Raw genomic sequence first — 57,671 nt, 5'->3', positions numbered from 1 at the left:
GTGCTGGGGGAGCGGGTGGGGCGGTATCTGTTCATCTCCAGCCACGCCGTGTACGCGCAGTCGGGTGTGCTGCCGGGATCGGACGAGGACACGCCTCGCCGGGAGCCGGTGCGGGCCGACAGTGTCGAGGAGTTGGACAACGACACGTACGGGCCGTCGAAGGTGGCCTGCGAGGACGCGGTGACGGCCCGCTACGGCGCGCGGGCCACGATCGTGCGGCCGGGGAAGGTCGCGGGCCCGCACGATCCGTCGGACATGTTCACCTACTGGGTGCGGCGGGCCGCGCAGGGCGGCCGAGTGGCGCTGCCGGGCGATCCGGAGCAGCCGGTGCAGATCGTCGACTCGCGTGATCTGGCGCGGCTGGTGGTGCAGTTGGTGGCGGACCACCGGCCGGGAGCTTTCCATGCCGTCGGTCCGGCGGAGCCGGTGACGCTCGGCGGGCTGATCGAGACCTGTGCCCGGGTGGCCGGGAGTGCGGTGGAGATCGTGCCAGTGCCGCCGGGGTCGGCGACGCCGCTGTTCCCGCTGGTGCGCGCGGACTGGCCCGCGCAGCAGCGCAGCGCCGCTCGCGCGCGGGCGGCCGGGATGCCGGCGACGCCGCTGGAGGTGACTGCGGCGGACGTGCTGATCTGGGACCGCGAGCGGGGCGAGCCGCCGCTGCGGCGCGGCTTCTCGGCTGCTCAGGAGCGCGAGCTCCTGGCCCGGAGCTGACTTCCGGTCAATCTCGGCTGACCGTACGTCAGCTGATCGGTAGTCGCACGAACCCCGAGCTGACTGGTGATCAGCATGAAGGTTCAGTGCCTATATGACAGCCCGATGGCTTGAATCGTTCAGATCCGAGCCACCGGGCATTCAAAACCATGGTGCAATGTCACATACCAAGAGGTCGTCCGGAGCAGCCGGACGGCTCGAACCACGACAGGGAGTACCCCTCATGAATCGACTCGCCCTCACCACGGCGGGTGCGATGGGCCTGGCGCTCCTCGCCTCGGGCCCGGCCATGGCCGTGGCGGCACCCGCTGCCACCGTCACGACCACCACGACTTGCGGGCCTTCCGGCCTGCAGGCCGGACTGATGACCAAGGTGTGCGCCGAGATCACCGGGACCAGCGTGGTCGTCTACGGCCAGGTCGGCCTGGCCGGTCCGCCGAGCCCGGGTGGCCCCGGCCCGCAGCCGCAGCAGCTCATCACCACGCTGGACGCCAACGTCGTGGGCGGCCAGTCCATCGGCTCGTCCCCGAAGTACGTGAACTTCCTGGCCTCGACCGTCCGGGTCGACGGCGTCTCCGGCACCGTCGCCTGCGGCGACACGGTGCACGCCGCCTTCGGTGTGGCGACCTACCCGTGGGCGCCCCGCCCCGTGACGTTGGACGTCCCGGTCAGCTGCTGACCAAGCGCTGACGGTACGTCGGCCCCGTGACGACATCCGCTCTGCCCGTGCGCACCGGCAGAGCGGACCCCGTCACGGGGCTTCCGGCGTTCCGGGCTCCCCGCGCGCCGTCGAATGCCACCGCGAGCCGGTGAAACGGGAGTGAAACCGCTCCGGAACGCCGAAGAAGCAATCGCGGCGCATGGTGTTCCGAACTGACGTGCCGGTCGCCGCCGTTGGGCGCGGAAGCTGCCGACACGCGCGGCCGTCTCCGCTCGCCTGCGGAGTCGGCCCGTCCGCTACCGTTGCCCGAAAAGCTCCGGTTCATCCCCCCATGGAGGTGCGCAGATGAGGCTCACCCCCCACGAGCAGGAGCGCCTGCTCATCCACGTCGCCGCCGACGTGGCGCGCGGCCGGCAGGCTCGGGGTCTGCGGCTGAACCACCCCGAGGCGGTCGCGCTGATCACCTCGCACGTGCTGGAGGGCGCACGCGACGGGCGTACCGTCGCCGAGCTGATGAAATCCGGCCGCCAAGTGCTGGGCCGGGCCGAGGTGATGGACGGCGTGCCGGAGATGATCCCCGACGTCCAGGTCGAGGCGACCTTCCCCGACGGCACCAAGCTCGTCACCGTCCACGGGCCGATCCTGTGACCGCCGATCGGTCGGCCGCGACCGACGACCAGACCGACTGCCGGACCGACGACGACCCGGTGCCAGGTCAGATCCTGTACGGCGAGGGCGAGATCGGCCTGAACCCCGGCCGCCCGGTCACCCGGCTGATCGTCGTCAACGGCGCCGACCGGCCCGTCCAGGTCGGCTCGCACTACCACTTCGCCGAGGCCAACCCGGGGCTGGAGTTCGACCGCGCGGCCGCGTACGGGCTGCGCCTGAACATCCCGGCGGGCACCGCCGTCCGGTTCGAGCCGGGCATCCCGGCCGACGTCGCGCTGGTGCCGCTCGGCGGGCGCCGGGAGGTGGCCGGGCTGCGCGGCGAGACCGGAGGGCCGCTCGATGGCTGACTTCGCACTCAGCGTGACCCGGCAGCGGTACGGCGCGCTCTACGGGCCGACGGCGGGCGACAGGATCAGGCTGGCCGACACCAATCTGCTGATCGAGATCGAGGAGGACCGCTGCTGCGGCGGCGACGAGGCGGTCTTCGGCGGTGGCAAGGTGATCCGCGAGTCGATGGGGCAGGCCCGGACCAGCCGGGCCGAGGGTGCACCCGACACGGTGATCACCGGCGTGGTGGTGCTCGACCACTGGGGCATCGTCAAGGGTGATCTCGGCATCCGCGACGGGCGGATCACCGCCCTCGGCAAGGCCGGGAACCCGGAGACGATGGACGGCGTGCACCCCGAGCTGGTGATCGGCCCGGAGACGGAGGTCGTCTCGGGCAACGGGAAGATCCTCACCGCCGGGGCTGTCGACGCCCATGTGCACTTCATCTGCCCGCAGTTGGCGGACGAGGCGCTCTCCTCCGGTGTGACCACCCTGGTCGGCGGCGGCACCGGGCCCGCCGAGGGCACCAAGGCGACCACCATCACGCCCGGCGGCTGGCACTTGGCCCGGATGTTCGCGGCGATGGACGACCTGCCCGTCAACATCGGGCTCACCGCCAAGGGCAACACCGTCAATCCGGCCGCCCTGCACGACCAACTGCGCGGTGGTGCACTCGGGTTCAAGATTCACGAGGACTGGGGTGCCACCCCGGCGGCGATCGACGCCTGCCTGCGGGTCTGCGACCGGACCGGTGTGCAACTCGCGCTCCACACCGACACGTTGAACGAGGCGGGGTTCGTCGGCGACACCCTGGCGGCGATCGCCGGGCGAGGCGTCCACGCTTACCACACCGAGGGTGCGGGCGGCGGGCACGCCCCTGACATCATCACCGTCGTCTCCGAGCTCAACGTGCTGCCCAGCTCCACTAATCCGACCCGCCCGCACACCGTCAACACCATCGAGGAACACCTCGACATGCTGATGGTCTGCCACCACCTCAGCCCGCACGTGCCGGAGGACCTGGCCTTCGCCGAGTCCCGCATCCGCCCCTCGACCATCGCGGCCGAGGACGTGCTGCACGACCTCGGCGCCATCTCGATCATCAGCTCGGACTCCCAGGCGATGGGCCGGATCGGCGAGGTGGTGATGCGCACCTGGCAGACCGCCCACGTGATGAAGGCCCGCCGGGGCGCGCTGCCCGGCGACGGCTGGGCCGACAACCACCGGGCTCGCCGGTACGTCGCCAAGTACACCCTCAACCCCGCCCGCGCCCAGGGCCTGGACGGCGAGATCGGCTCGGTCGAACCGGGCAAGCTCGCCGACCTGGTGCTCTGGTCGCCCGCCTTCTTCGGCGTCAAGCCCGATCTGGTCATCAAGGGCGGCCAGATCGCCTGGGCCCAGATGGGGGACGCCAACGCCTCCATCCCCACCCCGCAGCCGGTGCTGCCCCGCCCGATGTTCGGCGCCAAAGGCCGTGCCCCAGCCGGTAATTCGCTCAACTTCACCTCCGAGGCGGCGATCGCGGACGGGCTGCCGGAGCGGCTCGGGCTCGGCAAGCCGTTCATCCCGATCCGCAACACCCGGGGCGTCACCAAGGAGCAGATGGTCAACAACTCCGCCCGCCCGGACGTCCGGGTCGACCCCGACACCTTCACCGTCACCGTCGACGGCGAGGTCGTCACCCCGGCACCCGCCACCGAACTCCCGCTGGCCCAGCGGTACTTCCTCTTCTGATGTCGCTCGCCGCACTGCTCCTGCTCGCCGACGGCCGCTTCCCGGCCGGCGGCCATGCTCACTCGGGCGGCGCCGAGGCAGCCGTCAAGGCCGGGCGGGTGCACGACGCCGCCACCATGGCGGCCTTCCTGACCGGCCGCCTGCACACCTCCGGCCTGACCTCCGCCGCCCTCGCCGCAGCCGCGACCAGGGCGGCGGGCGGCGCAGCACCGTATGGCTTCGACGCGCTCGACGAGGCCGCCGACGCCCGGACGCCCTCACCCGCGCAGCGCGCCGTCAGCCGCCGGCTCGGCCGCCAACTGCTCCGCGCCGCGAGCGCGGCGTGGCCGCACCCCGTACTGGACCGGCTCAGGGCGCTGGGCAGTCACCAGCCGGTGGTGCTCGGCGCCGCCGCGTACGCCGCCGGGCTCACCCCGGCCCAGGCGGCGGCCGCCGCAGCGTACGAGAGCGTCAACGGCCCGGCCACCGCCTGCGTCCGGCTGCTCGGCCTCGACCCGTACCAGGTCGCGGCCCGGCTCGCCGGGCTCGGCCCGCAGCTCGACGCCGTCGCCGGGCAGGCCACCGAGGCGGCGCTCGCGGACGACCTCGCGCTGCTGCCCGCCGCCTCGGCACCCCTGCTCGACATCTACGCCGAGCAGCACCACTCCTGGAAGGTGCGCCTCTTTGCATCGTGACCACGTCGACCCCTTCGACGCCCCCACCACCCGCCACACCTTCACCGAGGACACGTTCACCGAGGGCACCTCCGCCGAGCCGCCCCGCCGGGCCCTGCGGATCGGGCTCGGCGGGCCCGTCGGCTCGGGGAAGACCGCCACCGTCGCCGCGCTCTGCCGCGCGCTGCGCGAGGAGCTGGCGCTCGCCGTCGTCACCAACGACATCTACACCACCGAGGACGCCGAGTTCCTGCTCCGGCACGCCGTCCTGCCGCCCGAGCGGATCACGGCTGTTGAGACCGGCTGCTGCCCGCACACCGCCATCCGGGACGACATCTCCGCCAACCTCGAAGCCGTCGAGGAGCTGGAGCTGAACCTCGCCCCGCTCGACCTGGTGCTGGTCGAATCCGGCGGGGACAACCTGACGGCGACCTTCAGCCGGGGGCTGGTGGACCATCAGATCTTCGTGATCGACGTCTCCGGCGGTGACAAGATCCCGCGCAAGGGCGGCCCTGGTGTATCCACCTCGGACCTGCTGGTGATCAACAAGACCGACCTCGCGCCGCTGGTCGGAGCCGACCTCGACGTGATGGCCCGGGACGCGGCCGCCCAGCGCGGAGCACTCCCCACCGTCTTCACCTCGCTGGCCGCCGCCGACGGCGTCGCCCCCGTCGTGGAGTGGGTGCGGGCCCGGCTGGCCGACTGGCGAGCGGGGTGACCAGTGGGGTGACCATCGGGCCGGACGATCGGTCGACGGCTCGGATCACCGCCGTCCGGGACGGCCGGGGCGGCACCGCGCTGCCCGTCCTGGACGGTGCGGGGCCGATCGCGCTGCGCCGCACCTCGGGCGAGGGCAGCGCCGCGCGGGTGGTGGTGGTCGGCTCGATGGCCGCGCCGGTCGGCGGCGACAGGTTCGCACTGGTGGCCGAACTGGGCTCGGGGGCCCGGCTGGTCGTCACCAGCGCCGCCGCGACCGTCAGCCTCCCCGGCCGGACGGGCGAGACGGCCTCCTACGATCTGACGATCAGTCTGGAAGGGGGCGCGCAGCTCGACTGGCACCCCGAACCGGTGATCGCCGCCACCGGCAGCCACCTGCTCATGACCACCCGCGTGCGGCTCGCCCCCGGCGCCCGCCTGCGGCTGCGCGAGGAGCAGGTGCTCGGCCGGCACCACGACTGGGCCCGCGCCGCCCCGCCCGGCCGCCTCACCAGCAGACTGACCGTCCACCGGGCCGGACGCCTCCTGCTCGACCAGCAGACCGACCTCGGCCCCGGCGCCCCTGGCTGGGACGGCCCGGCCGCCCTCGGCGGCCACCGGGCCATCGGCCAACTCCTCACCGTCGGCCACCCCGCGTCCGCGCCGCCGCCCGGCGCGGACGCGGCCCTCCTCGCCCTGCCGGGTACGGAGGCCACGCTGCTCACGGCCCTCGCACCGGACGCGCTGACCCTGCGGCGCCTACTCGACGGCGCATGCTCGACGGCGGATGACGGCACCGGGAGCGAGCCGGACGTCACGCGGCGTCCGGCGGGCCCTTGAGCTCGATCATGTTGCCCTGCGGGTCGTAGAGGTAGATCGACGGGCCGACGCCGAAGGCGCCCAGGCGGCTGCCGATCTCCCCGACCCGGACGTCGTGGGCCCGCAGGTGCTCCAGGATCGCGGCCTCGTCGTAGGAGACGACCCGCAGGCACAGGTGGTCCATGTTGTGGGCCTGAGCCGCCGGCGCCGGGCCGCCCTGGCGGCCGAGCTTCCCGTCGACCTGCACGAGATCGATCAACGAGGACCCCGCCCGCAGTTGCACCATGCCGAGGTCGTCCCGCCGGGTCTCGACCGAGCAGCCGAGCACCTCACGGTAGAACCGCTCCATCGCCTCCGCGTCGACGACACGCAGCACCACGTGGTCGATGGCATCGAGCTCGATCATGCTGGGCTTCCTTACACCTGGATGGCCGGCGCGGCCAGATGGTCCAGAGAGCAGGGTGATCCCGCCCCGGGCCGCTTACAAATCAGCATATGAGACTACCTGCAGCGAAGTTGACAGCCCTCAGCATCCTGATCACCGCGCTCATCGCCACCGGGCCTACGGCAGCCGGGGCCACGGCCACCGACCTGGCCCCGCAGGACGACGCCCAGCCGACGCAGACCGTGGCAGCCAAGTGCGGCAGCCAGCGGATCGCCGGGCACCGGGGATCACCCAGCAGCGCTGCCGAGAACACCATGGCCTCGTTCAAGGCCGCCGTCCAGGAAGGCGCCGACTGGTTGGAGACCGACGTCCTGGTCACCAAGGACGGCGTCCCCGTGCTCTTCCATGACCCGACGGTGGACCGCGTCACCAACGGCAAGGGACGGGTCCAGGACTTCACCTACGAGGAGCTCAGCAAGCTGCGGGTGACGGTCGGTCCGGGCCCGAGCCAGCCCATCCCCAAGCTCGCCGAACTGCTGGACTACCTGCTCGGCACCCGGATCAGGCTGTTGATGGAGATCAAGGAGATCGCCCGGCCGGAGGACGCGGCCGTGATCGCCAGGATGGCGGCGGACAGCGGCATCCTGGTCGACCTCTACTCCTTCTACACCCTGCATCTGAGGACCGCTCACAACGCCGCCCCCCAACTGCCGCTCACGCTGATCCAGGGCTCCTGGTACGCCGAGGACCCGGGCGACCTGCCGCTGACGGCCATCTCGCTGGAGGCGGTCCTCGCCACCCGCGAGCGCGTGGACGCGGAGCACGCCCGGCACCGCGCCGTCTACGGCTGGATCGTGGACGACGCCGTTGCCTGGCAGCGGCTGGTCGACAACACGGCCGACGTCATCATCACCGACACCCCCGGCGCGGCCCGGACCTGGCTGGACCACACCTGCTCGGCGGCACAGCGGGCGTAACGGGCACAGCAGGCACAGCGGGAATAACGGGGCACAGCGGGCGCTGCGGTGATCCGCCGGGATCGGGCCGACGAGCCGTAGCCTGGCGTGATGAGTGAGCCCGCCCCGCCGCGCCGCCTGCGACACCGCCCGCTCTCGCCCCTGCGCGAGCACCTGCGGGAGTCGTTCTGGTTCGCCCCGCTGCTCACCTGTCTCGGGGCGGTCGCGCTGGCGACGGCGACCAGCCTGCTGGACGAGGCACTGGTCAGCGAGACCATCGCGCAGAGCGGTTCGGTGGAGGAGCTGGTCTCGTTCACCGGGGCGGCCAAGAGCGTGGTGTCGACCATCAGTTCGGCGATGCTGACCTTCATCGGCGTGGTCTTCTCGATCTCGCTGGTCTCGCTCCAGATGGCGGCCAGCCAGTTCAGCCCCCGTGTGCTCCGCCTCTACGTCCGCAGCCGGCTGACCAAGGCGACCTTCTCGGTCTGCCTGGCCACCTTCCTCTTCACCCTGCTCGTCCAGCTCGGCTACCAGGACGTCACCGACCCGGCGAAGGTCACCAGCGTCCCGGCCGCCTCCGCCTTCGTCGCGATCCTGCTGGTGCTGCTCAGCCTCGGGCTGTTCGTCCTCTACGTACAGGCGACCCTGCGGCTGCTGCGCGTGCCGCACGTGATCGACCGCGTCACCGGCGAATCCCTGGCCGTCCTCACCCACTACCGCTGGACCGACCCCGAGATGGGCACCCCGGCCGCCTCCACCGAGCAGGGCGTCACCCTGCTGCACGAGGGCCGCTCGGGCGTGCTGCGGGACATCGACATCGCCCGGCTCGTCCGGCTGGCCCGCCGCCACGACACCGTGCTGCACCTGGTGCCGAGGATCGGCGACTTCCTCACCCCCGGCACGCCCGCCGTGCTGGCCATCGGCGGCACCACACCGAACCCGCGCCGGATCGCCTCCGCGCTCAACATCGGCGTCGACCGGACGATGCACCAGGATCTGAGCTTCGGCTTCCGCCAGCTCGTCGACATCGCCATCCGGGCACTCTCCCCGGCCGTCAACGACCCGACCACCGCCGTCCAGGCCCTCGACCGCATCCACCAGCTGCTCGGCATGCTGGTCGGCTTCCCCATCGGCGAGCTGCGCCACCGGGACTCCGCCGGGGCCGTCCGGCTCGTCCAGCCGGTCTCGGACTGGGCCCGGGTCATCGACCTGGCCTGCACCGAGATCCGGATCTGCGGCGCCGGACACCCCCAGGTCACCCGCCGGATGGCCGCGATGCTGGACGACCTGCTGCGGATCGCGCCCGCCGAGCGCAGCCCGTCCCTGCTCGTCCAGCGCGAACTGCTGGAGCGCGCCGTCGCCGCCGAGGTGCCGGACCGGCAGAACCGGGCCTTCGCCCTCGCCCCGGACCGCCAGGGCATCGGCTGACCTGGCGGTCTGGGCTTTCCGTCAGCCCGCGTCGGCGACCGGTGGGGCGACGGTCGGTGGGGCGACGGCCGACCCGGCCGTGCTGCGCTTGCCGCGCTGCTCCAGCGCCGCGAGGTAGGCGTTGTAGGCGACCAGCTCGGCGTCGCCGTCGCGGTCGGCCGCCCGGTCCTTGCGGCGGGCCTGCCGCTCCTCCGACTTCGCCCACTGGAGGGTCAGCGCGATCAGCACCACGGCGGTCGGGATCTCCCCGAACGCCCAGGTGATGCCACCGGCCATCTTCTGGTCGTCCAGCAGGTTCGTCCCCGCCGGGGCGCTGCCCGTGCCGAAGGTGGTCACCAGCGAACTGGTGGCCATCATCACCGCCACGCCGAAGAAGGCGTGGAACGGCATCCCCATGAACAGCTCGATGATCCGCATCACGAAGCCCGGCCGGTGCGGCCCCGGGTCGACGCCCATGATCGGCCAGAAGAAGAGCATCCCGGCGGCGAGGAAGTGCACCATCATCCCGATGTGCCCGAGCCGGTACTGCATCAGGAAGTCGAACAGCGGCGTGAAGTACAGCCCGTACAGGCTGGCCACGAACAGCGGGATGGTGAACGCCGGGTGCGAGATCACCCGGACGAACCGGCTGTGCAGCAGTGCGACCAGCAGCTCGCGCGGCCCCCGGCCGCTGCCCTTGCGGGCGGGGCGCAGCGTGCGCAGCGCCAGGGTGATCGGCGCGCCGAGCAGCAGCAGGATCGGCGAGAGCATGGAGAGCACCATGTGCTGCATCATGTGCGCGCTGAACAGCACCATGCCGTAGTCGTTCAGCCCGCTGCACGTCACCAGCAGGATGCTGCCGACACCGGCCAGCCAGGCGATCGCCCGGCCGACCGGCCAGCGGTCGCCGCGCCGCCGCAGCCGCACCACGCCCGTGCCGTACAGCGCCAGCGCGACCAGGCAGCCGATCAGGAACGGCCAGTCCGGCGACCAGGTGAGGGCGGCGGAGGCGGAGAAGGGGTCGAGCACCCCCATCCCCCCGTGGTGGTGCATCCCTGCCATGCCGTCGCCCATCGGCGGGTCCTGCTTTCCCTCGTACGTCCGGCCGGTCCGGCCGCGCTGGTCCGGTTCGTCCGTTTTGCTTGCGTCGAACCAGACTAGGTGGCGCTTACACCCGGTCCGTACCCGACCCCGTGGCCGACCCCGCCGCCCGCCCGGTCAGCGGGGTCAGCGCTCCAGGGTGGCGAGCAGCAGGTTGGGGTCCTGCTGGGAGAAGTAGGCGGCGCTCGGCAGGTAGACGGTGTCGCCGTGGACAGCGACCGAGGTCGGGTTGGAGAGGCCGTCGGCGGCGGTGAGCACGGTGTGGTGGCTGCCGTCCTCGGCGATGTACATCGCCTCGCTGGAGGGGTTGAGGGCGGCGATCAGCGCGTCGCCGTGCCCGGTGAAGGCGAAGTCGTCGATGCCGGCGAGGCCGCTGGCCCGGGTCTCGGCCGGTGCGGCGGAGCCGTCGGCGCGGATCGGGATGCGCAGCAGCGTCCCGGCGTCGGTGTTGGTGACCCAGACGGCGTGGTGGTGCACCTTGAGGCCGTTGGCGCCGAATGCGGCGGTGGGCCTCAGCTCGGCACCGGAGGCCCAGGCGGCGGGGGCTCCGCCGGTGACCGGGACCGTCCGGACGAGGCCGAGCGCGGAGTCGGACGAGTACAGCAGGCCCGCGTGCTCGTCCAGGGCGAGGCCGTTGGGCAGGCTTTCGGCGGGGAAGGCCGAGATCCGCTCGGGTAGGCCGCCGGGGCAGAGCCGCCAGATGCCGGTGAGGTCGTCGGTGCCGGTGGCGTACGCGAAGTAGAGGGTGCCGTCGTGGGCCCGTGCGATGCCGCTGACGACTGCGGCTCCGAGCACCGGCGTGGCCGGGTGCGCGGGTGCGGGGAGGGTGGCCAGGACGGTGAGCTCGCCGTCGGTGCTCACGCGGGCGATCTGGCGGGCGAAGGAGAAGGTGAGATCCGCCGACCCGTCCGGTTCGACGGCGATGTTCTCCGGCTGTTGTCCCTGGGCGAGGTCGAAGTGCGCGGCGATCCGGGGCGCGGAGAGCGGCGGTGCGACGGCGACGGCGGGGCTGGCGGCGAGCAGGGACAGGGCGGCGGTGGCCGCACCGAGCAGTCCGGCGAGGCGGGGCGGGCGGGGCGTGCGGGGCAAGGTCACTCCTCGGGCAGGCACACGATGGGTGCCTCCCAGCAGAGCAGACGGACGCCCGGCGGACCGGCTCCACAGCGCCGTGCAACGGGGTGAACGGTCGGAGCCGTGGAGCCGCGGAGGAGGGACTGTAATTTCGGTCAGGAATGCGGCTCGGCCTGCGGGCTCACCGCAGGTAGGGTGTTGGCCTGTGGCTGACCGTAGAACAGGAATCATGGAAGCTGCCGCGCGGGTCATCGCGCGGCGGGGCGTGCGGGGGCTCCGGGTCGAGGAGCTCGCCGCCGAGGCGGGTGTGTCCACGGCGCTGATCTACTACCACTTCAAGGACCGCACCGGCATCCTGCGGGCGACGTTGGAGTTCATCAACGACCGCGCCGAGCGGTACACGACGGAGCGCGACGCCGACGCCGAGCCGCTGGACGGCCGGGGTGAGCTGGAGCAGACGCTGATGCTGGAGTTCCAGGACGCGCCGGAGGTGCGGGAGAACAGCACGGCCTGGGGTGAGCTGCGGGCCAGCGCGGTGTTCGAACCCGAGCTGCGCGAGGACCTGGCGCGCTCGACGCTGGTGTGGGTGCAGGAGGTTGCCGCCCTGCTGGGCAAGGTCCGGCCGATGGCCGGGGCCGCCACGCTGGCCGGCTCGGCCGAGCGGCTCACGGCGCTCGTCGAGGGGCTGAGCATGCGTTGGCTGAGCGGGAGCCTGCCGGTGGCGCACGCGCGTGAGCTGATGGCGGCGGCGATCGACGGCGAGTTGGAGCGGCTGCGCGGCTGACGCGCAGCCGAGGACGGCCTGCGGCCGGGCGCACGACGCGCCCGGCCTTCATTGGGTCGATAGTATTGACTGAATTTTCAGTCAGTGTCAGAGTAAGCATGCGGCGAGAGCGGCGGCAGGAACCCGCGACACCCGATCTGGAGAATCACAATGAACACGAGTGCGGCGTCGAGGCGCTGGTACGTGGACAGGGACGATGTGCCGCACGCGCGGACCTGGATGTCGTGGCCGTCCCGCAGGTCCGTCTGGGGCCGGCAGCTGGCCGGTGTGCAGCAGGACATCGCCCTGATCGCGCGGACGATCGCGCGCTACGAACCGGTGGTCATGTGCGCGCCGGAGGAGGACGTGACCACCGCCCGGTCCGGCTGCGGACCGATGGTCACGGTGACCGGCTCGATCCCGACGGACGACCTCTGGATGCGCGACACCGCGCCGGTGTTCCGGCGGGACGGCCTCGGCGGGCTCGACGCCGTCGGCCTGAACTTCAACGGCTGGGGCAACAAGCAGACCCACCGTGACGACGCCGAGGTCGCGTGGGGCGTCGCTGGCCGGCTCGGTCTGCCGTTCAGCCGGGCGGAGTTCGTCGGCGAGGGCGGCGCGGTCGAGGCGGACGGCGACGGCACCCTGCTGGCCACCGAGAGCAGCCTCGTCAACAAGAACCGCAACCGGGGGATGAGCCGCGACGAGGTCGAAGACGCGGTCCTCGACGCGTACGGTGCGGACAAGATGATCTGGGTGCCCGGCATCAAGGGCAAGGACATCACGGACGACCACGTCGACGTGACCTCCCGGTTCGTCCGTCCGGGCGTGGTGATGGTGCAGGTGCCGCCGGCGGACCGCCGGGACGTCTGGGCCCGCGACGCCCGCGAGCAGTTCGACATCCTGTCCGGGGCGACCGACGCCAGGGGCAGACGCTTGCAGGTGATCCGCGTCGAGGGCCCCGACACCGTGCGGTCGAGGGACTCCAAGTTCGTCGACTCCTACCTGAACTTCCATGTCGTCAACGGGGCCGTGATCACGGCGCAGTTCGGCGACGTGGTGAAGGACGACGCCGCCAGACAGGCTCTGGCGGTGGCGTTCCCCGGGCGCGAGGTCGTCCAGCTCGACGTCGACCGCCTGATGGCGGGCGGCGGCGGCATCCACTGCTCGACGATGCACGAGCCGCTGCCGTGACGCGCCCGGCGGCCCTGGCCGCCGCGCGCGGTTGAAGTCCGAGAACAAAGTCCTGAGAACAAGCCCAGCCGTTCCCCCTGTGCCGGAGTGTCCCGTGTCAGCTTTCTCCCTGTCCCGTCGAACCGTGCTGCGATCCGCAGCCGGTGCCGGTCTGCTCGCCCTCGGTGGCGTGGCCTGCGCCCCGCTGGAGGAGGAGGCCGAGCCGGGAACGTCCTCGGCGCCGTCCTCGTCCACTGCTCTGAGTCAGGGAGCGACACCGGGACGGCGGTTCGGCGCCGAGTGGGAGAGCCACGCCCGTACGTTCATGTCCTGGCCGGCGTCGACCGGCATCTGGGACAGCCAACTGCCGGACGTACGCCAGGACATCGCTGGTCTGGCACGTGCCGTCGGCGGCTACGAGCCGGTCGTCATGTTCGCCCGCCCCGGGCAGGAGGGCGCCGCGCAGCGGGCCTGCGGCTCGGACGTCGAGGTCGTCGCGCTGGCCGTGGACGACCTGTGGGCGCGCGACACCGTCCCGGTGTTCGTGGAGGACTCCGGGACGCTCAAGGGCGTCGACTTCAACTTCAGCGGCTGGGGGAACAAGCAGAAGGAGCACGGCAACGACACCAAGCTCGCCGAAGCGGTCCTCGGCAAGTACGGGATTCCGCGGATCGGGACTCCGGTCGTCGCCGAGGGCGGGTCGTTCGAGACCGACGGGCAGGGCACCCTGCTGGTCACCGAGAGCTCGGTGGTCAACGAGCGCCGCAACCCCGGCAAGAGCCGGGACGAGATCGAGGCCGAGCTCAAGAAGGCGCTCGGAGTGAGCAAGGTGATCTGGTTCGCCGGCGTCCGGGACAAGGACATCACCGACGCGCACGTCGACTGCCTGGTCCGCTTCGCCGCCCCGGGCGTCGTCCTGCTGGACCAGCCGTTCCCCGGAGCCCCCGAGGACGTCTGGTCGCGCTCCGCCGCACAGGCGAAGGAGGTGCTCAAGGACGCGACGGACGCCACCGGCAAGCCGCTCACGGTCATCGAGCTGCCCCAGCCGGACCCGGACCGGATCACCGGCAAGGGTGACGCCTTCGTGTCCTCGTACATCAACTTCTACGTCGCCAACAAGTCGCTGTTCCTGCCCAGGTTCGGCGACTCCGCGGCGGACGACCGGGCGCAGCAGATCCTGCGCGAGCACTTCCCCGGCCGCGACATCGTGCCGCTGAAGATCGACAACATCGCCTCCGGCGGCGGCGGCATCCACTGCTCGACCCACGACCAGCCCGGCAAGCCGGCGGCCTGACACCCCGACGGCCAGGCCGCTGCTTCGACCACCGTCCCCCTACCTCAGACAGAGGAACCGTGCGACTGACCCCCACCGAGCGGGACCGGCTGCTGATCTTCACAGCGGCCGAGCTGGCCCGCGCCCGCCGCGCACGCGGCGTCAAGCTGAACGTCCCCGAGGCGACCGCCCTGATCGCCGACACCGTCTGCGAGGCCGCCCGCGACGGCCGCAGGCTGGCCGAGGCGATCGAGGCCGGACGTACGGTGCTCGGCGCCGAGGACGTTGTGCCCGGCGTCGCCGACGTGGTCACCACCGTGCAGGTGGAGGCCGTCTTCGACGACGGCACCCGGCTGTGCGTCATCAATGACCCGTTCCACAGGGCGGGTTCGCTCGGCGACGACGCCCCCGGGGCGGCCCTCCCCGGGGCCGGGCACGGGTACGGGCCCGCCGAGCCGACGGTGCTTCTCCCGGTCCGCAACACCTCCGCCGTGCCGATCTCGGTGACCTCGCACTTCCACTTCTTCGAGGCCAACCCCCGGCTGGCCTTCGACCGCGCCAGCGCCTACGGCACCCACCTCGCCGTCCCCGCCGGGTCCTCCGTCCGCTTCGACCCCGGCGCCACCGTCGAGGTCGGGCTCATTCCCATCGGCGGCGCGCGGGTCGCGATCGGCTTCGCCGGGCTGGTCGACGGCCCGCTGGACGCATCCGGTGCGCGAGAGCAGGCGCTGGACAAGGCCCGCGCGACCGGCTACCTCACGGAATACCAGGAGCAGGCATGAGTGGCAGCATCTTCGACGCCGCAGGCTGTCACGGCCGCCCCGGAGCGGCTCCGGCGGGCAGCATCGACGCGCACGACTACATCGCCGTGCACGGCCCCCGGGCGGGTGACCGGATCCGCCTCGGTGACTCCGGGCTGATCGTCCGGGTCGAGTCCGACTCCCAGGCCCCCGGCGAGGAGTTCCTCGCCGGCTTCGGCAAGACCGCCCGCGACGGCCTCCACCTCAAAGCCGCCGCCGTCCGCGACACCTGCGACGTCGTCATCAGCAACGTCCTGGTCATCGACGCCGTCCAAGGCATCCGCAAAACCTCCATCGGCCTCATCGACGGCCGCATCGCCTCCATCGGCCGCGCCGGCAACCCCGATACCCTCGACAACATCGACGTCGTCGTCGGCACCGGGACGACGATCGTCTCGGGTGAGGGCATGATCGCCACCGCCGGAGCCATCGACACCCACGTCCACCTGCTGTCGCCGCGCATCATGGAGGCCTCCCTCGCCTCCGGCGTCACCACGATCATCGGCCAGGAGTTCGGCCCCGTCTGGGGCGTCGGCGTCAACTCCCCGTGGGCGCTGCGGCACGCCTTCAACGCCTTCGACGCCTGGCCCGTCAACATCGGCTTCCTCGGCCGCGGCTCCTCCTCCGACCCCGCCCCCCTCATCGAGGCGCTCGCCGAGGGCGGCGCCTCCGGCTTCAAGGTCCACGAGGACATGGGCGCCCACACCCGCGCCCTCGACACCGCCCTGCGCGTCGCCGAGGAGTACGACGTCCAGGTCGCCCTCCACACCGACGGCCTCAACGAGTGCCTGTCGGTGGAGGACACCCTCGCCGTGCTGGAGGGCCGCACCATCCACGCCTTCCACATCGAAGGCTGCGGCGGCGGACACGTCCCCAACGTGCTGAAGATGGCGGGCGTCGAGAACGTCATCGGGTCCTCCACCAACCCGACGCTGCCGTTCGGCCGCGACGCCCTCGGCGAGCACTTCGGCATGATCGTCTCCGCCCACGACCTCAAGGTCGACCTCCCCGGCGACGCCGCCATGGCCCGCGACCGCATCCGCGCCGGCACCATGGGCGCCGAAGACGTCCTCCACGACCTCGGCGTCATCGGCATCACCTCCTCCGACGCCCAAGGCATGGGCCGCGCCGGCGAAACCGTGCGCCGCACCTTCGCCATGGCCGGCAAAATGAAGACCGAACTCGGCCCCCTCGACGGCGAAGGCTCCTACGGCACCAACGACAGCGGCGACGACAACGAACGCGTCCTGCGCTACATCGCCAAACTCACCATCAACCCCGCCATCGCCCACGGCCTCGCCCACGAAGTCGGCTCCATCGAAATCGGCAAACTCGCCGACATCGTCCTCTGGTGGCCGCAGTACTTCGGAGCGAAACCGCAGCTCGTACTCAAGGCCGGATTCCCCGCCTACGGCGTCACCGGCGACCCCAACGCCTCCACCGACCGCTGCGAACCCCTCGTCCTCGGCCCCCAGTTCGGCGCCCACGGCACCACCGCAGCCGACATCTCCGTCGCCTTCGTCGCCCAAGCCGCCGTCCAGAACGGGGACAAGATGCCGACCCGCCGCCGCCGGGTGGGCGTCCGCAACACCCGAGGCATCGGGCCGAAGAACATGCTCCGCAACGCCCGGACGGGTCTGGTCGACGTCCACCCCCACACGGGCCTGGTGTCCCTCGACGGCGAGCCGCTCTGTTCGGAGCCCGCCGACAGCGTCTCGCTCAGCCGGCTGTACTTCCTCTGAGGAACCTGCACGGACAACGGGGGTCGCAGCCGGGTGTGTCGGCTGCGGCCCCCCGCTGTCTGCCCTCGAGGTTGACCCTGACAGTGTGTGAGGGGGTTGACTGCTCTCACCTGCCCGGCAGTCCGCCGGTGAGGGTCACCGCTGTCACCACGAAGGACTCCCTGTGCTCGGCTACGTCGGCTCCGGCCCGTACTGCTACACGAACTCGCTGGCCATGATGCTGGGTGGGGAGGCTCCCTCCACCGCAGTCATCGAGACGCTGACCGGCTCACCCTTCGGCGCCCAGCTCATCGCCGGATCCCTGCCGTTGTTCGACCCCTACGGCTGGCACCCCGAGATCGGCCTCGACGCCGCAGTCTCGCTCCTGGGCTGGAGCTGCGAGCGCAGCGACGGCGGGACGCCGGCCGAGGCGCTGGAACGGTTGCTGGCCGCCTGCTCGCGGGGGCCGGTCCTGGTCGGGCCGGTGGACATGGGCCTGCTGCTGTACCAGCCCGGCACACCGAACGCCGACGGCGGCGACCACTACGTCGTAGTGCTCGCCGCCGACCAGGACAGCATCGAACTCCACGACCCCCACGGCCACCCCTACGCGACACTGCCCACGCAGGCCTTCCTCGCCGCGTGGGAGGCGAAGTCGATCAGTTACATCGACGCCCCCTTCGTGCTGCGGGCCGCCTTCGTACGCCACCGCCGGGTCGCTCCCGTCGACGCCCTGCGGCAGTCACTGCCGGAAGCCGCACGGTGGCTGGTCGGCCGTGACGATCTGCCCATGCCTCCCGGCTCCCTGGGCGGAGCCGCCGCCATCGAGACGCTCGCCGACCTGGTCGCCCAGGGCACGCCCCCCGGCATCCGCACACTCCTCACCGCATTCGGCGTCCGCGTGGGAGCACGCCGCCTGAACGACGCGGCGATGTGCCTGGAAGAGTTGGGGCTGTCGCACGCGGCCTCCATCGCACAGCGCCAGGCCCGCATCCTGGGCAGCCTGCAGTACCCCCTGGTACACGGCGACGACCAGGCCGCAGCAGCACAACTGCGGCTCCTCGCCCCCACCTACGCGCAACTGCACACGGCCCTCACTGCGGCTGGGCGCGATGCTGACCTACCGTCAGGCCAGCACCAGTAGCGATCCGGGACTCCGGTCAACCGCCACCGACATCCGAGGCAGCGATGGGTGCACTGAGAGTGTCGGCCATACTGGTGAGCGCCAAGACTCGGGGAGGCGTGCAAAGTATGGAGTTCGAGGCGGACGGGGTTAGGCGCATCGGCAGCTACACCGTCGAACGCGAACTGGGCGCCGGGGGGATGGGAACCGTCTTTCTGGCGCGTTCGCGTGGGGGCCGTGCGGTGGCCGTCAAGGTGGCGCGCCCGGAGCTTGCCGCCGATCCGCACTTTCGCGAGCGGTTCCGGGCCGAAGTCGCTGCGGCTCGTCGGGTCGGCGGATTCCACACGGCCCCGGTGGTGGACGCAGATCCGGAGGCGGAGGCGCCTTGGCTCGCCACGGCGTACGTGCCGGGGCCCACGCTGTCCGGACTGCTCGCAGCCGAGGGGCCGATGAGCGAGGAGCGGTTGCGCATGCTGGGCGCGGCGCTGGCCGAGGCCCTGGTGGCCGTCCACGCCTGCGGCCTGGTCCACCGCGACCTCAAGCCCGGCAACATCATCATGGCCGAGGACGGTCCTCGTGTCCTGGACTTCGGTATCGCGCGGGCTGTTGAGTCGACCCGGCTGACCATGACCGGAGCCGCCTTCGGCACGCCCGGGTTCCTTGCCCCTGAGCAGGCCCAGGGGCTCGAAGTGAGTGGCGCCGCCGATGTGTTCGCGCTCGGCGCGGTGTTGGTCGCCGCTGCCGGCGGCAGTGCGTTCGGGGTCGGCACGCCCATCGGGCTGATGTACCGCTCGGTGCACGAAGCGCCGGACCTGTCCGCAGTACCGGAGGGGATGCGCCAGGTCGTCGCCGCCTGCCTGGCCAAGGACCCGGCCTTGCGGCCCACACCGGATCGGCTCCTGGACCTGTTCGTGCCGGCCTCCGCGCAGTACACCCCCACCGTGATCGAGTGGGCAGAGCAGAAGCCTGTCGAGACGGTTCCGGCGAGCCACCCGCCGACCGTCCGTGCCGAGCCTCGGGCCGCGAGCGAGGACGAGGACGGCGACGAGATCGCATTCATCGCCGCAGACCGAAGGAACAGTGTCGCCATCGACGGACGCGGTGTGGCGATCGAATCCGACGAGGAGAGCGCTGAGTTCACCTGGGCCGAGATCAGGACCGTTGAGTACACCGCGGAGCCCAAGCGGCTCAGGGTGACCGTCCATCGCCACGACGGCACCACCTTCCGCTGCTGGCTGGGCACGCGGCGCGCTTCCCGCCTCAACGGTTGGATCGAGCAGTTGGCCCTGGTCCTCGACCGCTATCTCCTGGCGTGAGCCCCAGTGGTTGCCAGGCCCTCAGGCCGATTGGAGTAGTCGTCAGGATCGGCAGCGGGGGGGGGCGTCAGCCGGATGACCGACGCTGACGCCGACGGCGACCCGGCAGGCACGGTACACCTGACCGCAGCTGTGCGCGCCGACATGCTCACCCGCTGGCCGACCCTTCAACCACCACCCGCACAACGGCCGTGAAGCCGCCCTCGCCCGGCAACCGGAATGTCCGCCGTGCCGGATGCTCGCCGGTCAGCTGTGGTCGAGCTCCGCCTCGATGGCGCCTCGGAGCAGGTGGCGGGCGTGCTCCAGCGGTAGGGAGCCGCTGAGCCAGCGGACGCTGAGGCCCTCGATGAGGGAGGTCAGGCGTTCGGCGGAGGCGGCGTGGGCGGGGGCTGTTCCCATCGGGTGGGCGCGGCCGAGGAGTTCGGCGATCTCGTGGACCCAGGTGTGGGTGGCCTTGGCGAGCTCCTCCCGCAGGTCGGGCTCGAAGATGGCGCTGGCTCGCAACTCGCCCCAGGCGGTGCTGTTCTCCCGTACTTCGGGAGTGTCCTGGAGCTCGAGGAGCAGGACCTGCTCGAGCTCCGTCCGGGGGTCGGTCGGGTGTGCTCCGGGCTCGCGCTCGGCGGTGTAGCGGTCGGCCCGGTCGCTGATGAACTCCAGCGTCTGGCGGAGGATTCCGGCGCGGTCGGTGAAGTGGTAGTAGATCAGCGAGGTCGAGACCCCCGCCTCGGCGGCCAGCTCGCCGACGCGTAGCCCGCGTACGCCGCGCCGTGTGATCACCCGGGTGGCGGCTCTGAGTATCTCTGTTCGACGGTCGGACACGAGCGATGACTCTACCCGCCGACGGGCAGGCATGGGGAGATTTTCTGACCAAAGAGTCAGGATCGGTTGAAGATCACGCTGCCGGGCCCAGTACCGCCCCCTCGCGGCGATGCTTCCATGGGCCGGTACACGGAGAAGTCGGGCACTCCAGGGCCTGTCACGTGCGGCGCGGACGTATCGGCTCGCAGGTATTGACTGAATTTTCAGTTCGGAGCAGGATGTCGCTCACACCCCACCCCCCCAGCCAGGAGAAGAGTCGCTATGAGTTTCCGGATGCCGGCCGAGTGGACCGAGCACGAGGCGTGCCTGATGGCCTGGCCGACCAGGCAGGAGCTGTGGGGCGAGACCTTCGAGGACGCCAAGCAGGAGTACGCGCAGGTCGCCAAGGCGATCTCCGAGTTCGAGCCGGTGACCATGGTCGCCAGGCCCGGCCAGGGCGCGGAGGCCCGTGAGCTGTGCGGGGACGGGGTCGAGGTGGTGGAGCTGCCGCTTGACGACTCGTGGTTCCGTGACTCCGGCCCGATCTTCGTGCTCGACTCCGAGGGCCGCCGGGCCGGCGCGGACTTCCGCTTCAACGCGTGGGGGGAGAAGCACCACCCGTACGACACCGACGACCGGATCGCCGCCGCGCTGCTGGAGCGCCTCGGCGTCGACCGGATCGACTCCCGGATGATCCTCGAAGGCGGGGCGATCACCGTCGACGGCGAGGGCACGCTGATCACCACCGAGCAGTGCCTGCTGCACCCCAACCGCAACCCGGGGATGAGCAAGGCGGAGATCGAGGCCGAGCTGATCGCGAAGCTCGGCGTCACCACGGTGATCTGGCTGCCGTACGGCGGCCTGCTGGACACCGAGACCGACGGCCACGTGGACGGTGTCTGCGCGTTCGTCGCCCCCGGCAAGGTGGTCGTGCAGCTCCCGAGCGACCCGGCCCACCCCGACTTCGAGCGGATGCGGGAGAACCGCGCCGTACTCGAGGCCGCGACCGACGCCCAGGGGCGGAAGCTGGAGATCATCGACCTGCCGCAGAGCGCGTTCGTCGAGGTCAACGGCAAGGAGACGGAGGTCGGCTACCTCAACTTCTACATCGCCAACGGCGGAGTCGTCGTCCCCACGGCCGGTATCCCCGAGGACGAGGGGGCGCTCGCGGTGATCGCCGCCGCGCTGCCCGGCCGCAAGGTCGTCGGCGTGCCGACCAGGGTGGTCGCGTACGGCGGTGGTGGTGTTCACTGCATCACCCAGCAGGTGCCCGCCGTCTGAGCAGCGCCCCGCTGCCGCCGCACGACTCCCTCGCCACCCCCACGTTGAGCACGGAAGAGAGAGCCCCGATGCCAGGAACCCCCTCCCCGTCCCACGGGCGCAGATCCCCGTACCGCCGGTACGCCCTGCCGACCGCGGCCCTCGCCGCCTTCACCCTGCTGGCCGCCTGCGCCGGACCGCCGAAGAGCGGCGGCACCGGCAACGAGCAGGCCTTCGAGCTGTCCGCGACCACCCCCGCTGCCAAGGGGCAGCTCGACTCCTTCACCTGGGCGGTGTACGCGGAGCCCCCGACGCTGGACTACATCTACGCGTTCGACTACCCGCAGAACACCATCCTCTCCAACGTCTGCGAGAGCCTGATGCGGTGGACCCCGCAGCTGACGCTCGCCCCCGGGCTCGCGGAGAAGGCGACCAACCCCGACCCGACCACCTGGGTCTACGACCTGCGGCCCGGCGTGCACTTCCACGACGGCAGCGTGCTGACGGCCGACGACGTGGTCTACAGCCTCGGCCGCCAGATGAACCCGGACAACGCCGCGGCCTGGGCCCAGCAGTTCCAGAACGTCAGCACCATCACCAAGACCGGCCCGCTCCAGGTCACCGTCAAGCTGACTCGGCCCGACTCGCAGTTCAACCAGTACCTGGCGACCGCCGCCGGAGTCGTCGCGTCCAAGGCCGGGGTCGAGGCGGCGGGCAAGGACTACGGCACCTCCGGCAGCCTGGACTGCACCGGGCCGTACCGGCTGGGCACCTGGAACAAGGGCCAGTCCATCGAACTCCAGCGCTTCGACGGCTACTGGGGCACCAAGGCAAAGTCGGCGAAGGCGGTGTTCAGCTTCCTCACCGACTCCTCGGCCCGCGTCAACGCCATGATCAGCGGTGAGGCGGACGGCGGCTACCTGATCCCCACCGAGAGCTACGACCGGCTGCGCAGCAGCAAGGTCGGCACGCTCTACTTCGGCGAGGGCCTCAGCACCGTCAACGTCAACGTCACCAACATGCAGGGCCCGCTCGGCGACCTCCGGGTCCGCCGCGCGCTGTCGCTCGCGCTCGACCGCTCCGGCTTCGTGAAGTCCGGACTCGGCGGCGCGGGCACCGTCACCGGCTCGCTCACCACCCGTGCCGCCTGGGCGGCGGCCCCCGAACAGGTCAGGAAGGACGCGTTCAGCGGCCTCACCCCGACCGCCCCGGACATCGAGCAGGCCAAGGCCCTGATCAAGGAGGCCGGCGCCACCGGCAAGACCGTCACGGTGGCGACCAGCTCGATCGGCCAGGACGTGTCGCTGCTGGCCACCGCCGTCCAGTCCGCAGGCGCCAAGATCGGGCTGAACGTCCAGCTCAAGACCATCGCGCCGAACGCCTTCACCGCGCTGTTCACCGACGAGAAGGCCCGCGAGGGCATCGACATGTTCCCGGAGACGTACTACGACTCCATCACCGACCCGTTGGACCTGCTGGCGAACTTCAAGACCGGCGCCTTCCAGAACTACGCGAAGTTCAGCGACCCCGCCTTCGACGACCTGGTCAAGAAGGCCACCGAGACCGCCGACCCGGCCCAGCGCTACGCCGTCGAGGCGCAGCTCCAGAAGGCCGCGTCCAACCAACTGCTGTGGATCCCGGTGGCCGAGTGGCCCACCGCCGTGTTCCTGAACAAGCGGCTCACCGGCGCGCCGACCACCATCTCGTACATGTACTACCCGTGGGCGGCCGACGTCGGGGCGGCGCAGTGAGTCGTCCCGGACCGGCGGGCCTCCCGAACGTGGTGGGCTTCCTGAGATTCGCCGCCCGGCGGCTGGCCGAGATGGCGGCCACCCTGCTCGGCGCCTCGTTCGTGATCTTCGGCGCGATGTACCTGGCACCGGGCAACCCCGCGAGCTTCCTGCTCTCCGGCCGCTCGGCCTCCCCGGAGGCCCTCCAGGCGATCAACGACCAGTACCACCTGGACGAGCCCTTCCTGCTCCAGTACCTGCGCTGGCTCGGCCAAGTCCTGCACGGCGACTTCGGCCGCTCGATTACCTACCGCACCGACGTCTCCCGGCTGCTGGCCGACCGGCTGCCCGCGACCCTGCTGCTGGTCGCCATGGCGCTGGTGCTGGTCGTCGCCCTCGGCCTGGTGCTCGGCTGGATCGGCGCCGTCCGGGGCGGCGCCACCGACTCCACCATCCTGGTCGCCACCACCGTCGCCGTCGGCACCCCGTCCTTCGTCGCGGCCGTCCTGCTCCAGGGCCTGTTCGCGGTGAAGCTGGGCTGGTTCCCCACCGGCGGCACCGGCGACGGCTTCGGGCAACTGCTCTGGCACCTCACCCTGCCCGCCGTCGCGCTCGCGCTCTACCTGATCGGCATGCTCGCCCGCGTCACCCGCGCCGCGATGCTGGAGACCCTCGGCCAGGAGCACGTCACGGTCGCCCGCAGCCGGGGCGTCTCCGAGCACCAGGTGATCCGCCGGCACGTCTTCCGCAACGCGCTCGGCACCGTCCTCACCACGGGCGGCCTGATCGTCTCCACGCTGCTGGTCTGCACCGTGCTGGTGGAGTCCGCGTTCAGCGTCGGCGGCATCGGCCAACTCCTCGAACTCTCCACCACGACCAAGGACTTCCCCACCGTGCAGGCCATCTCGCTGCTCATGGTCGGCCTCTTCATGGCGGTGAACCTCGTCGTCGACCTGCTCCACCCGCTGGTCGACCCGCGCGTCACCCTCGCACCGAGGAGGGCCGCCGGATGACCGCCACGACACTGCGCCGCCCCGGCCTCGGCCGGATCAGGACCACCCGCGCACCCCTCTACCGGATCTGCCTCGGCTTCGGCATCCTGATCGTCCTGGTCGCGGTGCTCGCCCCCTGGATCGTGCCGTACGACCCCAACGCCGTCGACCTCGGCAACGCCCTCGCCGGGCCCTCCGCCGACCACCTGCTCGGCGTCGACGCCTCCGGCCGGGACACCCTCTCCCGTCTCGTGCTCGGAGCCCGCACCTCGCTGCTCGGCCCGCTCGGGGTCGTCGCCTTCTCCACCCTGGCAGGCGTCGCCATCGGCGTCGTCGCCGCCTGGCGCGGCGGCTGGCTGGACTCCGTCCTCTCCCGCTCCACCGAGTTGGTCTTCGCCTTCCCCGGCATGCTGCTGGCGATCCTGATCGTCGCGGTCTACGGCGAGGGGCTGCTCGCCCCGGTCATCGCACTCGCCGTCGCCTACCTCCCCTACGTCAGCCGCCTCACCCGCTCGCTCGTCCTCACCGAACGGCGGCGCCCGTACGTCGAGGCCTACCAGGTGCAGGGCCACTCCGGCCTGCAGATCTGCCTGCGGCACGTCCTGCCCGGCATCGCCCCGGTGATCCTCGCCCAGTCCACCGTCAACTTCGGCTACGCCCTCATCGACCTGGCCGGCCTCTCCTTCCTCGGGCTCGGCGTCCCCGCGCTGACCCCCGACTGGGGTCGGATGGTCTTCGACGGCCAGTCAGCCATCCAGCACGGCTACCCCCTGTCGGCGATCCTGCCCTGCGCCGCGATCGTGCTGACCGTCGTCGCCTTCAACGTGGTCGGCGAACGCTGGGCCGACCAGGTCGCCAGGAGGGACCGATGACCACACCGATCACCACACCGACGACCACACTCGACATCCGGGGCTACCGCCTGCAGCTGCCGAACACCACCCGGCCCGTCCTCGCCGGCGTCGACCTCACCGTCGACGCGGGGGAGACCGTCGCCCTGGTGGGGGAGTCCGGCTCCGGCAAGAGCCTCACCTCCCGCAGCGTCCTCGGCCTGCTCCCGCCGGGCGCCACCACCGAAGGCGCCGTACGGGTCAACGGTGACGACGTCCTCACCATGACCCCGGATCAGCTCCGCCGACTGCGCACCACCACCGCCGCCATGATCTTCCAGGACCCGCGCGCGGCCATCAACCCACTGCGCCGCATCGGGGACTTCCTCACCGAGAGCACCCGCCGAGGCGGCCGCCAGGCCGCCCAGGCCGCCACCGAACGGGCCGCCGAGATGCTCGACGCCGTCGGTCTCACCTCCGCCGCACTGCGCCAGTACCCGGGCCAGCTCTCCGGCGGCATGCTGCAACGCGTCATGATCGCAGCGGCCCTGATGGGCGACCCCGCCCTGATCCTCGCCGACGAGCCCACCACGGCCCTCGACGTCACCACCCAGGCCGAGGTCATCGCCCTCCTCGGCGACCTCCAGGCACGCTTCGGCACCGGCCTGCTCTTCGTCACCCACGACCTGGGCCTCGCCGCCGCCATCAGCGACCGCGTCTACGTCATGTACGCCGGGCGGATCGCCGAAACCGGCCCGGCCGAAGCCCTGTTCAGCCGCCCGCGACACCCCTACACCGCCGCGCTGCTCAACTCGACGCCGCGCCTGGACGCCCCGGCGGGCCGGCTCGCCGCCATCGACGGCCGCCCCCCGAGCCTGCGCGAGGAGCTGACCGGCTGCCCGTTCGCCCCCCGCTGCGCGCTGGCCACCCAGCTCTGCACCGAGCAGACACCCGAGCTGCTCCCGGTCGTCGGCGGACCGGGGCGCGGGGAACCGGACCGCCTGGTTGCCTGCCACCACAGCGACCGACTCGGGGAGGTGGCCGCCGATGCCTGAGACGACCAGCCCGAAGGGAGAGACCCCGATGAGAAAGACCGTCCTGGAGGCCGTCGGCCTGCACCGGGCCTACGGAGACGTGCAGGCCGTCGACAACGTCTCCTTCACCCTGGCCGAAGGCGGCTCGCTCGGCATCGTCGGCGAGTCGGGCTCCGGCAAGACCACCACCGCCCGGATCGTCGTCGGCCTGGAGCACCCGGACAGCGGCCGCGTCCTCGTCGACCACCGGGACCGCACCCAGCACCGGCGCGGCCGGGCCCAGCGGCTGGCACGGGCCCGCGAGGTCCAGATGGTCTTCCAGGACCCTTTCCTCTCGCTGGACCCTCGCATCACCGTCAACGCCGTGCTGCGCGAGACCCTCAAGCTGCACTTCCCGGACGGTGACCACCCACGGCGGATCGCCGAACTCCTCGACCAGGTCGGCCTCGGCACCCGGGAGGGCGACGCCCTGCCCCGGCAGCTCTCCGGCGGTCAGCGACAACGGGTGGCCATCGCACGGGCGTTGGCGATCGAACCCGCCGTCCTGGTGCTGGACGAGGCGGTGGCGGCCCTCGACGTCTCCGTCCAGGCGCAGATCCTCAACCTGCTCTCCGACATCCGCGAACAGACCGGCATCGGCTACCTGTTCATCACCCACGACCTCGGTGTGGTGCGCTGCGTCACCGACGAGGTCATCGTCATGCGGCACGGCCGGATCGTCGAATCGGGCCGCACCGACCGCGTCCTGGCCAACCCCCAGCACCCCTACACCCGGCTGCTGCTGGAGTCGGTGCCGCGTCCGGGCTGGGACCCGAAGCAGATCGCCGTGGCCCGCCGTGCGCTGGCGGCGAGCAAGGCACCGTAGCGGCGGGCGGGTCGCCCGAACGGCGGCGGGTCGGGCACCGCCGACGGGAACGGCGGCGATCTATGGTCGGAAGTCGCCATGTCCGCACCGAAACCTGCTCGATGACGGGGTCTCATGAGGAATCTCAGCCTGTCCCGCCGTACGCTGCTCCGGTCCGCCACGGGCGCCGCCGCTCTGCTCGTCACCGAGGGCTGCGCCTCCTCCTCGTCGGATGAAGCGTCGGGTGGAGCGTCGGGCGAACCGGAGGCATCTCCGGCGGGCAGCCCGTCGGCGTCGGCGGCGGCCTCAGCTTCGGCAACGTCGGCGGCGATGCCCGCGGAGTGGCGACCGCACACGCGTACGGTGATGTCCTGGCCCGCCCTGGAGGAGGTCTGGGGCGGCCAACTGGCCGACGTCCGGCAGGACATCGCGCACGTGGCCCAGGCGGTCGCGCAGTTCGAGCCGGTGGTGCTGATGGCCCGGCCGGACCAGGCCGACCAGGCGCGGCAGCTCTGCGGCTCCTCGGTCGAGGTGCTCCCGCTGATGGTGGACGACCTCTGGGCCCGTGACACCGGCCCGACCTTCGTGACCGGCCCGCAGGGGCTCGCCGGGCTGGACTTCAACTTCAACGGCTGGGGCGGCAAGCAGACGCACGGCAACGACAGCCAGGTCGCCCGCAACCTCCTCGACCACTACGGGATCAGGCGCGTCCAGGCCCCGATCACGGGGGAGGGCGGCGCGCTGGAGGTCGACGGGGACGGCACGCTGATGGCCACCGAGAGCTCGCTCGTCAACGAGAACCGCAACCCCGGCAGGAGCCGCGACCAGATCGAGGCGGTGCTCAAGGACCTGCTCGGTGTCCAGCGGGTGATCTGGTTCCAGGGCGTGGCGGGCCAGGACATCACCGACTGCCATGTCGACGCCCTGGCGAGGTTCGTCGAGCCGGGTGTGGTCGTGCTCCACCGGCCCGCCGCCGACACGCCGCCGGACATCTGGTCCAAGGCGTCCGACCAGGCGCTGACGGTGCTGCGGGGCGCCACCGACGCCAAGGGCAGAACGCTGCGGGTGGTCGAACTCACTGAGCCCGACCTCACCGCGGTCGAGGGCCGGGGGAAGGACTTCCTCGCGACCTACCTCAACTTCTACGTCGTCAACGGGGGACTGATCATGCCGCGCTTCGGCGACCAGGCGGCCGACGACCGGGCTGCCGGCACCCTGCGGGATCTCCACCCCGGGCGCAGGATCGTGCAGGTGGAGATCAACACCATCGCCTCCGGCGGCGGCGGGATCCACTGCGCGACCCAGCAGCAACCCGTCGCTGCCGGGTCGACGCAGTGACGGCGGAGGCGCCGCGCCGCCGGGGCGTGCGGCAGATCCTCGTCCTGATCCTGATCCTCGCGCTGTGCGGGGCGGGCGTCGCGCTGTACCTCGACGAGCGGGACTCCCGGCAGGAGACCAGGGAGCTGGGTGCCCGGCCGTCCGGGGACTGGATCGAGCTGGACATCACCTCGCAGGAGGTCAGCGCCACCACGCAGGACCTGACGCTGGTCGTCGTCGCCGTCCCGCACGGCGGCCTCGCCGAGGGGTCGGCCGACTCGGCGGTCTTCGGCCGGGACGTGGAGATCATCGGCACGGCGCTGGCGAAGCCCGTCGAGATCAAGGCCGGGACACCCGCCGAGGCCCAGTTCGTCCCGCTCGCGATGTCCGGAGGCCCGGCCTCCGACTACCCCTTCGACCGCTACCGGATCTCGACCGGCTGGGCGGCCTCGGCTGGTGGCACGGCCGTGCCGACGGCGATCACGTTCCGGGACGCCGACCCGTTCTTCGTCGCCAGGCCGGCAGATGCCAAGCCCGCCGACGCCGGGGCGACGGCCGTCGCCGAGTCCCGGCTCGACGCCCGGCTCACGAGATCCCGCAGCACCTTCATCCTGGCCTGGTTCATGATCGTGGCCATGTGGGCGCTGGCGCTGGCCGTGCTGGGCGGCGCGGAGATGCTCATCCGCAAGCGGCAGGGGCTCACCTGGCCGGCCATGGGCTGGATGGCCGCGACCCTCTTCGCGCTCATCGGGATGCGCAACGCGGCGCCCGGCGCCCCGCCGATCGGCTCCCTGCTGGACTACCTCGCGTTCTTCTGGGCGGAGGGCGTCATCGCGGCGGCCCTGACCTGCACGGCGGCCTTCGCGATCCGCAACGAGCGCAGGCTGCTGCTGGAGGAGGAGGCCTGACGGCCCGTGCCGGAGGAGCACGACACGCCGGAACGCCCGAGGGCCGCACCCTCCTCGAGAGGAGAGTGCGGCCCTCGGTGTTGCTGGTCGGGAGGGTCGGCGGCGGTGACGGGCCGACCCTCCCCGTGCTCAGAGCCGGAGCTCGGCGAGCACCGGGTTGGCGGCCAACTGCGGGTACTCAGCGCCCAGTTCGGTGAGCACGGTGTGGCGGAAGGCCAGCCATGCGTCTCTCAGCTCGGGGAGTGGGCAGAGTGCCGACTCCTCCGAGTAGCTGGCCGTGATCCGGATGGCTCCGGCCTCGGGGGTGAACTCGATCAGCTCGGCGTTCTCGGTGAAGCCGATCGTCGAGTGCTCACCCCGCTCCAGGTACCCCAGCACCCCGTGCATCGACCACAGGAAGTCGAACACCGGAGTCCAGGACCACGGCGGGGCCATCTCGGCCCCGCCGACGGTGAAGGACAGGTCGGACATGAAGTAGTACCAGCGCAGGTCGGCACGGCTGACCTCCGCGAGGTCCACTCCCTCCCGGTGCTCCCGGCCCCGGTCCACGTACGGACCGGTCCGGAGGTACTCGATCTTGATCATCTGTTCTCCCACCGACTACGGCCGCTCGACCGGGAACGCGTTCCGGATTTCCAGCGTCTCCTCGTTGACGTACACCCGGATCGTGTAGAGGTCCTTCACCTTGTTCGGGTCAGCGTTCCGGGTCTTGCCGATCACCTTGGGCTTGCCCTCCTCGTCGAGGAACTTGTACTCCCAGACCTCGCCGTCCCTGTTCGAGGTGTCGAAGACCTGCTTGCCCTTCGCGAGGACGGTCCGGATGAACGCCGCCCGGCTCTGCGGGGTCGTGCCCGGCAGGTACTCGGTCTTGGTCACGTCGAGGTTCGGGCCTTCGGGGGTGTGGCCCTCCCAGATGTGGTTGTCGTCGATCAGGAGCTTCGCGAGGTCCAGCCCGCAGTTCGGGTCCTCGGCGTTGTGCACCAGCACCGCGGTGCCACCCGCGACCACATAGTACGTGTGCAGCGAGTCGACGGTCAGGTCGAACGTCGGCATCGCGGAGACGTAGTTGCGCACCGACAGCACCGTCACCAGCGCGGCCGAGTCGGCACTCTGGAGCCGGTCGCCGACGGCGAGGGCGGCGGCGTCGACGAACGCCCCACGGGTCACGTCGTAGTACGGGTGGTTCTGCGTCCCCGTGATCCGGTGCGGACCGTCCGGCGTACTCACCGTCAGATCGGTGAAGTCGGTGTCCGTGTAGGTGGCGAAGGTGTGCACCACCGGGTGCTGCTCCAGGCGGCCGCCGCCGGGGGCGCCGGCCACCACGTCCCCGACCACGATGTCCTGGATCGGCTTGGTGGACCCGTCCGCCATCAGGACGGGTGTGCCGGCCTGGAAGCTGTGCAGCTTGGCGAACGGCAGCACACAGGCGGCTGCCTTCTCCGGGAACTCCCTGATCCAGGCCAGTACCGCAGCGGCCCGCAGCCGGTTCAGTGCCACCGCGTCGATCACGGCGTTCTTGGCGGCCTGGGTCAGGATGTTGAGCCCTGCCTCCGCGCCGACCATGTCACCGATCACCATGGCGGCCCGCAGCGTCATCGCGCCCCGGTACGCCACCTTGAGCGCGGCCGGGACGACCAGCGAGCCGAACGCCCAGAGGCAGTCCCTGCTCGTCGGGTCGAAGTGCTTGTAGCAGCCGACGAAGTCGCTGACCATGCCGTACGCGAACGTCTTCACGAAGTTCTTGTCGAACTCCCAGACGTTGATGTCCAGGACCTGGTGGTCCCGGTAGTCGATCGGGACCTTGCTGAGGAAGTCCTTGTTGTACTTCCCCGTCGCGATGCAGGCCGCCGCCGTGGCGTTGGGCTGATCGCACGTCACCAGGTAGAGCATCCCGGTGCCGTAGATGTGGATGTCCGCCGGCAGGTTGCAGTGGCCGATCTTGGTGGAGATGTCGCAGTTGCCGGTGGCCTGGCCGTCCTGCTTCAGGTCGAGCGGCTCGACGTACAGACCGGGCAGGTCCGGGTCCATCGGCTTCGAGTCCGGGGCCGGCGGGTTCTGCTCCATCTGCGTGACGCCCTCGGCGATCTTCGCCGCCTCGTCCGCGTCGCCCTGGGCGGTGGTGGCGGCCTGCTGGGCCGAGTCCGCGGATGCCTGGGCGTTGTCCGCCGAGGTCGCCGCATTGTCCGCCGAGCTCCGGGCGGCGGTGGCCGCCGTCCGGGCCGCGCCCGCGTCCTTCTCACTGTCGGTGGCCGCCGCGCGGGCGGCCGCCGCCTCGTTCTGGGCCGACGCGGCCGACTGGTCGGCCTTCCACGCGTCGCCCTCGGCCTGCATGTTGATCGCGTCCAGGCGCTCCGAGACCGCCTTGACGTCCTTCGCGTCCGCAGCCGCCTGGGCCGCCGACTTCAGGGCGTTCGACGCCGCGCGGGAGGCCTTGGCGGCCGAGGCCGCCGCGTCCGCCGCTGCCTGGGCCGCGAGCTTCGCGTCCCCGGTCGCCCGGTTGGCCGCGTCCTGGGCCGCCGCCGCGAAGGCTGCCGCCTCCGTGGCGCGGAGGTCGGCGACGACCGCCTCCTGCTGCGCCAGGGTCATCGAGGTGTCAGCGACGGCGACCGCGAGACCGGCCGTCGCGTCGGTCGCCGCGAACGTGATGCCGAGCTCGATCGCCTGGTCGGCCGGGGCCGACACCGCGTTCGCGGTGTCACGCGCGATCTCCGCCTGCTGGGAGGCCGCGTAGGCCTGCCCGGAGGCGGTGGCGCTGTCCGAGACAGCCCCGTCGGCCTCCTTCTTCGCACCGTCGGCCGCCGCCTTGGCGTCGGCCGACTCCTTCGCAGCGGACTTGGCGAGGACGTTGGCGGCGTCGGAGTTCTGCTTGGCGACTCCGGCCTGGTCGATCGCCTCGGCCGCGAGGGCGTCGCCCTGGGCGGCGTTGGCCCGGGTCGTCGCCGCCGCCGAATCCGCCGTCCTGGCTGCCGCCGAGGACTTGGCGGCAGCCGCACTGCTGACGGTCGCCGCGGAGCGGGCCGCGACTGCGGCGTCGCTCGCGTTGTTGGCGTCGGTGTTCGCCTGGTCGGCCGCGAGCGCGGCCGCGTTGGCGTCCAGCCTGGCCTGCTTGGCCGCAGTCGCGGCGTCCCCGGCGGCACTGGTACCGACGGCGGCCGCGGCCGCCGCGTCGGCGGCGGCGGACTTGGCACGGGCCGCGTCCATCACCTTCCGCGCGTCGTCCGCCCTGGACCGCGCGGCGGCGGCATCCGTCGCCGACTGCTGCGCCGTCTGGTCGTCCTGATCGGCCCGGTGGGCCTCCGAGGCCGCTGCGGCCTCGCTGTCCGCCGCTGCGGCGGCCTTCGTCTGCGCGTCGGCGTTGGCCGCCGCCGCGACACCCCGCTGGGTGTCGGCCGTGGCCCGAGCGGCGGCCGCGTTGGCCCGCTCGGTCTCGGCCGTGGCGGCAGCCGCCTTGGCGCGGGCCGCAGCGTCCTTCGAGCTCGCCTCCAGCGGGACGATGGTCGCCTTGTCGTGGGCGGCGATGGCTGCTGCCGTCGCCGCCGCGTCCGCCTTGTCCTGCGCGGCGACGGCGTCGGCCGCCGCCTTCTGCGCGTCGTCCTGCGCGGTCGCGCGCAGGAAGGCGGCGCGGGCGGCGTGCGCCTGGGCACTGGCGTTGGCAAGCAGGGCGCCGCTGTCCGCGACGGTGGCGTTGGTCGCGGCGACGGCCGTCCGCATGGCCAGTGCCGTCGCCTGGGTGGCGGCGGCCGCGGCCTTGACCACCTGCGCCGACTCGACCGCGTACGACAGACCGCGGCCGGAGGGCAGGCCACCGGCGGCGGCCGTCTGCCCGGCTGCCGTCACGGCGGCCGACGCCTTGTCGTCGGCCGCCTGCGCGGCCGCCGCGTTCTGCGTCGCCGTCGCCGACAGCCCGTCGACCGCGCGCTTCACGGCGGCGAGGTCGTCGGTGAGCGAGACCGGCTTGCCGTCGGACGAGAAGTTCCCGCCCATCGTGGTCGGCCAGTCCTTGATGAAGACGTTCCAGGCGCTGAGCGGGTCGGCCTGGGCGTCCATCAGGTTCTTGGCCACCCACGCGTTGCCCAGCGCGTCGTGCATCGCCACCGCGCTCGACTGGAGCGCCGTCAGCGCCTGGATCTCGGCGTTGGCGATGTCGGTGCGCTGCTGACCCTGGGCGGCGTACTCGGCCTCCCACTCGGCCGAGGCGGTCTCCTCGACCTCGACCATCACCTGGTTCGGGTCCTGCGGGTTGGTCGCGTCACCCGAGGCCCAACGGGTCTTCAGGCTCTCGACCTCGAGGCGGAACTCGGCCGTGCCCTTCTCGGGGGCGACGGTCGGGTAGCCGTTGTACTGGATGAACCGCCGGGCGTCGTCCGCCGAACCCCGCGTCTGCGGCGTGTTCAGCATGATCGTCCACCACCCGTACGGGTCACCGGCGGCGATCTTGTCCTTCAGGATCTGGGTGACGCGGTCCTGCGCGGCCTGGCTGGCCTGCGGGACATCGGCGTTGCCGCCGTACCCGGCCACCCGGCCGATCCGCTGGTACACGTAGCCCGGGTCGAGCTGCTTGGTGACAGCGGTGTCGTACACCGGCTCCAGGACGGCGAAATCGTTGGTGAAGTACTTCCAGACCGTGCCCTGACGCTCCCAGGTGCGCTGGAACATCCCGTCCGCCATGTCCCGCGCGGTCTTGACGTCGGCGTCCCAGGCGTCCCAGGCGCCCTTGTCCATGAAGAGCGACTGGTTCGGCTGGCCGGGCCCGGCGAGCCGGGTGGTGGCCAGCGTTTTGGCCGCGACCCCGCCGACGTGCAGCAGGTACGCGAGATTGGCGCGGCCGACCCGGATCTGGGCCTGCTGCTCCATGATCTTGGCTCGGGCGTCCAGGTCGTGCCGGGCCTGGGCCGCTGCCTGGGCGGCGGCGACCTGGGCGGCGAGCGCGGCCTCGTCCTTGCGCAGCTGCTCCTCGGCGGCCGAGGCGGACTGCTCCGCCTTCGCCGCGTCGTCCTTGGCACTGGCGGCGGACTGCTCCGCCGCCGTGGCCTTGGCCGCTGCCTGGTCCGAGATGCCGCGCGCCGACTTGGCGTCGGCATCGGCCGAGGCGGCCGTCGCGGCAGCGGCAGCGGCGTCCTTCTCCCCGGCGGTCGCGGCGGCCGCCGCGGCCTGGGAGTCGGCGGCAGCAGCCGTCGCGGACTGCGAAGCCGCCTGCGCCTGGGCCTGCGCCTGGGCGTCGGCAGCAGCCGTCGCGGTGGCGGCGGCCTTCGTGGCGGCGGCGTCCGAGGCGGCCTGGGCGGAGGACTTCTGCGCCGCGTCGGCGGAGGCGGCGGCCTTGGCGGCGGAGTCCGCCGCGTCGGCAGCTGCCTGCGCCGCGAGCTTCCCGTCGCCGGTCGCCTTGTCGGCGGCCGCCTTCGCGGCTGCCGCTGCGGCAACGGCCTGCGCCGCAGCGGCGTCGGCCACGGCGGTCTGCTGCTGAGCGAGCGTCATCGCGCTCTGGGAGGCGACCACCGCGAGACCGGCCGAGGAGTCGGTCTGCGCGAACGGCGTGCCCAGCGCGATCGCCGTGTTCGCCGGGGCGGTCACCGCGGCTGCGGCGTCCCGGGCGGTGTCGGCGGCCTGACCGGCGGCGTAGGCCTGACCGGCGGCGGTGGCGGCGGCCGCGACGGCCGTGTCCACCTGCTGCGCGGCCGCGACGACCTTGGCGTTGGCCGCCATCGAGGCCTGGGCGGCCTGCGAGGAGTCACCCGCCGCCTTGGTCGCGTTGGTCGCCGCCGTCTGGGCCTTGGCGATCGCGGCGGCCGAAGCGGCCTCGGCGGTCATCGCGGCGGAGTAGCTGATCAGCGCGTTCGCGTCGGCGTCCGCCGCCCACGCGGTCGCCCGTGCGGCAGCCGCAGCCGACTCGGTGGCCGCCTGGCGGGCGGCCACGGCCGTGTCGGTGGCGGTCTTCGCCTGAGCCTGGGCCTGGTCGGCAGCCGTCGCCGCCTGGGCGGCGGCCGTGGCGGCCGCATCGGCGGCGGCCTTCGCGTCGGCGGCCGAGGCGGTGCCCTGGGCGGCCACCGCGGCGGCGGCCAGGGCCTGGGCCTTCGCGGCGGCGACGTCCTTCTGCTGCTGGGCGACGGCGGCTGTGGTCCGCGCGGTGGCGGCCCGGTCGGCGGCGTCCTTGGCAGCGGCCGCCTTGGTGGTGGCGTCGCCGGTGGCGGTCTGGGACTTGGCCCGCTTGTCGCCGGAGACCTTCGACTTGTCGAGCGCGGCGCTCAGCGCGGCCTTCGCGTTGTTGCGCTGCGTCTCGGCCTCGGCCTTGGCATTCGCGGCGTTCTGCCGCTCGGCGGCGGCGTTGGTGGCGGCCGTCTTCGCCCGGTCACCGGCCGCCGTCGCGTCGGCCTGGGCCTGGACGGCCTGGCCCTTCGCGGTGGCGACGTCGGCGGCGGCCTTGGCAGCCAGGTCGGCGCGGGTCTTGGCACTCGCGGCCAGGTCGGCCGCACGGGCCGCACTGTCCTGGGCCGACTGGCGCAGGAACTGCGCACGGGCGGCAGCGGCCTGGGCCTGCGCGTTGGCGAGCACCGTCGCGCTGTCGGCCGCAGTGGCGCCGACCGCGGCGACGGCGGTGTCGAGGGCGTTGGCGGTGGCGAGCGCGGCGGCGGCCGAGGCACGGGCGACCTGCCCGGACTGCACGGCGTAGGTCATGCCGCGTCCGCGCGGCACCCCGTTGTCGTCCGCGATCTTGTCACCGGCGGCCAGCGCCGGAGCCACCTTGTCGGCGGCCGTCTTCGCGTCGTTCGCCGCCTTGCGGGCGATCACGGCCTGGGCGGTGACCAGCGCCTTGATCGCCGCCAGGTCGGCGGTGGCCTGCGCGTCGGTGCGCGGCGCCGACTGGTTGGTGCGCTTCGTCGGGTTGGCCTGCCACTTGAGGATCTGGCCGGCGGCCCAGCCGTAGCCGAGCGCCTCGTGCATCGCCTCCGTCCCGGCCTGCAGCGCCGTCAGCGACTGCACCTCGGAGGTCAGGACGGTGGCACGCGGCTGGGCCTGTGCGGCCTGCTCGGCGAGCCACTCGGTGGAGGCGGTCTCCTCCACCTCCACCATGACGTTCTGCCAGTCCAGCGGGTTGGAGACGTCACCACTGGCCCAGCGGGCCTTCATCGCCTCCACCTCGATCCGGAACTCCGGGGTGCCCTTGACGGGAGCGGCGGTCGGGATGCCGTGGTACTGGATGAACCGGCGGACGTCGTCGGTCGAGCCGTTCTTGGCGCTCGCGCCCAGCATCGTGTAGATGCCGTACGGGTCGGTGCCGCCGTACGAGGCGATCAGCTCCTGGACGATCACGTCCACCTTGTCCTGCGCCGCCTGGCTCGCCTTGGGCGGCGCCGGGAGCTGCTGGAGGGCCGTGTTGTCACGGGAGTTGACGCCGTTCACCGACATGAAGTTGGTGACGTCGGTGTCGTACTGCGGCATCGGGCCGCTGCCGGTCGTCCCGTACGCGGAGAAGAACAGGCTCAGGCCGGCGTCCCGGGCATCCCGGACGCCGCCGGCCGCCTGCGCGTCGGCGGAGTCGGTGGCGGCGGCACTCGGGGTGGCGGGCACCATCAGCTGGTTGACGTGCAGGTCACCGTTGCCCTGGACGGCCACCGAGACGGAGGTCGTGTGCGGGTCGATGTAGCCGTACTGGGCCGTGTTCGGCGACCAACTGCCGTCCGCCTTACGGAGGTTGTCCCAGGCGGCGCCGTCGGCGTCGAGCGCGACCAGGTGCAGCGCGTTGTCCGGCCCACCGGCGGCGGCGATCTGCCGGGTGCTGTGCTTGCCGTCGGCGAGCACGGCGGCGGTCCAACTGCCGTCTGCCTTGCGGAGGACGTCCCACACCTTGGTGTCGTCGCCGAGCACCGCGAGGTGCAGCTCGCCGTTCGGGGTGGCCGCGACGGCCAGGCCCTTGGCGTGCGGCGCCGTCACCGGCTGGGCGCTCCAGGTGCCGTTGGCGGCGCGGACGGTGTCCTGGACGGTGCCGTCGGCCTTGAGTGTGGCGAGGTGGACCTCGCCGTTGGCCGTGGCCGTCGCGGCGATCGCGCGGGCGGTACCCGTCGGGTCGGCCACCACGGGGGCGTCCCAACTGCCGTTCGGGTGACCGACGATGTCGCGGACGATGTTGTCGTCCCCGAGTACCAGCGCGTGCACGTCGCCGTTGGCGGCGGCGGCCGCGCCGATCGCACGGGCGTGGCGCGAGGCGTCCACCAGGACGTTGCCGCTGACGCTGCTCTGCCAGGTGGTGGCGTCCTTGCGGCGGACGCGCAGCCAGACGGTGCCGTCGTCGGCGAGGCTCAGGATGTCCAGGTCACCGTTGGCCGCAGCGGCCAGCTCGATGTCCTTGGTCCGTCCGAAGGCGCCGTCGATGACATAGCCGGCGCCCCAACTACCGCCGGTGGAGCGGCTGGTGGTCCACAGTCGGCCGTCGTCGGCCGAGACGTCCAGCTGCACCTCGCCGGTGCTCAGCGCACCGAGCGAGAGCGCGGTGGCGTGCTGGGTGGTGACCGCCGTCTTCGTCCAACTGCCGTTCGCCTGAAGGGCGAAGTCGGCAACCGTACCGGTGGTGGCCAGCGTGGCGACGTGCGGCAGCGCGTTGGGCACCGCGACGGCCGAGACGGCCTTCACCGTGCCGGAGCCGTCGACCACCGTGGTGGCCGTGTAGCTGCCGTCCGTCTTCCGGGTCTTCTCCCGGAGCTTCTTGTCGTTGCCGACCAGCTCCAGCCGCACCTCGCCGTTGGCGGTGGCCACCGCGGAGACGGCCGTGCTCGGCACGGTGCCGCTGTCGGCCGTCGTGACACCCGACCAACTACCGCTGTGCCGCACATCGGTGGAGACCTTGCCGTCGGCGGTCAGCAGCTCCAGGTGCAGGTCGTTGTTGGGCAGGCCGACGCTGGCGATGCCCTTCACCTTGCCGGGCAGCGCGTCGAAGAGCACGCTGCCGGTGGCCATCCCGAGCATGTAGTAGCCCGGGTAGTCACCGGGCTGGTACGTGTAGTCCCGCACCGTGCCGTCGTCGGAGAGCAGCGAGAAGTGCAGCTCTCCGTTGGGCAGCGCGGCCTCGGCGAAGCCGGTGTTGTGCGCGTCGCCGTTGATCAGCAGCGGGCCGGACCAGTCACCGTTCGGGAAGCGCACCCGGTCGTAGAGCTTGCCGTCGCGAGTCAGCATGCCGACGTGCAGCTGCCCGTTGGACATCGTCGCCTGGGCGCTCTGCACCACCGCGGTGATGCCCTGGTCGAGACCGGCCGAGCGGCTGCGGTCGGACGAGTTGCCCGAGGCGGGCTGCACGTTGTCGGCCGAGTCCGAGCCGAGGAAGAGCGCCCAGCCCGGCCACGGGCCGGGGTTGTCGGACGCCAGCAAGGTGCCCGCGCCGGACTTCATCGCGGGCCCGCCCGCGTGCATCGCGTTCGCCAGGATGGCCAGGTTGCGCCGGGCCGCCTCCGCGTCGGTCATGGCCTTCACCCGCGTCTGCAGGTCCGGCTGGCCGGCCGGGGGTGGGGTCGCGTCAGTACGCACCACCGGGGCGGCGTGGGCCGCCCCCATCGTCGTCGAAACCAGTGAGGCCGTCATCGCGAGCACGACCGCAGTTGCGGCCGTACGCGAAGCAGCCCGTATTCGACTCGTTCGTTGAGAGAACACAGTCCGCCCTCTGTGAGCCCCGCCCAGGGCGCCGTGCACTCGCGCAGGACAGAGCGCACCCACGGCCGAATCAGCCGTGCGTGCGGGCCCGTTGGAGTCTCGCCGCCCGTACGGAGACACCCGATATAGATCATGAAGCGAGCGAAAGCTACAGCATCCGGTCATCAGCGGGCAATGGTCCGCCCAAACCCTGCTATTCGGTTCCCCTGCAGCTCACAGGCAGCCTGACGGACAGTCATCAGCGTTCCGGACGCTCCCCGGCGGCCCGGAATTGACCGCCGGTTGACCGATCGCGCGGACTGTGATCAACTGCGCCGACTCATCGCTTGTCATGGCTGGAATAACGGGGAGCAACTCCATGGTGAACGTACGGACCCAGGGCCGCGGCATGTCCGCATTCGCACTCGCGGCGGCCGTTCTGCTGGGCGCCGTGGGCTGCTCCTCCACCGCTTCGAATTCCGCCGAAAAGGCCACCGCGGCCGCAGTCTCCACCACCGCCCCCGCCGGGGCGCAGCCCACCGCGCTGGGCGCGGGCGGCCCGTGCCGGGCGACCATGAACCACATCACCGATGCGGGCAAGAAGATCACCGCCGACGCCAAGGACAAGGCGAAGGCGACGGCGGACCTCCAGCAGATCTCCGGCCAGTTCACGGCCGACGCCGAGCAGATCAAGAACCCCGAGGCGAAGGCCGCCGCCAAGCAACTCGGCGCCGTCTACCAGAAGCTGGCCGACAGCGCGAAGAACAACCAGAGCCCCGACATGAAGACCCTGCCGGGCGAGGTCCAGAGCGCTGTCACGGCGCTCAGCAAGTGCTCCGCCGCCGAGTAGCCCCGGTGCCGGGGGGCGAGAGCCGGACCTGACGCCTCTGCCCCCTCCGTGGCTCCCGGCTCGTTCGGGGCCTGGCCTGCCTGCACCCTGGCCTGTCTGTGCCCCGGTCCGCCTGTGCCGGTCCGCCTGTGCCGGTCCGCCTACGCCGCGGCCGCGAGCCCGCGGACGAGGGTGCGCAGGACCGCCTCCGCGTCGATGTTCGCGTCGAGGGACTGGATCGCGGCCAGCCCGTCGGCGGCGGCGGCCAGGGCTTCGCCGAGCGGCGTGGGGTCGAGGCCGTTGCCGCGTTCGTCCGCCAGTGCCCGGAACAGCGTGACGAAGCAGGCCCGCCAGCGCCGGTACTCGCCTTCCAGGCTCTCCCGCACGCGATCGTCGTTGAGGGCGAACCAGTGCATGGCGGAGTGGATGCGCGCCAGGTCGGTCGCCTCCGGCATGGTCAGCAGCCCGATCACGCGCTCGGCGCGCTCGGCGAAGGGCCCGGCCGTGCCGGCAGCCTCCTCCAGCGGGGTGATCCACTCCGGCCGGATGTCCTCGACCACCGCCACGATCAGGTCGGTCCGGTTCTGGAAGTGGTAGTGGCACATCCCATGGGTCACGCCGGCGAGCGCGGATACGTTACGCGTGGTGAACGGGCCGAGTTCGCCCTCCCCGGCCAGTAGCGTCCGTGCGGCGGCGATCAGTCGCAGGCGCGTCTGCTCGCCCTTCGCGGAGGCGCGCGACCTGACGGGCGGGGTCTCCGTCCGGGGGTCGACGAGTCGTTCTTCCTTCGCGTGCGTAGCCACGCGCCAACTCTAGTCAGTCGGTGCCCGAGCGCGGGTGATCTTTCCGATGAGATCCGTAGGGCGCTGTCCCACCCCCTGAATCTGACGATCCGTCAGATGGGGATGAAGGCGCGCAAAGTATTGACCGAGCGCTTGGTCAGTTATAGCGTCCAGCCCAATCGGTGGACTGTCCACCGAAGGCGCCTCGGAGGTCGAAAGATGAACGATCAGACTGACCGGCAGGTCCCGTCCGGCAGAGCCCACGCGCGACCGATCGACCGCCGGAGCCTGCTGGCGATAGCCGGGGCGACGACGGTGGGCGTCGTCTGGGCGGCGAACAGTGGCACGTCCCAGGTCGCGCACGCCGACGTGACCCCCGGTTGCAGCCCCAGCCCGACGCCCAGCCCGACCGCCACCGGCGGCACCGGGACGTACGCCGTCCCGATCGACACCGTCCAGCACACCCGCACCTGGATGGCCTGGCCCGACAGCACCGCGATCTGGGGCGGCGGCGGCCGCGGCGCGGTCTCCCTCTCGGCGATCCAGGCCAACATCGCGCTGATCGCCAACACGATCGCGAAGTACGAGCCCGTGATCATGTGCGCGAACTCCGCCAGCGTCTCGAAGGCGAAGTCCCTCTGCACCAACCCGAACGTGACCGTGATCGGGACCATCCCCGTGGACGACTGCTGGATGCGCGACTCCGGCCCGGTCTTCCGCACCAACGGGGCCGGCGGGCTCGACGCGATCGGCCTGAACTTCAACGGCTGGGGCAAGCGCCAGACCTCCACCAAGGACAGCCAGGTCGCCGCCAAGGTCGCCGCCTACGTCGGAGTGCCCTTCACCGCGGCCGGGCTCACCAGCGAGGGTGGCGCGATCGAGACCGACGGCGTCGGCACGCTGATGGCCACCAGGAGCAGCATCCTCGACACCAACCGCAACGGCGCCATGACGGAGGCCCAGGCCACCGCCGCGATGTGCGCGGCCTACGGCGCCTCGAAGGTGATCTGGTTCAACGGGTACGTCGACTCCGGCGACATCACCCGCGACCACGTCGACGCCACCTCGCGCTTCCTCGCGGAGGGGAAGGGGCTCGTCCAGCAGCCGAACGCGAACGACGCGCACGACGGCTGGTACAACGACGAGATCAGCCAGTACACCGTCCTGTCGGGTGCGGTCGACGCGAAGGGGACCGCGATGCAGGTCTCCAAGATCGGCGGCCCCGACTACAACGTGATCCGGTCGACCAACGCCAACTTCGTCGGCTCCTACGCCAACTACTACGTCTGCAACGGCGCCGTGATCTCCGCCCAGTTCGGTGACTCCCGGGCCGACGCCGCCGCCAAGGCGGTGCTGGCCGGCCTCTTCCCGGGCCGGGTGATCGAGCAGCTCAACATCGACGCCGTCGGTGGCGGCGGTGGCGGCATCCACTGCGTCACCCAGCCGGAGCCCAAGCCGTAGGCCAAGCCGTAGCCCAATCCGTAGGCCCCGCCCGACACCCCTGCGGGCCGGTGACACCCCAACTGTCACCGGCCCGCGCTGGTCGCCCCTGTCGGGCACTGCCGTCCGCGTGGCACACTCCCGCCCATGAACACGCGTACTAGGGAATCCGCAGTTCCGGTCGCCGATGTCCTGCGGGTCCTGGCCGAGTTGGTCGCCTGGGTGGCCGCGCCCTGGGCGCTGTGGCGGTACTCGCCCCTGCTGGCGGTGCTCTCGCTGGTGCTGCTGATCGGGCTGCCTGCAGTGATCGGCACGCCGGGGGACAGCAAGAAGGTGGTGGCACCGGTCGCCGTCCCCGGCTGGGGCACCATCGGGCTGGTGCTGATGGAGCTGGCCGCAGCGGTCGCGGCATCCTGGGCCGTCTGGCCGAAGCCGGTCGCCGTGCTGGTCACCCTGCTCGCGCTGGCCTGCACGGTCACCGAGCAGCCACGCTGGCGCCAACTGTCGACGCTCTCCTGAACACCGGCTTCCCAGGCCGCGTCGCGGGGCAGTTCTGCTAAGTTCAACTGTCTGTGGCTGTACCGGATTTGATGGGGGCGATCCGTGGCGGAGGAGTCAGGCCGTGAGGACAAGAAGCTATGGCTGGCGGGGGTGGGCACGGCCCTCACGCTCGCCGCGTTCTTCGGTATCCACAACTTCTCGGACCTGAAGGCGAAACTGAGCGGTACGGGTGGTGCCGGTGCCACTCAGTCCGCCGCTCCGGTGCCCAAACCTGCCCAATCCACCCCGTGCCTGGGCCTGTGGTGCGGCCAGGTGCACTTCCTCACCTCGGGGATCCAGTTCAACGGATCGTGTCAGTCCACCGGGTGCCCGGTCTCCGGGACCTTCGCGAACAGGGGGACGGTGGCCGGCCAGGCATCGGTGACCTTCACCATCCAGTCCGGGGACTCGTCAGGCCCTCGGGTCGGAGCCTGCACGTCCCCCATCCCCTTCGCCGCCAAGAACGGGGTGGTGACCGCCTCGTGCACCATCTACCCCTCGCAGACCCTCACCGGGAACATCCACCTGACGGCGGAGATCAACAATCCGTTCGGCTGAGAAGGCGTCAGACCCTCGCGGCCGCCCCACGCCACTGTGCTTCGTCAGTGGTCAACCGGCGCCTGGATTTTGTACACATCGCCGACCTGCAGATTGGCCGGCGTCCGGTACTCGCCGCAGGTGCCGATGACGGAGACGGCGACCTGGGAATCGGGCTGCCAGAACTTCCGGAAGTACGGTGCGTTCGCCGGGCTCTCCGGAACCTCCAGTAGGGGGACGCCGCGACGCCCCAGCAGTCGCTGCAGCTTCCCGAACCGAAGCCTGGGGGCGAACCGCCCGTAGTGGGCGCGGAGCGTCGCGTCGGCGGTCGTGCGGTCCTGGTGCGCGAGCCTGTGCACCTGCAAGGAGAAGTGATGGCCCGACCAGGGGTGGTCGGCGTGGGCACGGTCCCAGTAGAACTCGGTCAGCCCGTAGCCACGGACCATGGAGTGGTCGTCGAAGACGTGTTCAGCGAAGTCCGACCCGAGGACCTCGGTGACGCGGTCGGGAGAGTCCGTCGGGCGTACGCCGAGCACGGTGCCGGTGGTGACGACGTCCACGTAGAACGCGAGAGAGTACGGGGTCAACTGCTGTTCCTCGATGCGGTTCGGTCGAAGGCGATGGGCGCGGGCCTGGTCTGCGCGTACACCGCCAGGGCATCTGCTCGCCCGGAACCGAGTCTGCCGCATCGGCCCGGGACCGGTGACGCGGGGCCTTGATGCGGTCAGGCAGTGCTTGCGGAGCTGGGAAGCCGCCGTGCAGGCGTGACTTGGCTTCATCTGGCGAGTGACCGGACAGCATCTGGGTGCCGACGGCGTGTGCACCCGTGAACTCCCGGTCATCACCCTCAACGCCGGAGTACCGCTGCAACTGCGCGTCGGCGGAAACGTGCGGCGGTGCATCCACCCAGGTGTGGCGTTGCCCTGGAGACTCCGATCTCGGCCGCTATGTGGGCCACGGTGAAGGGCGGACCGGACTGTCCGGGCCGCCCTTCGCCGTGTCCGGTCAGGCGTCAGCGCGCCGCCCGAGGCCGCTCAGCCGAGGGAGGTGAGGAGGGTGTCGAGCGCCTTGACCTCGGTGGCCTTGTTCGGCTTCGGTGCGCGCAGTGCCTTCAGGACCTGGTCGATTTCGCCGTCGAGGAAGGTCCAGGCCTGCTGGTTCTTGGGCTGCAGGGTGGGCTGGTCGTCGTCCCAGGTCTTTTCGAGGTCGGTGATCCGGGTGGTCGCGGCTGCCTGGTTGCCGGCGTTCAGCTTGGCCAGGGTGTCGGCGGTGATGGTACGGAGCTTCGCGATCTCGGCCGGAGGGAACGACGACGTCGCCTGCCCCGAAGCGGGAGGAGCGGACGCGGGTGCGGGGGTGTCGGCCGCGCCGGCCGCAGGCGCGCTGGCGGGTGACTGCTGGGGCGTCGAACTGAGCGAGGCGAGAAGGGTGTTGAGAACGTCGGCCTCGGTGGCCTTGTTCGGCTTCGGTGCGCGCAGTGCCTTCAGGACCTGGTCGATTTCGCCGTCGAGGAAGGTCCAGGCCTGCTGGTTCTTGGGCTGCAGGGTGGGCTGGTCGTCGTCCCAGGTCTTTTCGAGGTCGGTGATCCGGGTGGTCGCGGCTGCCTGGTCGCCGGCGTTCAGCTTGGCCAGGGTGTCGGCGGTGATGGTACGGAGCTTCGCGACCTCGGCCGGAGGGTACGAGGACGTCGCCTGCTCCGGGGTGAGCGGGGCGGATGCGGGCCCCTGGGCGTCACCCTCCTCGCTCGCCACTGCGGCGTGCGGCTGCTGGTGCGCCCAGACGAGAAGCGCCACGGTCGCGACCGCCACGACGGCGTAGTAGCCGAGCATGATCTTCTCGCGCGCCGGATCCGCGGCCCGCACGGTCCGGGCCGGGCTGCGGCCCTCGATGACGTCGCTGCGGCTACGGGAGAGGTACAGGACCGTCGCGAGGATCGCGGCCAGGAAGACCACACTGGTCACCGCGGTCCCCAGACCCAGGCCGCCGTCACCGCTGGGTGAAGCGAGCCAGTCCCCGAGGTTGGCGCCGAGCGGGCGGGTGAGGATGTAGGCCAGCCAGAAGGACAGCACCACGCCCGCGCCGAAGCGCCACGCGAACACGATGGCCGCGATCAACCCGAGCGGAAGGAGCACGGAGATGCCCGGGGGCCAGCCCGTGAGCTCCAGGGTCCAGTCGCCGGTCGCGGTGCCGAGGGCGAAGGTCACCAGGACCGCGAGCCAGTAGAAGAGCTCCCGGGGGCGGGTGACGATGCTGTGGATCGACAGGGTCCGCTCGCGGGCGTACCAGATCCCGAAGACGACGGCGAGGACGACAGCGAACACGCTGCTGCTCACCGCGAGGGGGACGCCCTGGCTGTCGGTGAGGATGTCGGTGTAAAGGGTGCCGGTCACGCTCAGCACCACGACCGTGAGCCAGTACACGAACGGTACGTAGCGCTTGGTGCTGAGCTGCCAGCCCAGGACACCGGCCAGCACGGCGGTGAAGAGCACTGAGGTGGTGATCAGACCGACCCCGAGGGTCATGTTGATCCAGTCGGCGAAACTCTCGCCGACCGTGGTGCAGAGGACCTTGATGGCCCAGAACCAGATCGTGACCTCGGGAACCTTGTTCAGCATCCGTCGGGCGTCGGGCGAGGCCGAGAGCCGTTCCGTGGTGGTAGCCATGGGGGCGAGGCTCGCATCCCGGACCTGAACACAACCTGAGCACCGGTTCGGGGATGTGCCGCAGCCGGGCAATACTGGCCTGCATGACTGCTCACCGCGTGCTGGTCGTCGAGGACGACCACGGACTTCGCGACGTGCTCGCCCGAGGCCTGCGCGAGGAGCACTTCGAGGTGCTCACCGCCGCCGACGGGGCGTCCGCGCTGCGCGCGGTCCACGACCGGGTGGACGCCGTGGTCCTGGACATCGGGCTGCCGGACTCCGACGGACGTGACGTCTGCCACGCCATGCGCGCGGCGGGCTTCGACGCGCCTGTGCTGTTCCTCACCGCCCACGACGGGCTGGCGGACCGACTGTCGGGCTTCTCGGCCGGGGGCGACGACTACCTTGCCAAGCCCTTCCACCTGGTCGAGCTCGCGGCCCGGGTACGCGCCGCCCTGCGCCGCAACGGCCGCGAGCCCGGTGTGGAGGTCGACGGCCTGCGGCTGGACCCGGTCGCGCACGTGCTGGAGTCCACGAGCGGCGAGGCGGTGGCCCTCACCCCGACCGAGTTCCGGCTGTTGGCCTGCCTGCTGTCCGCCCCCGGCGCGGTGGTCCGCAGACGGACGCTGTTGCGCGCAGGGTGGCCCGAGGGCGCCCAGGTCAGCGACAACACCCTCGACCAGTACCTGGTGCGCCTGCGGCGCAAGCTGCGGGAGGCGGGCAGCCCGCGGGGCATCCTGACGGTGCGTGGTGTGGGCTACCGCTTCGCATGAGGACCACATGAAGATCATGAGAGCCCCCGCCACCCTGCGCGGCCGCCTCGCCCTGCTCGCGCTGGTCACCACCGCGATCTGGGTCGCCGTGCTCACCGCCGTCTTCAACGTGGAGCTGGGCGCGCGCCTGCGCCAGCAGGCCGACGACCTGGTGCGGACCCGCACGGCGGCGGTGGCCGCGACCCTGGAGGCCCAACCGGACGGGCGGATCGTCGAGCACGAGCCGGCCGACGACACGGTGCTCGACGTGGGCATCTGGATCTACCAGGGCGCCACGGCGATCCAGCGCCCCAACGCACCGAGCGCGCTCCAGGACCGTGCGGACCGCCTGGCCGGAAACGGAGAGGCCTCCACGGACACGTCGGAGCCGCACGCCTTCCGGCTGTACGCACTGCCGATCAGAGCAGGGGACCGACAAGTGGGCACAGTCGTCGCCTCGGTCGGCCTGGACGCCTACCGATCCACCGCGCGGTCGGCACTGGCCGGCTCGATCGGGCTCGGCGTACTCCTCCTCGGCGGCATCTACCTCGTGACCCGCGGGGTCGTCGGCCGGGCCCTGCAGCCGGTGACCGAAATGAGCACCCAGGCCTCCGAATGGAGCGAGCACGGCACCGCCCAGAGATTCGGAGCCGACAGCCACTTCGCCGAACTCGCCGGGCTCGCCGGCAACCTCGACCAGCTCCTCGACCGGCAAGCGGCGCTGCTGCGCCACGAGCAACAGCTGACGGCCGAGCTCTCTCACGAACTGCGCACCCCGCTGGCCATGATCACCGCCGAGACGGACTGGCTCATCGCCCGCCGCCGGAACCCCGACGACCAGCGCACCTCGCACGGGACCATCGCCGCTGCCGCGGCCCAGATGCAGCGGATCTGCGAGACTCTGCTCTCCGAGGCCCGCACCCGCACCGACCCGGTGCCCGGTCGCTGCGCGGTGGACGACGTGGCCCGAGTACTGGCCGAGCGCAGCTCCGCGGAACACCCCGGGGCCCCACCCGTCACCGTGGTCGGCGACGGCGCGACCGCCGGAGTCTCCGCCCCCCTCATGGAGCGCATCCTCACACCTCTGCTCGACAACGCCCGCCGCTACGCGGTGCGCCGGATCACCGTGGAGTCCGAGCGGCGGCCCGGCGGGGTGCTGGTGGCGGTGGTCGACGACGGCTGCGGTGTTCCCGAGACCGTGGGAGCGGCCGTATTCGAGGCGGGCCGCCGCGCGCACCCGGACGACGGCCACGACGGTGCGGGTCTCGGCCTCCCCCTGGCCCGCCGCCTCGCTCGCGCCGCCGGGGGCGACATCACCCTTGCAGACTCGCCCGACGGCGCGAGGTTCGTGGTGTCACTTCCCACGGGCTGACGGACGGAACAGGGCACTGGCAGTCCCGATCGGCGGCCAGTCTCCGTGCCGGGAGCTGGTGCGGCGTGAGTGCCTGATGCCGTCCGGCACTCACGCCTTGAACCGTCAGCCCACTGCGCTCCCCACCGCCAGGTCGTTGACCAGGGCAGATGGAGAGCTCTCACTGGATTACTGGGGCAGAGTCCAGCGCTGGTTGTTGCTGCCGGTGCAGTCCCAGATGATCAGCTGGGTGCCGTCGGTGGTGCTGGCGGCCGGGTCGTCGAGGCAGCGGCCGGACTGGAGGCCCTTCAGGGTGCCGTCGGCCTGCGGGGTCCACTGCTGGTTGGCGCCGCCGTTGCAGGACCACAGGTCGACGAGGGAGCTGTTCCCGGTCGCCCCGCCCACGACGTCCAGGCACTTGCCGCCGAACAGCAGCCGGCCGTTGTCCCAGGTCCAGGTCTGGGCCTGGTCGGAGCCGTCGCAGCTCCAGACGGCAGCCTTGGCGCCGTCGGTGGCGGCACCGCCGACGGCGTCGAGGCACTTGCCGGTGACACCGGAGGTGACCTGGCCGGTGAAGGAGCCGGTTCCGGTGCCCGGGGTGAGGGCGAAGTTGTCGAACTGCTGGGTCTGGTAGCCCGTCAGGGCCAGGCCGGCCATGCCGGACGTGAAGGAGTGGTCGGTCACCGTGCCGGCGGTCCGGCCGTCGATCACGGCGGTGAGGGTCGAGCCTTGCATGGTCAGGGCGAGACGGTGCCAGGAGTTCAGGCCCGGGGCGGTGACGGTGCCGGTGGCCAGGGTGGTGAAGTTCCAGTTCAGGTCGCTCTTGAGGATCGACCAGGCACCGGTGTCGCTCAGCCGCAGGTGGTATGCGTTGAGCCCGTTGTCGTTGCGGCCCTGCTGGTTGACCCGGCCGAGTACCTCCGTGGCGCCCGGCTGCTCGAACAGGGTGTCGGCGGCGACCGTGTAGTTGACCCAGCTGCTGTCGCCCACGATGGTGTAGGGCGCCTTGTTCGGCTCGTCGGTCCAGTGGATCGGGCCGGCCGGGGCCATCTGGCGCAGGCAGGTGCCGGTGCGGCCGCCGCCGCAACTCGAGGTCTGGAAGGCGCCGTTCATGTCGGAGAAGTACTTCGGCGAGGTGGACGTGGCCGGGGTGTCGAAGGTGTCGGAGTACGGCAGGCCGAGCGGTGCGGGGGCCGGCGAGGTCGCGGAGCCCTTGCCCTGGCCGGTGGTGGTGCTCACCGTGTAGACGTAGCCGGGCTGCAGGGTCAGCGAGTACGAGCCGCCCACCGGGGTGATGTCCTGCTGGTGGACGAAGTAGTCGGCCGGGCTGGTGGAGCGCAGGTTGGTCGCCCACACGTGCACCCGACCGGTCGGCAGACCGCCGGTGACCGTGAAGGTGGCGCTCTGGGCCGCGGTGGCGTCCATGGTCTCGACCACCGTGCTGTAGTCACTGCTGTTCGGCGACTTCAGCGAGACGTAGCTGCCGTTCGCGCGGTTGCCGCCGAGGTAGCCGCTGGCCTGGTCGAGGTACTGCCAGCCGGGCCGGGTGAACTGCGTGGTGTGGGCGGTGACCCAAGTGGTCTGGCCGATCGAGTAGTTGCCCGACCAGGGCTGCGCGGCGAGCGAGAGGCCGTCGGTGGAGAAGTACAGGTTCTGGTACAGGGCGGCGATGACCGGCCAGTTCATGAACGAGGTCATCCGGCCGTCGATGTAGTCGCGGTTGATCGCACGCGCGACCGCCGGGGCACCGGAGTTGTAGTCCTGCGAGCCGCTCTCGCTGGCCCAGATCGGCTTGCCGAGCGCCTGCGCGGCCGGGGTGCTGTTGCAGGTGGTCATCGAGCCGAGGTAGCCGCAGGGGTAGTGCATGCCGACGACGTCGATCGCGGCGTTGAGCTGCGGGTCGGCGGCCATCGCGGAGGCGAGGCCCCAGTCGTAGCTGTCCGCACCGACCACCTTGGTGCCGGCATGTCCGCCCGCGACCAGTGCCGCCTTGAACTTCTTGTACCAGGCGGCGTCGTACTCGCGCTCGTTCCAGCCGCCGATGTAGTCGATCGGCAGGTGGTGCTGCGCGGCGCAGCCGAACCAGCCCACCAGGTAGTCGATCATGTCCTGGGACCAGAAGTACGGCTGCCCGGGGGTGGGGTTGGCGGGGTCGTTCACCCCGATCCAGCCGGGAGCGCCCCAGGCGAGGCCGTAGAGCTTGATAGCGGGGTTGCGGGCCTTGGCCTGCTCGGCCAGCCACCACTCGTAGCCCTGGTTGCAGTCGACGGCGCCCTTGGTGTGCTGGTAGCTGGGTTCGGCGCCGTCGGTGGAGTTGGTGTCGCCACCGATCTCGATCTTCAGGGACTGGAGCGCGGCGCCGTAGCCGGGCTTGAAGAGGTAGTCCAGCAGTTGGCTGCGCTGGGGCTCGGGGTAGTCGATCAGCAGGCGGGAGTTGCCGCCGCCGCCGCTCGCGGCGCCCACGCCGTCGAAGACCCGGCCGGGCCCGCTGCCGTCCACGGTGATCGAGGTGCTCGCCTTGGGGGTGGCGGCGGGGGTGGCGGCGGTGGCGGGGGTGGCGATCGGTCCGGCGGCGAGGGCGCCGAACAGGAGGATTGCGGCGGCCGAGGCCGCCTTCCGGAGAGAGCCGTGCATGGGGGATGCCTTTCCTACGAGGCCAGATCGCTCATAAAGCAACAGATTTGAACGAGACTGAACGGTAGGTGGTGGTGGATCGGCGGTCAATGCGTGCGGCAGGCAACACCCAGTCATTGGAAGGCGATTCCCTAGGTAATGGAGCTCGGAACTGCGTGTTTCGCGCTCTTGACGGCGTGGTGAACTGCCGGTTTCCTGTGAGGCGCCACGTTCAAAGATGATGAGATTTGAGCGACTGTGTTCACCTGCCGGGAGGCCCCAGTGAGACGTCACCCCAGTTCCCTACGCCGTGCGGCCGCGGCCGCGGCGGGCTTCGGACTAGCCCTCGCGGCCCTGGTCCTGCCATCCGCCGCCGCTGCCACTGCCGCTGCCACCTCTCAGACGGTGACGCTCGACGGCGGCTCCGGCGGACGGCTGTACGACGGCATGGGAGCGATCAGCGGTGGCGGTGCCACCTCCCGGCTGCTGGTCGACTACCCCGAACCGCAGCGTTCGCAGGTCCTGGACTACCTCTTCAAGCCCGGCTACGGGGCCAACCTGCAGATCCTCAAGGTGGAGATCGGCGCCGACGCCAACTCCAGCGACGGGCCCGAGCCCAGCCACATGCGCAGCCGTACCGACCTCGACTGCAACCGCGGCTACGAGTGGTGGCTGATGGCGCAGGCCAAGCAGCGCAACCCCGCGATCACGTTCTACGGACTGGAGTGGGCGGGCCCCGGCTGGTTCAACGGCGGCATGTGGTCCCAGGACAACATCACCTACCTCGCCAACTGGCTCGGCTGCGCCCAGGGTCACGGGCTCTCCGTCGGCTACCTCGGCGGCTGGAACGAGATCGGCTACGACAAGGGCTGGTTCGAGAACCTGCGTACCGCCCTGGACGCGAGCGGTCACACGGGCACCAAGCTGGTGGCGGCCGACACCGACGACGTGAACTGGACGGTCGCCACCGACCTCGCCACCGACCAGGCCTTCAACAAGGCCGTCGCCGTGGTGGGCGCGCACGGCGTCTGCTGGCACTCCACCCCGGTGTACACCGGCTGCCCGGGTAACAGCACCGCCCTCGGTCTGAACAAGCCCCTGTGGCAGTCCGAGGACGACAACGACAGCGGTGGCCCCGATCCGTCGGCGCTGGCCCGGAACATGAACCGCGAGTACGTCGACGCGCGGATCACCGCCAACCTCAAGTGGGCGCTGGTCAGTTCCTGGCCCGCCCACCTCCCGTACTACAACGCGGGCCTGATGTCGGCGGACCAGCCGTGGTCCGGTGCCTATTCGGTGGGCCGGGACATCTGGGCCATGGCCCACACGACGCAGTTCGCCCGGCCCGGCTGGCAGTACCTGGACGGCGCGAGCGGCTACCTGACCGGCACCGGTGCCAACGGCGATGCGCACAACGGAAGTTACGTCACGCTCAAGTCCGGACAGGACTACAGCACGGTCATCGAGACCACCGACGCCCAGGCCGCGACCACGCTGAACCTCAAGGTGACCGGCGGCCTGTCCACCGGCACCGCCCACGTCTGGGCGACCAACATGGCCTCGGCCGACCCGAACCAGTGGTTCACGCACACGCAGGACCTCACCCCGCAGCGCGGCGCCTACTCGCTCACCATGCAGCCGGGCTACCTCTACACGGTGACGACCACCACCGGCCAGGCCAAGGGCAGTGCCGCGTCGCCCAGCCGGAGCGCCTTCCCGCTGCCGTACACGGCCGACCTCACCAACGCACGCACCGGCGCGGCCGGTCCGTACTTCCACGACTGGGCCGGCGCGTTCGAGACCGCTCCCTGCCCGGCCGGTGTCGGCACGGCGAACTGCCTGCGCCAGGTCCTCACGACCCCGCCGATCCCTTGGCACACCGACATGGGGTACACCCCGCTGACCCTGTTCGGTGACCCGAACTGGACCAGCTACCAGGCCGCCGTGGACGTGGTGCTGGAACAGGCCGGCTCCGCGGAGCTGCTGGGCCGCCTGGACCACATCGACCACGACCACTCGGCCTACCACTTCCAGATCAGCACCTCCGGTACCTGGATGCTGTTCACGGAGAACTCCTCCGGTGCCGACACCACCCTGGCCACCGGCAGTTACTCCGGCGCGGGTGCGGGCAGCAAGCACAGCTTGCAGCTGGCCATGCAGGGGCCGTCGATCACGGCCTCGATCGACCACGTCCAGGTGGCCTCGGTCACGGACTACAGCCACACCGGTGGGCAGCTGGGTCTGGGCGTCGGCGGATTCCAGAACGCGGACTTCGCCAATCTCACCGTCGCCCCGCTGGCCGGTCCGGCCGTGGGCAGCCTGGTCAACGCCAACAGCAGCATGTGCCTCGACGTCAGCGGTGCCGCCACCACCGACGGCGCCCAGGTCGTCCAGTGGACCTGCGGCTCCGGCCGGCCCAACCAGCAGTGGCAGCTGGTGCCCGTCGCCACCGACACCTACCAGCTGGTGTCGGCCAACAGCGGGAAGTGCCTGGACGTCACCGGAGCCTCCACGAGTACGGGCGCCCAGGTCGTCCAGTGGACCTGCGGCAGCGGCAAGGCCAACCAGCAGTGGCGGATGACCCCCGTGCCCGGCAGCAGCGCCCACCAGTGGGTGTCGGTCAACAGCGGGATGTGCCTGGACGTCACCGGCAACTCGCAGACCGCCGGTACACAGGTCATCCAGTGGACCTGCGGCAGCAACAAGCCCAACCAGCAGTGGTCCACCGCCTGAGGTCTCCACTGAAGGTGCACCGTTGATGCCCGGTGCCGGTCGGAACCTCCGCCCGGCACCGGGCTGTTGCCGTTGCGGTGGCTCAACTGCCTTCAGGGAGCCCCGGGTAGGCGGTTGCCACCTGCTTGCGGGTGGTGTCGAGTTTGCGCAGCACCTTGGCGACGTGGTGCTCCACCGTGCGCGGTGACAGGAACAGGGTCTCGGCGATCCGCTGGTTGGAAGCACCGTCGGCCAGGAGCCCGGCGACCTCGTGCTCACGCGGCGAGAGGCTGCCGCCGTACCCCCGGCGGCCGGGCCCGCGCCGGACCAGACCGAGGCCGTGCAGGGTCTGGGCGCAGCGTGCGGCGTCGGCGGTGGCGCCGAGGTCCGTGAAGAGGGTCAAAGCCTCGGTGAGCGGCCCGGCTGCCGCGTCGGCGCAGTTCGACAGGCGGGCGGATCCTTGCCGTTCCAGGGCGCGGGCGGTCTCGTAGGGCCGCCCGACCTCCCGCCAGCGCTCCGCCGCCCGAGCGAAGTGCCGTGCGGCGGTGGCAGGTTCGGCGTCCTGGTGCAGCAGGCCGTGGACGAGCTCCAGGTCGGCGGCCGCCGCCGGCGCGTCACGTCCGTCCAGCTCGCGCGCGGCCTCGGCGGCCAGCTGCTCGGCCGGCTCGCGTCGGCCGCAGGCCAGGGCCGTCTCCACCGCGGCCGACAGCAGCCCGGCCGCCCGGGGCCACGCCTCGGTGCGCCGGGTGGTCGCGAGTGCCCGTGCGGCCACCGGCCAGGCCCGCAGGGCGTCGCCCCGTGCCAGGTGAGCGGCGGCCAGGCCGGCTGCGGCCCGCAGTTCCAGGCCCACCAGCAGCAGGTCAGCGCTGATCCTGGCCGCCTCGCCGAACAGCTTGAGCGCCCTGGTGTGCTGACCTCGGGCCGTGGCCAGGGTGCCGACCAGCAGGGCCCGTTCGGCGTTGGGTGCGATCGCGGTGGGGAAGGTGTCGACCAGCTGGTCCAGGCGTTCCGCCAGGCCGTCCCACCGCCCGGCGAGGGCATCCAGCCGCAGCTGGGTGCCGCGGGACAGGTACCTCACGATCGGGCTGCCGACCCGTGCGGCGACCTGCTCGGCCTCGGCCGCCAGCACGGCGGCCCGCCGGTCGTGGCCCAGGTAGGTGGCGGTGTCGGCGACGTTCTGCAGAGCGCGTGAGGTCTGCCGGAGCACCTCCCGGTCGTCAGTGTGGCGCGGCAGCCGATCTGTCAACCCCCATACACCAGAGTGAGCCTGACAGGCCATCAGAGTCAGCCGGGTGGCGTGGACCGCTGCCCGCAGCTCCTCGCCCCCGCTGTCGCGGACGGCCTGCTCGGCCCGGTCCAGCCAGGCGCCGGTGTACGCGGGGCCCTCGGCGTCCCGCAGGGCCAGGGCCACCATCGCCCGGACGGCGCGCTCGGGGCGGGTGGCTGCCAGCTCGCCCGCCGCCCGTTCGACCTCGGCGAATCCGGCGGGGTCGGCGTTCTCGTTCAGCATGCCCAGGCCCAGACTGAGCCGGATCTCGCCACGGACCTCCGGCGGCAGTCGGGGGTCGGCCGCCAGCCGGCGCAGCAGCCCGGCATCGCTGCGGAAGTCGAGGCCGGCGGCGGCGATGCCTGCCAGCGCCAGCGCCGCCCGGGAGCGTGCCTCGCCCAGCAGTTCGGGCCGGTCGAGCAACTGCCGCAGCAGCGGCGCGGCCGTACCGCTGTCGCGGACGGCGATCGCCCGGTCGGCGGCCTCCTGCGCGCGCAGCAGCCAACCGGCCCGGTCGCCGGAGGCGAGGGTGTGGTGGGCGATCTGCACCAGCGGCGCCGGGGTACGGCCCTGGAGCAGCTCGGCGGCGCGCCCGTGCAGCCGCGCCCGCGCCGGGCCGGGGATCTGCTGGTGAACCACCTGCTGGGCGAGCACGTGACGGAAGCCGTACTCGCCCGGCTCCGGCTCGCGGAGCAGCCCGGCCCGGAGCAGTTCGGTCAGCGCCTCGGCGCCCTGCTCGGGGCTCAGCCGGGCGAGGGCGGCCAGCAGCGGCTCAGGTGCCGGAGCCGCCAGGACGGCCGCCGCCCGGCCGATCGCGACGGCCTGCGGCGACAGCCCGGCGAAGCGCTCGGTGACCACATCGCGCAGGCCGCGCGGCGCGTCCGCCGCCTGGAGCAGCTCAGCCGCCCGGTCGTGGGTCGCGCCGTGTTCGGCGAGGGTGAGCAGGTCCTCCTCGGCGACCAGCGGCAGGCCCTCGCAGCGCCGGTACACGGCGGCGCCGAGGGCTGCGGTGGCGTGTTCGCCGAGTGCGGCGGCCACCAGCTCCTGCACGTCGGCCGCCAGCAGCGGGCCGAGCTTGATCAGGGCGCCGCCGGTGCCGGGCGGCCGACGGTAGGCGGTGCCCAGGACGCCGCCGTCCGGCGGCAGGTCCTCGGCCCGGTAGGTGAGCACCAGGGCGAGCTGGGGCGGGAGGTCCCGAGCGAGGAGCAGCAGCAGGTCGCGGGTGGCTTCGTCCACCCAGTGCAGGTCCTCCACGACCAGGACGACCGGCCCGAGGGCGGCCAGGAACGACCGCACCGCTTGAAGCAGTTGGAAGCGCTGCCCGGCTCCGTCGCCCGGCGGCGGGGCCGGCGGGAGCCGGTCCGCCAGGTCCGGCAGCAGTGGTGCCAGTGCGCCGGCGGTGGGCGGGAAGGCGAGGGTGTCGGTCAGTTCGGCCTTGCGCAGTGCGTCCACCACCGGCCCGTACGGGAACGGCTCGCGCAGCGGGTGGCAGAGGCCGGTGAGGACCTGTCGGTGCTGTGCACCCAGCACGGCGGAGGCTTCATGGATCAGGCGGGACTTGCCGATTCCGGGCTCGCCCTCGACCAGTACGACCGCTGGCGCCTGTCCCAGCGCGGCCAGCAGCCGCTCGAACTCCCGTCGTCGGCCGACCATCGGAAGTCCGCCGTGGCGGCCCGCCGGTCCGTCCTCTTCGCCCTGAATCACCCGGGCATCGTCCCAGGTCGCTCCGGGCACGGCCGAGCGGGGTGGCCCCGCCCGGCCGCGTGTGGGGAGGTGTCAGATGACGGTCTCGGCCTCGGTGTAGCGCTCGGCGGGGACGGTCTTCAGATCGGCGACCGCCTCGGCCAGCGGCACCAGGTTGATCTGGGTGCCCTGGAGGGCGGTGATGTGGCCGAAGGCGCCCTTGTGGACGGCCTCGACGGCGTGCCAGCCGAAGCGGGTGGCGAGGACGCGGTCGTACGCGGTGGGGGTGCCGCCGCGCTGGGTGTGGCCGAGGATGACCGGCTTGGCCTCCTTGCCGAGGCGGTGCTCCAGCTCGCGGGAGAGCTGGTTGGCGACACCGGTGAAGCGCTCGTGGCCGTAGATGTCCTTGACGCCCTCCTCCCAGTGCATGGTGCCGGGTTCGGGCTTGGCGCCTTCGGCGCAGACCACGATGGCGAACTTCTTGTTCCGGTCGAACCGCTCCCGGACGACCTCGGTGAGCTTGTCGATGTGGAACGGGCGCTCGGGCACCACGATCGCGTGTGCACCGGCGGCCATGCCGGCGTGCAGGGCGATCCAGCCGGTGTGGCGGCCCATCAACTCGACGACCATCACCCGCTGGTGGGACTCGGCGGTGGTCTTCAGCCGGTCCAGCGCCTCGGTCGCCACCGAGACGGCGGTGTCGAAGCCGAAGGTCACGTCGGTGCAGGCGATGTCGTTGTCGATGGTCTTCGGCACGCCGACCACGGGCAGGCCCGCGTCGCTCATCAGCTTGGCGGCCTTGAGGGTGCCCTCGCCGCCGATCGGGATGACCGCGTCGATGCCGAGTTCCTTGCAGTACTGCTTGGCGCGCTCGACGCCGTCCCGCAGGTGGCTCGGCTGCACCCGGGACGAGCCCAGGATGGTGCCGCCCTGAGCGAGGATGCCGCTCACTGAGTCGATGGTGAGGGGGCGGTGAATTCCCTCCAGGAGACCGCGCCAGCCGTCCTGGAACCCGATGATCTCGTCGCCGTGGTCGACCACCCCCCGGTGGACCACGGAACGGATCACGGCGTTCAGGCCGGGGCAGTCACCGCCGCTGGTCAGCACACCAATACGCATTGCTTTGCAACTCCCGTGCAGAACCGGAACGGCCGGACTACCACCTTGGCGTCGACACCTAAAGGCAGGCTCGATTCGGAGCAAATCGCCCGAATCGGGCCGATGGAGCTCAGCATACGGCGACTGCGTCCGGCCGGGCAGGCGCCGACGCGGGAGCGGCGTCGTCGGCGCGCCCGCGCGGAACTGTTCCCCGGACGCCGAGGAGGGTGTGCGTCCGGCTCTCACTCCATTGTCGTACGAATGTGGGTGCTTGGGCACCGGCTGCCCGCCATGCGGTCAGGTCAGCCGGTGGACGGTGACTACGCGGGCTGGCGGGTGGCGGCGATCCGCTCCGCGCGCAGCGCGTCGTACCAGGTGGTGTCGGCGGGCGGCAGGGCGTTCACGTCCAGCGCCAGCTTGATCAGCATGTCGGCGACGGCAGGGTTACGGGCCATCACCGGGCCGTGCAGGTAGGTGCCGAAGACGGTGTCGCGCCAGGCGCCCTCGGTGCCGTCGCCGGTGCCGTTGCCCCGGCCGGTCTGCACCCGGGCCAGCGGCGCGACGCCCTGGCCGAGGTGCGTGACGCCCTGGTGGTTCTCGAAGCCGGTCAGCTGAGGGAGCGCCAGCCGCGGGTCGACCTCGGCGAGCACGTCGCCGACGCAGCGGGCGCCGTCGCCACGGGTGGTCCAGACGTCCAGCAGGCCGAGGCCCGGCTCGCGCTGGCCCAGGTCGTTGATGAAC

At 71.7% G+C, this 57,671-nt stretch carries 45 protein-coding genes (2 of these 45 cut by a window edge); 32 read left to right on the top strand and 13 right to left on the bottom strand.

The genetic code is table 11. The features are described from left to right. The 8 genes from ACR68M_RS01860 to ACR68M_RS01825 all read left to right on the top strand — a co-directional run. Nucleotides 1-711: the 3' portion of an NAD-dependent epimerase/dehydratase family protein gene (locus ACR68M_RS01860; protein ID WP_441248597.1), read on the top strand. Its footprint begins 246 nt before the window's first position; the window shows 711 of its 957 coding nt (coding positions 247-957); the start codon falls outside the window, past its left edge; it ends in the stop codon at nt 709-711. 223 nt (nt 712-934) lie between these two features. Next, nucleotides 935-1,390: a hypothetical protein gene (locus tag ACR68M_RS01855; RefSeq protein ID WP_441248596.1), complete on the top strand. Its 456-nt coding sequence runs from the start codon at nt 935-937 to the stop codon at nt 1,388-1,390. A 327-nt stretch (nt 1,391-1,717) separates the two neighbouring features. Continuing rightward, nucleotides 1,718-2,020, top strand: a complete 303-nt coding sequence (locus tag ACR68M_RS01850) for an urease subunit gamma (protein WP_441248595.1) — start codon at nt 1,718-1,720, stop codon at nt 2,018-2,020. 59 nt (nt 2,021-2,079) lie between these two features. Continuing rightward, nucleotides 2,080-2,388: an urease subunit beta gene (locus ACR68M_RS01845; protein ID WP_441251806.1), complete on the top strand. Its 309-nt coding sequence runs from the start codon at nt 2,080-2,082 to the stop codon at nt 2,386-2,388. Next, on the top strand, nt 2,381-4,102 hold the full coding sequence (locus ACR68M_RS01840) for an urease subunit alpha (protein WP_441248594.1): 1,722 nt from the start codon (nt 2,381-2,383) through the stop codon (nt 4,100-4,102). Before ACR68M_RS01845 ends, ACR68M_RS01840 begins: the two co-directional genes overlap by 8 nt. Continuing rightward, entirely contained in the window at nt 4,102-4,776 is a 675-nt protein-coding gene (locus tag ACR68M_RS01835) for an urease accessory protein UreF (protein ID WP_441248593.1), read from the top strand. The genes ACR68M_RS01840 and ACR68M_RS01835 overlap by 1 nt, the downstream gene beginning before the upstream one ends. Then, a complete protein-coding gene (ureG, locus tag ACR68M_RS01830) occupies nt 4,766-5,473 on the top strand; it encodes an urease accessory protein UreG (protein ID WP_441248592.1) in 708 nt (235 codons plus the stop codon). The genes ACR68M_RS01835 and ureG overlap by 11 nt, the downstream gene beginning before the upstream one ends. Nucleotides 5,474-5,481: 8 nt before the next feature. Beyond that, nucleotides 5,482-6,291 (top strand): urease accessory protein UreD, encoded by an 810-nt coding sequence (locus ACR68M_RS01825; protein WP_441248591.1) that lies wholly within the window; start codon nt 5,482-5,484, stop codon nt 6,289-6,291. On the opposite strand, the gene ACR68M_RS01820 is transcribed toward ACR68M_RS01825, so the two are convergent. Next, complete coding sequence (locus ACR68M_RS01820) at nt 6,266-6,676, bottom strand: VOC family protein (RefSeq protein WP_441248590.1); 411 nt, start codon at nt 6,674-6,676, stop codon at nt 6,266-6,268. The genes ACR68M_RS01825 and ACR68M_RS01820 overlap by 26 nt on opposite strands. Nucleotides 6,677-6,765: 89 nt before the next feature. Between ACR68M_RS01820 and ACR68M_RS01815 the strand changes: the two genes are divergently transcribed. Together ACR68M_RS01815 and ACR68M_RS01810 are read left to right on the top strand one after the other, a co-directional pair. Further along, entirely contained in the window at nt 6,766-7,632 is an 867-nt protein-coding gene (locus tag ACR68M_RS01815; RefSeq protein ID WP_441248589.1) for a glycerophosphodiester phosphodiesterase, read from the top strand. 90 nt (nt 7,633-7,722) lie between these two features. Beyond that, nucleotides 7,723-9,039 carry a DUF2254 domain-containing protein gene (locus ACR68M_RS01810; protein ID WP_441248588.1) on the top strand — a complete coding sequence of 439 codons (1,317 nt, stop codon included), beginning with the start codon at nt 7,723-7,725 and terminating at the stop codon, nt 9,037-9,039. A gap of 21 nt (nt 9,040-9,060) precedes the next feature. On the opposite strand, the gene ACR68M_RS01805 is transcribed toward ACR68M_RS01810, so the two are convergent. Continuing rightward, on the bottom strand, nt 9,061-10,092 hold the full coding sequence (locus tag ACR68M_RS01805; RefSeq protein ID WP_441248587.1) for a cytochrome c oxidase assembly protein: 1,032 nt from the start codon (nt 10,090-10,092) through the stop codon (nt 9,061-9,063). 153 nt (nt 10,093-10,245) lie between these two features. Next, a complete protein-coding gene (locus tag ACR68M_RS01800; protein WP_441248586.1) occupies nt 10,246-11,208 on the bottom strand; it encodes a hypothetical protein in 963 nt (320 codons plus the stop codon). A 211-nt stretch (nt 11,209-11,419) separates the two neighbouring features. Here ACR68M_RS01800 and ACR68M_RS01795 point away from each other — a divergent pair, with 211 nt between their 5' ends. The 7 genes from ACR68M_RS01795 (at nt 11,420) to ACR68M_RS01765 (ending at nt 19,359) form a co-directional block, all read left to right on the top strand. Then, nucleotides 11,420-11,974, top strand: coding sequence for a TetR/AcrR family transcriptional regulator (locus tag ACR68M_RS01795; protein ID WP_441248585.1), 555 nt, complete (start codon nt 11,420-11,422; stop codon nt 11,972-11,974). A 183-nt stretch (nt 11,975-12,157) separates the two neighbouring features. Beyond that, nucleotides 12,158-13,147 (top strand): agmatine deiminase family protein, encoded by a 990-nt coding sequence (locus ACR68M_RS01790; protein WP_441248584.1) that lies wholly within the window; start codon nt 12,158-12,160, stop codon nt 13,145-13,147. 127 nt (nt 13,148-13,274) lie between these two features. Continuing rightward, nucleotides 13,275-14,420, top strand: coding sequence for an agmatine deiminase family protein (locus ACR68M_RS01785; protein WP_441251805.1), 1,146 nt, complete (start codon nt 13,275-13,277; stop codon nt 14,418-14,420). Between the two features lie 59 nt (nt 14,421-14,479). Continuing rightward, a complete protein-coding gene (locus ACR68M_RS01780; protein WP_441248583.1) occupies nt 14,480-15,181 on the top strand; it encodes an urease subunit gamma in 702 nt (233 codons plus the stop codon). Next, entirely contained in the window at nt 15,178-16,941 is a 1,764-nt protein-coding gene (locus ACR68M_RS01775) for an urease subunit alpha (RefSeq protein ID WP_441248582.1), read from the top strand. The genes ACR68M_RS01780 and ACR68M_RS01775 overlap by 4 nt, the downstream gene beginning before the upstream one ends. Nucleotides 16,942-17,104: 163 nt before the next feature. Further along, nucleotides 17,105-18,064 carry a hypothetical protein gene (locus ACR68M_RS01770; RefSeq protein ID WP_441248581.1) on the top strand — a complete coding sequence of 320 codons (960 nt, stop codon included), beginning with the start codon at nt 17,105-17,107 and terminating at the stop codon, nt 18,062-18,064. Between the two features lie 107 nt (nt 18,065-18,171). Further along, nucleotides 18,172-19,359, top strand: a complete 1,188-nt coding sequence (locus ACR68M_RS01765; protein WP_441248580.1) for a serine/threonine-protein kinase — start codon at nt 18,172-18,174, stop codon at nt 19,357-19,359. A 246-nt stretch (nt 19,360-19,605) separates the two neighbouring features. Here the strand turns inward: ACR68M_RS01765 and ACR68M_RS01760 are convergent, their stop codons facing one another. Next, nucleotides 19,606-20,178 (bottom strand): TetR/AcrR family transcriptional regulator, encoded by a 573-nt coding sequence (locus ACR68M_RS01760; protein ID WP_441248579.1) that lies wholly within the window; start codon nt 20,176-20,178, stop codon nt 19,606-19,608. 261 nt (nt 20,179-20,439) lie between these two features. Between ACR68M_RS01760 and ACR68M_RS01755 the strand changes: the two genes are divergently transcribed. The 8 genes from ACR68M_RS01755 to ACR68M_RS01720 all read left to right on the top strand — a co-directional run bounded on the left by ACR68M_RS01755 (nt 20,440) and on the right by ACR68M_RS01720 (nt 29,072). Further along, nucleotides 20,440-21,438: an agmatine deiminase family protein gene (locus ACR68M_RS01755; RefSeq protein WP_441248578.1), complete on the top strand. Its 999-nt coding sequence runs from the start codon at nt 20,440-20,442 to the stop codon at nt 21,436-21,438. A gap of 68 nt (nt 21,439-21,506) precedes the next feature. Next, entirely contained in the window at nt 21,507-23,168 is a 1,662-nt protein-coding gene (locus tag ACR68M_RS01750; RefSeq protein ID WP_441248577.1) for an ABC transporter substrate-binding protein, read from the top strand. A gap of 32 nt (nt 23,169-23,200) precedes the next feature. Next, complete coding sequence (locus tag ACR68M_RS01745; RefSeq protein WP_441251804.1) at nt 23,201-24,160, top strand: ABC transporter permease; 960 nt, start codon at nt 23,201-23,203, stop codon at nt 24,158-24,160. Then, a complete protein-coding gene (locus ACR68M_RS01740; protein ID WP_441248576.1) occupies nt 24,157-25,011 on the top strand; it encodes an ABC transporter permease in 855 nt (284 codons plus the stop codon). Before ACR68M_RS01745 ends, ACR68M_RS01740 begins: the two co-directional genes overlap by 4 nt. Then, nucleotides 25,008-26,024, top strand: coding sequence for an ABC transporter ATP-binding protein (locus ACR68M_RS01735; RefSeq protein WP_441248575.1), 1,017 nt, complete (start codon nt 25,008-25,010; stop codon nt 26,022-26,024). The genes ACR68M_RS01740 and ACR68M_RS01735 overlap by 4 nt, the downstream gene beginning before the upstream one ends. 28 nt (nt 26,025-26,052) lie before the next feature. Continuing rightward, nucleotides 26,053-26,868 (top strand): ABC transporter ATP-binding protein, encoded by an 816-nt coding sequence (locus ACR68M_RS01730; protein WP_441248574.1) that lies wholly within the window; start codon nt 26,053-26,055, stop codon nt 26,866-26,868. Nucleotides 26,869-27,213: 345 nt separating this feature from the next. Next, nucleotides 27,214-28,185 carry an agmatine deiminase family protein gene (locus tag ACR68M_RS01725; RefSeq protein WP_441248573.1) on the top strand — a complete coding sequence of 324 codons (972 nt, stop codon included), beginning with the start codon at nt 27,214-27,216 and terminating at the stop codon, nt 28,183-28,185. After that, nucleotides 28,182-29,072 (top strand): DUF4436 family protein, encoded by an 891-nt coding sequence (locus ACR68M_RS01720; protein ID WP_441248572.1) that lies wholly within the window; start codon nt 28,182-28,184, stop codon nt 29,070-29,072. The genes ACR68M_RS01725 and ACR68M_RS01720 overlap by 4 nt, the downstream gene beginning before the upstream one ends. Before the next feature lie 129 nt (nt 29,073-29,201). Here the strand turns inward: ACR68M_RS01720 and ACR68M_RS01715 are convergent, their stop codons facing one another. After that, on the bottom strand, nt 29,202-29,657 hold the full coding sequence (locus ACR68M_RS01715; RefSeq protein ID WP_441248571.1) for a hypothetical protein: 456 nt from the start codon (nt 29,655-29,657) through the stop codon (nt 29,202-29,204). A 15-nt stretch (nt 29,658-29,672) separates the two neighbouring features. Continuing rightward, nucleotides 29,673-38,519 (bottom strand): polymorphic toxin-type HINT domain-containing protein, encoded by an 8,847-nt coding sequence (locus ACR68M_RS01710; protein ID WP_441248570.1) that lies wholly within the window; start codon nt 38,517-38,519, stop codon nt 29,673-29,675. Nucleotides 38,520-39,063: 544 nt separating this feature from the next. Between ACR68M_RS01710 and ACR68M_RS01705 the strand changes: the two genes are divergently transcribed. Then, nucleotides 39,064-39,534: a hypothetical protein gene (locus ACR68M_RS01705; RefSeq protein ID WP_441248569.1), complete on the top strand. Its 471-nt coding sequence runs from the start codon at nt 39,064-39,066 to the stop codon at nt 39,532-39,534. Nucleotides 39,535-39,674: 140 nt separating this feature from the next. Here ACR68M_RS01705 and ACR68M_RS01700 read toward each other — a convergent pair whose 3' ends face one another. After that, complete coding sequence (locus tag ACR68M_RS01700; RefSeq protein ID WP_441248568.1) at nt 39,675-40,316, bottom strand: TetR/AcrR family transcriptional regulator; 642 nt, start codon at nt 40,314-40,316, stop codon at nt 39,675-39,677. A 198-nt stretch (nt 40,317-40,514) separates the two neighbouring features. Here ACR68M_RS01700 and ACR68M_RS01695 point away from each other — a divergent pair, with 198 nt between their 5' ends. The 3 genes from ACR68M_RS01695 to ACR68M_RS01685 all read left to right on the top strand — a co-directional run bounded on the left by ACR68M_RS01695 (nt 40,515) and on the right by ACR68M_RS01685 (nt 42,833). Continuing rightward, nucleotides 40,515-41,756 carry an agmatine deiminase family protein gene (locus tag ACR68M_RS01695; protein WP_441248567.1) on the top strand — a complete coding sequence of 414 codons (1,242 nt, stop codon included), beginning with the start codon at nt 40,515-40,517 and terminating at the stop codon, nt 41,754-41,756. 126 nt (nt 41,757-41,882) lie between these two features. After that, nucleotides 41,883-42,254: a hypothetical protein gene (locus ACR68M_RS01690; RefSeq protein ID WP_441248566.1), complete on the top strand. Its 372-nt coding sequence runs from the start codon at nt 41,883-41,885 to the stop codon at nt 42,252-42,254. An 84-nt stretch (nt 42,255-42,338) separates the two neighbouring features. Beyond that, nucleotides 42,339-42,833 (top strand): hypothetical protein, encoded by a 495-nt coding sequence (locus tag ACR68M_RS01685; RefSeq protein ID WP_441248565.1) that lies wholly within the window; start codon nt 42,339-42,341, stop codon nt 42,831-42,833. 44 nt (nt 42,834-42,877) lie between these two features. On the opposite strand, the gene ACR68M_RS01680 is transcribed toward ACR68M_RS01685, so the two are convergent. Both ACR68M_RS01680 and ACR68M_RS01675 read right to left on the bottom strand, forming a co-directional pair. Continuing rightward, entirely contained in the window at nt 42,878-43,399 is a 522-nt protein-coding gene (locus ACR68M_RS01680; RefSeq protein WP_441248564.1) for a hypothetical protein, read from the bottom strand. 447 nt (nt 43,400-43,846) lie between these two features. After that, the gene (locus ACR68M_RS01675) at nt 43,847-45,475 is read right to left on the bottom strand and encodes a COG4705 family protein (protein WP_441248563.1); all 1,629 of its coding nucleotides are present in this window, start codon (nt 45,473-45,475) and stop codon (nt 43,847-43,849) included. Nucleotides 45,476-45,558: 83 nt separating this feature from the next. Here ACR68M_RS01675 and ACR68M_RS01670 point away from each other — a divergent pair, with 83 nt between their 5' ends. Both ACR68M_RS01670 and ACR68M_RS01665 read left to right on the top strand, forming a co-directional pair. Next, entirely contained in the window at nt 45,559-46,227 is a 669-nt protein-coding gene (locus tag ACR68M_RS01670) for a response regulator transcription factor (protein WP_441248562.1), read from the top strand. 7 nt (nt 46,228-46,234) lie between these two features. Next, a complete protein-coding gene (locus ACR68M_RS01665; protein WP_441248561.1) occupies nt 46,235-47,578 on the top strand; it encodes a sensor histidine kinase in 1,344 nt (447 codons plus the stop codon). 168 nt (nt 47,579-47,746) lie between these two features. Here ACR68M_RS01665 and ACR68M_RS01660 read toward each other — a convergent pair whose 3' ends face one another. Further along, nucleotides 47,747-50,191 (bottom strand): ricin-type beta-trefoil lectin domain protein, encoded by a 2,445-nt coding sequence (locus tag ACR68M_RS01660; protein ID WP_441248560.1) that lies wholly within the window; start codon nt 50,189-50,191, stop codon nt 47,747-47,749. A 384-nt stretch (nt 50,192-50,575) separates the two neighbouring features. Here ACR68M_RS01660 and ACR68M_RS01655 point away from each other — a divergent pair, with 384 nt between their 5' ends. Further along, nucleotides 50,576-52,903 (top strand): RICIN domain-containing protein, encoded by a 2,328-nt coding sequence (locus ACR68M_RS01655; RefSeq protein ID WP_441248559.1) that lies wholly within the window; start codon nt 50,576-50,578, stop codon nt 52,901-52,903. 82 nt (nt 52,904-52,985) lie between these two features. Here ACR68M_RS01655 and ACR68M_RS01650 read toward each other — a convergent pair whose 3' ends face one another. The 3 genes from ACR68M_RS01650 to ACR68M_RS01640 form a co-directional block, all read right to left on the bottom strand. Then, complete coding sequence (locus ACR68M_RS01650) at nt 52,986-55,853, bottom strand: ATP-binding protein (protein ID WP_441248558.1); 2,868 nt, start codon at nt 55,851-55,853, stop codon at nt 52,986-52,988. Nucleotides 55,854-55,925: 72 nt separating this feature from the next. Further along, nucleotides 55,926-56,951, bottom strand: coding sequence for a 6-phosphofructokinase (locus tag ACR68M_RS01645; RefSeq protein WP_441248557.1), 1,026 nt, complete (start codon nt 56,949-56,951; stop codon nt 55,926-55,928). A gap of 299 nt (nt 56,952-57,250) precedes the next feature. Further along, nucleotides 57,251-57,671 carry the 3' portion of a type 1 glutamine amidotransferase gene (locus ACR68M_RS01640; protein WP_441251803.1) on the bottom strand. 308 nt of this gene lie beyond the right edge of the window, so only the last 421 of its 729 coding nucleotides appear in the window; the start codon falls outside the window, past its right edge; the stop codon is at nt 57,251-57,253.

It is taken from the genome of Kitasatospora sp. McL0602 (assembly GCF_052076145.1).
Lineage (GTDB): Bacteria > Actinomycetota > Actinomycetes > Streptomycetales > Streptomycetaceae > Kitasatospora.
Note: the sequence above shows the minus strand (reverse complement) of the source record. Positions and strands in the feature narration are given on the sequence as shown.

Bases quoted from the DNA above. Each gene is read 5' to 3' on its own strand.
- ACR68M_RS01855 (WP_441248596.1), top strand. From the start codon at position 935: ATGAATCGACTCGCCCTCACCACGGCGGGTGCGATGGGCCTGGCGCTC.
- ACR68M_RS01850 (WP_441248595.1), top strand. From the start codon at position 1,718: ATGAGGCTCACCCCCCACGAGCAGGAGCGCCTGCTCATCCACGTCGCC.
- ACR68M_RS01840 (WP_441248594.1), top strand. From the start codon at position 2,381: ATGGCTGACTTCGCACTCAGCGTGACCCGGCAGCGGTACGGCGCGCTC.
- ACR68M_RS01835 (WP_441248593.1), top strand. From the start codon at position 4,102: ATGTCGCTCGCCGCACTGCTCCTGCTCGCCGACGGCCGCTTCCCGGCC.
- ACR68M_RS01820 (WP_441248590.1), bottom strand. From the start codon at position 6,676: ATGATCGAGCTCGATGCCATCGACCACGTGGTGCTGCGTGTCGTCGAC.
- ACR68M_RS01815 (WP_441248589.1), top strand. From the start codon at position 6,766: ATGAGACTACCTGCAGCGAAGTTGACAGCCCTCAGCATCCTGATCACC.
- ACR68M_RS01810 (WP_441248588.1), top strand. From the start codon at position 7,723: ATGAGTGAGCCCGCCCCGCCGCGCCGCCTGCGACACCGCCCGCTCTCG.
- ACR68M_RS01805 (WP_441248587.1), bottom strand. From the start codon at position 10,092: ATGGGCGACGGCATGGCAGGGATGCACCACCACGGGGGGATGGGGGTG.
- ACR68M_RS01795 (WP_441248585.1), top strand. From the start codon at position 11,420: ATGGAAGCTGCCGCGCGGGTCATCGCGCGGCGGGGCGTGCGGGGGCTC.
- ACR68M_RS01775 (WP_441248582.1), top strand. From the start codon at position 15,178: ATGAGTGGCAGCATCTTCGACGCCGCAGGCTGTCACGGCCGCCCCGGA.
- ACR68M_RS01765 (WP_441248580.1), top strand. From the start codon at position 18,172: ATGGAGTTCGAGGCGGACGGGGTTAGGCGCATCGGCAGCTACACCGTC.
- ACR68M_RS01755 (WP_441248578.1), top strand. From the start codon at position 20,440: ATGAGTTTCCGGATGCCGGCCGAGTGGACCGAGCACGAGGCGTGCCTG.
- ACR68M_RS01750 (WP_441248577.1), top strand. From the start codon at position 21,507: ATGCCAGGAACCCCCTCCCCGTCCCACGGGCGCAGATCCCCGTACCGC.
- ACR68M_RS01740 (WP_441248576.1), top strand. From the start codon at position 24,157: ATGACCGCCACGACACTGCGCCGCCCCGGCCTCGGCCGGATCAGGACC.
- ACR68M_RS01735 (WP_441248575.1), top strand. From the start codon at position 25,008: ATGACCACACCGATCACCACACCGACGACCACACTCGACATCCGGGGC.
- ACR68M_RS01730 (WP_441248574.1), top strand. From the start codon at position 26,053: ATGAGAAAGACCGTCCTGGAGGCCGTCGGCCTGCACCGGGCCTACGGA.
- ACR68M_RS01725 (WP_441248573.1), top strand. From the start codon at position 27,214: ATGTCCTGGCCCGCCCTGGAGGAGGTCTGGGGCGGCCAACTGGCCGAC.
- ACR68M_RS01715 (WP_441248571.1), bottom strand. From the start codon at position 29,657: ATGATCAAGATCGAGTACCTCCGGACCGGTCCGTACGTGGACCGGGGC.
- ACR68M_RS01710 (WP_441248570.1), bottom strand. From the start codon at position 38,519: ATGACCGACGCGGAGGCGGCCCGGCGCAACCTGGCCATCCTGGCGAAC.
- ACR68M_RS01705 (WP_441248569.1), top strand. From the start codon at position 39,064: ATGGTGAACGTACGGACCCAGGGCCGCGGCATGTCCGCATTCGCACTC.
- ACR68M_RS01695 (WP_441248567.1), top strand. From the start codon at position 40,515: ATGAACGATCAGACTGACCGGCAGGTCCCGTCCGGCAGAGCCCACGCG.
- ACR68M_RS01690 (WP_441248566.1), top strand. From the start codon at position 41,883: ATGAACACGCGTACTAGGGAATCCGCAGTTCCGGTCGCCGATGTCCTG.
- ACR68M_RS01675 (WP_441248563.1), bottom strand. From the start codon at position 45,475: ATGGCTACCACCACGGAACGGCTCTCGGCCTCGCCCGACGCCCGACGG.
- ACR68M_RS01670 (WP_441248562.1), top strand. From the start codon at position 45,559: ATGACTGCTCACCGCGTGCTGGTCGTCGAGGACGACCACGGACTTCGC.
- ACR68M_RS01665 (WP_441248561.1), top strand. From the start codon at position 46,235: ATGAAGATCATGAGAGCCCCCGCCACCCTGCGCGGCCGCCTCGCCCTG.
- ACR68M_RS01660 (WP_441248560.1), bottom strand. From the start codon at position 50,191: ATGCACGGCTCTCTCCGGAAGGCGGCCTCGGCCGCCGCAATCCTCCTG.
- ACR68M_RS01645 (WP_441248557.1), bottom strand. From the start codon at position 56,951: ATGCGTATTGGTGTGCTGACCAGCGGCGGTGACTGCCCCGGCCTGAAC.